General features: G+C 61.7%; 51 protein-coding genes and 1 pseudogene (1 of these 52 running past the window's edge). 32 read left to right on the top strand and 20 right to left on the bottom strand.

Annotated features, from left to right (window positions below; all coding sequences use genetic code 11):
• Window positions 1-515 carry the 3' portion of a nuclear transport factor 2 family protein gene (locus A7A77_RS05095; protein WP_156500428.1) on the top strand. The gene continues 16 nt to the left of window position 1, outside the view, so the window shows 515 of its 531 coding nt (coding positions 17-531); its start codon lies beyond the left edge, outside the window; the stop codon is at window positions 513-515.
• A 37-nt stretch (window positions 516-552) separates the two neighbouring features.
• Here A7A77_RS05095 and A7A77_RS05090 read toward each other — a convergent pair whose 3' ends face one another.
• The 3 genes from A7A77_RS05090 to A7A77_RS05080 form a co-directional block, all read right to left on the bottom strand.
• Entirely contained in the window at window positions 553-1,368 is an 816-nt protein-coding gene (locus A7A77_RS05090) for a 2-keto-4-pentenoate hydratase (protein ID WP_066554708.1), read from the bottom strand.
• Between the two features lie 41 nt (window positions 1,369-1,409).
• A complete protein-coding gene (locus A7A77_RS05085) occupies window positions 1,410-2,156 on the bottom strand; it encodes an SDR family NAD(P)-dependent oxidoreductase (RefSeq protein WP_066554707.1) in 747 nt (248 codons plus the stop codon).
• A 310-nt stretch (window positions 2,157-2,466) separates the two neighbouring features.
• Window positions 2,467-3,120: a TetR/AcrR family transcriptional regulator gene (locus tag A7A77_RS05080; protein WP_156500426.1), complete on the bottom strand. Its 654-nt coding sequence runs from the start codon at window positions 3,118-3,120 to the stop codon at window positions 2,467-2,469.
• A 163-nt stretch (window positions 3,121-3,283) separates the two neighbouring features.
• On the opposite strand from A7A77_RS05080, the gene A7A77_RS05075 reads away from it, so the two are divergent.
• The 8 genes from A7A77_RS05075 (at window position 3,284) to A7A77_RS05040 (ending at window position 13,432) form a co-directional block, all read left to right on the top strand.
• Window positions 3,284-4,018, top strand: a complete 735-nt coding sequence (locus tag A7A77_RS05075; protein WP_066554704.1) for a dienelactone hydrolase family protein — start codon at window positions 3,284-3,286, stop codon at window positions 4,016-4,018.
• An 18-nt stretch (window positions 4,019-4,036) separates the two neighbouring features.
• Window positions 4,037-4,675 (top strand): glutathione S-transferase family protein, encoded by a 639-nt coding sequence (locus tag A7A77_RS05070; protein ID WP_066554701.1) that lies wholly within the window; start codon window positions 4,037-4,039, stop codon window positions 4,673-4,675.
• A gap of 21 nt (window positions 4,676-4,696) precedes the next feature.
• Complete coding sequence (locus tag A7A77_RS05065) at window positions 4,697-5,443, top strand: NAD(P)-dependent oxidoreductase (protein ID WP_066554699.1); 747 nt, start codon at window positions 4,697-4,699, stop codon at window positions 5,441-5,443.
• A gap of 111 nt (window positions 5,444-5,554) precedes the next feature.
• Window positions 5,555-6,691, top strand: a complete 1,137-nt coding sequence (locus A7A77_RS05060; protein ID WP_066554697.1) for a cupin domain-containing protein — start codon at window positions 5,555-5,557, stop codon at window positions 6,689-6,691.
• A 144-nt stretch (window positions 6,692-6,835) separates the two neighbouring features.
• A complete protein-coding gene (locus A7A77_RS05055) occupies window positions 6,836-7,330 on the top strand; it encodes a cupin domain-containing protein (RefSeq protein WP_066554687.1) in 495 nt (164 codons plus the stop codon).
• 12 nt (window positions 7,331-7,342) lie between these two features.
• Window positions 7,343-9,082 carry a CocE/NonD family hydrolase gene (locus tag A7A77_RS05050; protein WP_082835927.1) on the top strand — a complete coding sequence of 580 codons (1,740 nt, stop codon included), beginning with the start codon at window positions 7,343-7,345 and terminating at the stop codon, window positions 9,080-9,082.
• A 37-nt stretch (window positions 9,083-9,119) separates the two neighbouring features.
• Window positions 9,120-9,959: a fumarylacetoacetate hydrolase family protein gene (locus tag A7A77_RS05045; protein ID WP_216635548.1), complete on the top strand. Its 840-nt coding sequence runs from the start codon at window positions 9,120-9,122 to the stop codon at window positions 9,957-9,959.
• Between the two features lie 41 nt (window positions 9,960-10,000).
• Window positions 10,001-13,432: an indolepyruvate ferredoxin oxidoreductase family protein gene (locus A7A77_RS05040; protein ID WP_066554685.1), complete on the top strand. Its 3,432-nt coding sequence runs from the start codon at window positions 10,001-10,003 to the stop codon at window positions 13,430-13,432.
• A 60-nt stretch (window positions 13,433-13,492) separates the two neighbouring features.
• On the opposite strand, the gene A7A77_RS05035 is transcribed toward A7A77_RS05040, so the two are convergent.
• The 3 genes from A7A77_RS05035 to A7A77_RS05025 all read right to left on the bottom strand — a co-directional run bounded on the left by A7A77_RS05035 (window position 13,493) and on the right by A7A77_RS05025 (window position 15,522).
• A complete protein-coding gene (locus A7A77_RS05035; protein ID WP_066554681.1) occupies window positions 13,493-13,927 on the bottom strand; it encodes a VOC family protein in 435 nt (144 codons plus the stop codon).
• 24 nt (window positions 13,928-13,951) lie between these two features.
• Window positions 13,952-14,416 (bottom strand): nuclear transport factor 2 family protein, encoded by a 465-nt coding sequence (locus tag A7A77_RS05030; RefSeq protein WP_066554678.1) that lies wholly within the window; start codon window positions 14,414-14,416, stop codon window positions 13,952-13,954.
• A 137-nt stretch (window positions 14,417-14,553) separates the two neighbouring features.
• The gene (locus tag A7A77_RS05025) at window positions 14,554-15,522 is read right to left on the bottom strand and encodes an alpha/beta fold hydrolase (RefSeq protein ID WP_066554673.1); all 969 of its coding nucleotides are present in this window, start codon (window positions 15,520-15,522) and stop codon (window positions 14,554-14,556) included.
• A gap of 12 nt (window positions 15,523-15,534) precedes the next feature.
• On the opposite strand from A7A77_RS05025, the gene A7A77_RS05020 reads away from it, so the two are divergent.
• Window positions 15,535-16,002: a cupin domain-containing protein gene (locus A7A77_RS05020; RefSeq protein WP_156500424.1), complete on the top strand. Its 468-nt coding sequence runs from the start codon at window positions 15,535-15,537 to the stop codon at window positions 16,000-16,002.
• A 45-nt stretch (window positions 16,003-16,047) separates the two neighbouring features.
• Window positions 16,048-16,476: a nuclear transport factor 2 family protein gene (locus A7A77_RS05015; RefSeq protein ID WP_066554671.1), complete on the top strand. Its 429-nt coding sequence runs from the start codon at window positions 16,048-16,050 to the stop codon at window positions 16,474-16,476.
• Between the two features lie 30 nt (window positions 16,477-16,506).
• Here the strand turns inward: A7A77_RS05015 and A7A77_RS05010 are convergent, their stop codons facing one another.
• Entirely contained in the window at window positions 16,507-17,289 is a 783-nt protein-coding gene (locus A7A77_RS05010; RefSeq protein ID WP_172799844.1) for a cupin domain-containing protein, read from the bottom strand.
• A gap of 211 nt (window positions 17,290-17,500) precedes the next feature.
• On the opposite strand from A7A77_RS05010, the gene A7A77_RS05005 reads away from it, so the two are divergent.
• On the top strand, window positions 17,501-18,283 hold the full coding sequence (locus A7A77_RS05005; protein ID WP_066554665.1) for an SDR family oxidoreductase: 783 nt from the start codon (window positions 17,501-17,503) through the stop codon (window positions 18,281-18,283).
• A gap of 36 nt (window positions 18,284-18,319) precedes the next feature.
• Here A7A77_RS05005 and A7A77_RS05000 read toward each other — a convergent pair whose 3' ends face one another.
• The gene (locus tag A7A77_RS05000) at window positions 18,320-19,450 is read right to left on the bottom strand and encodes a cupin domain-containing protein (RefSeq protein WP_066554662.1); all 1,131 of its coding nucleotides are present in this window, start codon (window positions 19,448-19,450) and stop codon (window positions 18,320-18,322) included.
• 286 nt (window positions 19,451-19,736) lie between these two features.
• Between A7A77_RS05000 and A7A77_RS04995 the strand changes: the two genes are divergently transcribed.
• The 3 genes and pseudogenes from A7A77_RS04995 (at window position 19,737) to A7A77_RS04990 (ending at window position 22,540) form a co-directional block, all read left to right on the top strand.
• Window positions 19,737-20,714, top strand: a complete 978-nt coding sequence (locus tag A7A77_RS04995) for a quinone oxidoreductase family protein (RefSeq protein WP_066554655.1) — start codon at window positions 19,737-19,739, stop codon at window positions 20,712-20,714.
• Window positions 20,715-20,753: 39 nt separating this feature from the next.
• Window positions 20,754-20,939: pseudogene (locus tag A7A77_RS18575) on the top strand (TauD/TfdA family dioxygenase); the annotation flags it as partial.
• 140 nt (window positions 20,940-21,079) lie between these two features.
• Window positions 21,080-22,540, top strand: coding sequence for an MFS transporter (locus A7A77_RS04990; protein ID WP_066554651.1), 1,461 nt, complete (start codon window positions 21,080-21,082; stop codon window positions 22,538-22,540).
• 101 nt (window positions 22,541-22,641) lie between these two features.
• Here A7A77_RS04990 and A7A77_RS04985 read toward each other — a convergent pair whose 3' ends face one another.
• From A7A77_RS04985 to A7A77_RS04975, 3 genes are all read right to left on the bottom strand, one after another.
• A complete protein-coding gene (locus A7A77_RS04985; protein ID WP_066554646.1) occupies window positions 22,642-23,262 on the bottom strand; it encodes a malonic semialdehyde reductase in 621 nt (206 codons plus the stop codon).
• Window positions 23,259-24,128, bottom strand: coding sequence for a 3-hydroxyacyl-CoA dehydrogenase family protein (locus tag A7A77_RS04980; protein ID WP_066554643.1), 870 nt, complete (start codon window positions 24,126-24,128; stop codon window positions 23,259-23,261). The genes A7A77_RS04985 and A7A77_RS04980 overlap by 4 nt, the downstream gene beginning before the upstream one ends.
• Window positions 24,129-24,305: 177 nt before the next feature.
• The gene (locus A7A77_RS04975; RefSeq protein ID WP_066554640.1) at window positions 24,306-25,334 is read right to left on the bottom strand and encodes a phosphotransferase; all 1,029 of its coding nucleotides are present in this window, start codon (window positions 25,332-25,334) and stop codon (window positions 24,306-24,308) included.
• 159 nt (window positions 25,335-25,493) lie between these two features.
• On the opposite strand from A7A77_RS04975, the gene A7A77_RS04970 reads away from it, so the two are divergent.
• The 11 genes from A7A77_RS04970 (at window position 25,494) to A7A77_RS04920 (ending at window position 37,127) form a co-directional block, all read left to right on the top strand.
• Complete coding sequence (locus A7A77_RS04970) at window positions 25,494-26,801, top strand: acyl-CoA dehydrogenase family protein (RefSeq protein WP_066554637.1); 1,308 nt, start codon at window positions 25,494-25,496, stop codon at window positions 26,799-26,801.
• Between the two features lie 30 nt (window positions 26,802-26,831).
• Window positions 26,832-27,608 (top strand): SDR family oxidoreductase, encoded by a 777-nt coding sequence (locus A7A77_RS04965; RefSeq protein WP_066554636.1) that lies wholly within the window; start codon window positions 26,832-26,834, stop codon window positions 27,606-27,608.
• A gap of 10 nt (window positions 27,609-27,618) precedes the next feature.
• Window positions 27,619-28,398 (top strand): SDR family NAD(P)-dependent oxidoreductase, encoded by a 780-nt coding sequence (locus tag A7A77_RS04960; RefSeq protein ID WP_066554633.1) that lies wholly within the window; start codon window positions 27,619-27,621, stop codon window positions 28,396-28,398.
• Window positions 28,399-28,505: 107 nt separating this feature from the next.
• Window positions 28,506-29,177 (top strand): GntR family transcriptional regulator, encoded by a 672-nt coding sequence (locus tag A7A77_RS04955; RefSeq protein ID WP_066554630.1) that lies wholly within the window; start codon window positions 28,506-28,508, stop codon window positions 29,175-29,177.
• A 148-nt stretch (window positions 29,178-29,325) separates the two neighbouring features.
• Window positions 29,326-30,021, top strand: a complete 696-nt coding sequence (locus tag A7A77_RS04950) for a GntR family transcriptional regulator (RefSeq protein ID WP_066554626.1) — start codon at window positions 29,326-29,328, stop codon at window positions 30,019-30,021.
• Window positions 30,022-30,176: 155 nt separating this feature from the next.
• On the top strand, window positions 30,177-31,844 hold the full coding sequence (locus A7A77_RS04945; RefSeq protein WP_172799843.1) for a class I adenylate-forming enzyme family protein: 1,668 nt from the start codon (window positions 30,177-30,179) through the stop codon (window positions 31,842-31,844).
• A gap of 56 nt (window positions 31,845-31,900) precedes the next feature.
• On the top strand, window positions 31,901-33,712 hold the full coding sequence (locus A7A77_RS04940) for an acyl-CoA dehydrogenase family protein (RefSeq protein WP_066554624.1): 1,812 nt from the start codon (window positions 31,901-31,903) through the stop codon (window positions 33,710-33,712).
• An 11-nt stretch (window positions 33,713-33,723) separates the two neighbouring features.
• Complete coding sequence (locus tag A7A77_RS04935) at window positions 33,724-34,548, top strand: SDR family oxidoreductase (protein ID WP_066555428.1); 825 nt, start codon at window positions 33,724-33,726, stop codon at window positions 34,546-34,548.
• Window positions 34,549-34,613: 65 nt separating this feature from the next.
• A complete protein-coding gene (locus tag A7A77_RS04930) occupies window positions 34,614-35,822 on the top strand; it encodes an acetyl-CoA C-acyltransferase (RefSeq protein WP_066554622.1) in 1,209 nt (402 codons plus the stop codon).
• 11 nt (window positions 35,823-35,833) lie between these two features.
• Window positions 35,834-36,607: a crotonase/enoyl-CoA hydratase family protein gene (locus A7A77_RS04925; protein ID WP_066554619.1), complete on the top strand. Its 774-nt coding sequence runs from the start codon at window positions 35,834-35,836 to the stop codon at window positions 36,605-36,607.
• Between the two features lie 34 nt (window positions 36,608-36,641).
• On the top strand, window positions 36,642-37,127 hold the full coding sequence (locus tag A7A77_RS04920; RefSeq protein WP_066554616.1) for a MaoC family dehydratase: 486 nt from the start codon (window positions 36,642-36,644) through the stop codon (window positions 37,125-37,127).
• A gap of 14 nt (window positions 37,128-37,141) precedes the next feature.
• Here the strand turns inward: A7A77_RS04920 and A7A77_RS04915 are convergent, their stop codons facing one another.
• The 4 genes from A7A77_RS04915 to A7A77_RS04900 form a co-directional block, all read right to left on the bottom strand.
• Window positions 37,142-38,164, bottom strand: coding sequence for an NADPH:quinone oxidoreductase family protein (locus A7A77_RS04915; protein ID WP_342668620.1), 1,023 nt, complete (start codon window positions 38,162-38,164; stop codon window positions 37,142-37,144).
• Between the two features lie 118 nt (window positions 38,165-38,282).
• On the bottom strand, window positions 38,283-39,707 hold the full coding sequence (locus A7A77_RS04910; protein WP_082835919.1) for a sulfatase family protein: 1,425 nt from the start codon (window positions 39,705-39,707) through the stop codon (window positions 38,283-38,285).
• 80 nt (window positions 39,708-39,787) lie between these two features.
• Complete coding sequence (locus A7A77_RS04905) at window positions 39,788-40,318, bottom strand: flavin reductase family protein (protein WP_245638398.1); 531 nt, start codon at window positions 40,316-40,318, stop codon at window positions 39,788-39,790.
• A 170-nt stretch (window positions 40,319-40,488) separates the two neighbouring features.
• The gene (locus A7A77_RS04900) at window positions 40,489-41,652 is read right to left on the bottom strand and encodes an LLM class flavin-dependent oxidoreductase (protein WP_066554614.1); all 1,164 of its coding nucleotides are present in this window, start codon (window positions 41,650-41,652) and stop codon (window positions 40,489-40,491) included.
• A gap of 381 nt (window positions 41,653-42,033) precedes the next feature.
• Between A7A77_RS04900 and A7A77_RS04895 the strand changes: the two genes are divergently transcribed.
• The 3 genes from A7A77_RS04895 to A7A77_RS04885 all read left to right on the top strand — a co-directional run bounded on the left by A7A77_RS04895 (window position 42,034) and on the right by A7A77_RS04885 (window position 44,938).
• Window positions 42,034-42,741, top strand: a complete 708-nt coding sequence (locus A7A77_RS04895; protein WP_172799842.1) for a GntR family transcriptional regulator — start codon at window positions 42,034-42,036, stop codon at window positions 42,739-42,741.
• Window positions 42,742-42,950: 209 nt separating this feature from the next.
• Complete coding sequence (locus A7A77_RS04890; protein ID WP_172799841.1) at window positions 42,951-43,733, top strand: alpha/beta fold hydrolase; 783 nt, start codon at window positions 42,951-42,953, stop codon at window positions 43,731-43,733.
• Between the two features lie 2 nt (window positions 43,734-43,735).
• Window positions 43,736-44,938, top strand: coding sequence for a serine hydrolase domain-containing protein (locus A7A77_RS04885; RefSeq protein WP_066554608.1), 1,203 nt, complete (start codon window positions 43,736-43,738; stop codon window positions 44,936-44,938).
• Between the two features lie 122 nt (window positions 44,939-45,060).
• Here A7A77_RS04885 and A7A77_RS04880 read toward each other — a convergent pair whose 3' ends face one another.
• Entirely contained in the window at window positions 45,061-47,532 is a 2,472-nt protein-coding gene (locus A7A77_RS04880; RefSeq protein ID WP_066554606.1) for a TonB-dependent receptor, read from the bottom strand.
• Between the two features lie 444 nt (window positions 47,533-47,976).
• Here A7A77_RS04880 and A7A77_RS04875 point away from each other — a divergent pair, with 444 nt between their 5' ends.
• On the top strand, window positions 47,977-49,176 hold the full coding sequence (locus A7A77_RS04875) for an LLM class flavin-dependent oxidoreductase (RefSeq protein ID WP_066554602.1): 1,200 nt from the start codon (window positions 47,977-47,979) through the stop codon (window positions 49,174-49,176).
• A gap of 250 nt (window positions 49,177-49,426) precedes the next feature.
• On the opposite strand, the gene A7A77_RS04870 is transcribed toward A7A77_RS04875, so the two are convergent.
• The 4 genes from A7A77_RS04870 to A7A77_RS04855 all read right to left on the bottom strand — a co-directional run bounded on the left by A7A77_RS04870 (window position 49,427) and on the right by A7A77_RS04855 (window position 54,141).
• Window positions 49,427-50,542: a branched-chain amino acid aminotransferase gene (locus A7A77_RS04870; protein ID WP_066554599.1), complete on the bottom strand. Its 1,116-nt coding sequence runs from the start codon at window positions 50,540-50,542 to the stop codon at window positions 49,427-49,429.
• 71 nt (window positions 50,543-50,613) lie between these two features.
• Window positions 50,614-51,894 (bottom strand): dihydrolipoamide acetyltransferase family protein, encoded by a 1,281-nt coding sequence (locus A7A77_RS04865; RefSeq protein ID WP_066554597.1) that lies wholly within the window; start codon window positions 51,892-51,894, stop codon window positions 50,614-50,616.
• Entirely contained in the window at window positions 51,894-52,910 is a 1,017-nt protein-coding gene (locus tag A7A77_RS04860) for an alpha-ketoacid dehydrogenase subunit beta (RefSeq protein ID WP_172799840.1), read from the bottom strand. The genes A7A77_RS04865 and A7A77_RS04860 overlap by 1 nt, the downstream gene beginning before the upstream one ends.
• Window positions 52,903-54,141, bottom strand: a complete 1,239-nt coding sequence (locus tag A7A77_RS04855; protein WP_066554594.1) for a thiamine pyrophosphate-dependent enzyme — start codon at window positions 54,139-54,141, stop codon at window positions 52,903-52,905. Before A7A77_RS04855 ends, A7A77_RS04860 begins: the two co-directional genes overlap by 8 nt.
• A gap of 148 nt (window positions 54,142-54,289) precedes the next feature.
• Between A7A77_RS04855 and A7A77_RS04850 the strand changes: the two genes are divergently transcribed.
• Together A7A77_RS04850 and A7A77_RS04845 are read left to right on the top strand one after the other, a co-directional pair.
• The gene (locus tag A7A77_RS04850; RefSeq protein WP_066554587.1) at window positions 54,290-54,742 is read left to right on the top strand and encodes an Lrp/AsnC family transcriptional regulator; all 453 of its coding nucleotides are present in this window, start codon (window positions 54,290-54,292) and stop codon (window positions 54,740-54,742) included.
• Between the two features lie 450 nt (window positions 54,743-55,192).
• On the top strand, window positions 55,193-57,671 hold a 2,479-nt coding region (locus tag A7A77_RS04845), incomplete at its 3' end, for an Ig-like domain-containing protein (protein WP_156500418.1).

Below are 57,671 nucleotides of genomic sequence, written 5' to 3'. Positions count from 1 at the left end.
GCAGCGTCAGAACGGCATCGACGGAGGAAGCGGTCGCCAGCGTGGCGATCCAGAACTTCGTCGCAAGCTTCTGGATGGAGGCGGAAAAAAGCCACGGCTCGCGCGCGGAAGCCTTCTTCATGGAGGACGGCGCGTTCATCATCGAAGGCATGGTCGACGCGCAGGGCCGCGAAGGGGTTCGCAAGGTCGGCGCCTATCGCGAGGAACTGGGTCGCCAGCAGAACGGCGACCGACACTCCCGGCACATCATGTCCAATTACGGCTTCGACTTTAACGAACTGTCGTCCGACGGGAAGGTGACGGCGCGCGCTGTGATGATGCATTTCGGCGGATCGGGTGACCTGCCGCTGCCGCTAGAAAAGGCCTACGCCATTTACGACGTCACCGTCGACATCCGCCGGCAGCCTGACGATACCTGGCTGATGAAGCGCCTGGAAATGCGCCCCGTTTTCGTTGCGGAAAACCACCCGACCCGCAACATGCCGCGCAGCTTTTCACATCCCGGCCAGGAATAGAAGCACCATCGCGACATAGCGGCGGCGAAGGTCGCCGCTATGCCGCAATCCGTGCCGTCACCCGGCCAAGCCGCGTAAATTCGGCGCAGGCCAGCCTTTCGCCAGGCTTGATCTGCTGCGGAATGGGCAGGCATCCGGTGATCACGATCTGGCCGGGTTGCAGAGATTCCCCGATCTCGCCCAGCTTGTTCGCCAGGAATGCAACGGCGTTGATCGGGTCGCCGAGGCATTCCCAGGCCGTTGCCGATGCGCGCGCTTCGCCATCGATGCTGACAAGCACGCCTTCCAGCCGCAGATCGATCGTCGGTTCGGTCATCTTGGGGCCGAGAATAATGCGCGTATCAATAGGCGAGCAGGCCGATGCGACCTTGTGCTGGAAACCGAAGGGCGAGTTCTTCGGGATCTGCGCCATGTCGAAGCCCGCGTAAAATCCCGCCACGGCCATGCGCGCCCGTTCGGGGGTTACGCCAGGGCCGGCAAGCGGTTTCGCGATGACCATCGCCACTTCGGCTTCGGCATACATGTAATAGTCGGGGTGAGCTTCCACAAAGCAGGCATCGGTCCCAAGATTGGATTGCGACAGCGCAGTGAAAACCGGATTGAGCGGACGGTCCAACGCTTCGGGCGGCAGGATGCCAAGATTGACGGATTCGATCAGTCCGGCGCGAGTGGTCATCGAAACGCGGTAGCCGACATGCGGGTCGCCCTGCCCTGCCAGACGCCGCTTGTAGCCGTGCTGCAGCCGGTATGCATCGAGAAGGGTAAGGTCGGGCATCGCCTTCGCGATGTCGTGGGCAGGATCGTTGTCGCTACGGGCTTTTTCCAGCAGATCGATGAGCTGATTGTCATTCATGGCAGGCGCCCTTCTTTCCCCTTTGCGCAAATTCAGGAATGTCAGAGCTGGGCTTCCCCACCATCGACCGGATAGTCCGCGCCGGTTACGAAGGTTGCCTCGTTCGAGAGGAGGAAAGTCGCAACCGCGACAGCCTCTTCCAGCCGGCCCATGCGGCCCAGCGGGATCATCGCACGGAGCAGTTCGGCGATTTCTTCTGCCTGTCCCGGATCATTGGATGCGGGGCCGTGGAAATCGGTTTCTATCGGTCCTGGACTGATCGTGTTCACCCGAATCCCCTGCGGTTTCAACTCGCGCGCGAGAACCATCGCGATCGACCGCACGGCGCCCTTGGATCCGGCATAGAGGATCGCGCCCGGAATACCCTTTGTCTTCACGCCGGACGCCATCAGCAGCATGCAACCATCCTGCTTGATCACCGGCGCCAGAGCCTGCGCCCCGAACAGGACGCCGCCGACGTTAAGATCGAATTGCTTGCGGTAGAGTTCTTCGGTGATGTCGCTCAACGGGCTGATCACGCCCATGCCGGCGTTCAGGAACACGCCGTCGACCGTGCCGAACAGATCCCTGGCCGCCTGGGCCAGAGCAGGGGCGGCTGCGGGATCGGCAGCATCGTTGGCAATTGCATGGACGCCCTCGATCGCCTCTGCCGCGGCAAGACGCTCGGGGTTGCGGCCAGTAACCAGTACGCGCCCGCCCTCTGTCACGATGCGCCGCGCGGTTCCCAGACCGATACCGTTCGTCCCACCAGTGATGACGAAACTCTGCCCTTCGAAACGACCTGCCATGCACCCTACTCCGCATTGATGTCTGAATTGAAAAATCTCGATCGAAGAACCGGCCGATAGATCAATCGGGCCACTGACCTTCGTCCGCACTTTCGAGCCAACGAGATGCCCCGCCGGTAACAGGCAAAACCCGTAGCCGTCCGGCCAACCTTCCTGCTACCCATCGCGCGCGAATACTGCGCAATCTGATAAACCAAATTTCTGAACCTGGGCTCCGTCATTAATTTTACTAGACTAAAATAATGACGGGCGAAAGGCCGGTTCGACCGGCTCGACAAAATTTGTCAATCATGCAACCGCTTGTGCGGCGTCATTTCGTTGCCAGCAACCCGGTCATCAGCGCCTTAAGCGTCATATCGAACCTGGCGTCGGTGCTTTCGCCGATCGCCTTGTCCGCTGCATGCGTAAAGTGCGGCGCAATTTCGCGGAACCCCTCGGGCGGTTCAGAAGGGCCCTCCTTACACGAAGGCAGCTTTCCGGCCTGTTCTTCACGGCACACCCAGCTGAAAATCAACTCGTGGACTGCCATGTTGGCCCAAAGCGCTTCCAGAGGCTTGAAGCCCTCCTTCTCCGCCATGATCTGCGCCGCTTCCCACTGTTCAAGATAGGGCGGAACGTTCGCCAACGGGCGGTTGGCCAGAATCGTCGCCAGGCCCGGCGTCCGGCGATACTTGCTGAGCATGAACTGAGCACGCTCCATCCACCATTCTTCCCACGAACAGTCTGAAACGGCTGACTTGGGGCTGTCCTGCTCCAGAACTTCTGCCGCCAGATGGAGCAGTTCCTCGCGGTCCTTCACGTGGTTGTACAGCGTCTGCAGCGACACGTTGAGCTTGCGGGCCACTTCGGTCAGCTTGAATTCCGCAAAACCCAGCTCGGAAGCCGCTTCTGCCAATCGCTCGCGCGTAACCTTGATCGGTCGCCCGCGCTTTGCCCGTTTCGGCGCCACTGCCTCTTTTGCCAATCTTGCCTCTTTCACGTTCCCGATCGCGCCAATACCGCTCCTGCACCTTGTCGCTACACCATCGAAGTCGCGGATGCCAGCAGGGCGGAGCGGGCTGTCGAAAGTTATTTGACATATATCTAATATATCTGCACTCGCTGGCAGCGAAAGCGGGAGTAAAGCGATGTCGGTAATATCCGAAACCCTGAAATACGAAGCCGACGGGCTGCAGATGGAAAGCCCGCTTTTTTTCGACGATACGGCGCCAGGCCCGCGTCCGGGCATACTGTTGTTTCCCGATGTTTTCGGCGTCGGCAGCCACGTGCGCGAACGCGCCGAGCGGCTCGCCAGCCTTGGCTACTGCGCGCTCGCTTGCGACCTGCATGGCGGAGGCCAGCGTATCGAGGACGTGCAGCGCGTAAACGAACTGATGGGGCCGGTGCGAGAGGATGCGGGTCGGCTGCGTGCCCGCGGCATCGGCGCGTTGGATGCGCTTGCTTCGCATGACAGCGTGGATGCATCGCGCATTGTCGCCACCGGTTACTGCATCGGTGGCACCTTCGCACTGGAACTGGCGCGCAGCGGCGCGGACATTGCGGGCGTCGTCGGCTTCCACAGCGGGTTGCAAACGCCCCGTCCGCAGAATGCATCGGCAATCAAGGGCAAGATCCTCGTCTGCATAGGTGCCGACGATCCGATGATCCCGCCCGCCCAGCGTGCCGACTTCGAAGCGGAAATGCGGGCCGGCGGCGTCGACTGGCGGATGCACCTTTACGGCGGCACGGTTCACAGTTTCACCAACGTCCATGCCGACGCGATGGGCCGTCCGGAAATGGCCCGATACAGTCCCGGCGCGGATGTCCGGTCATGGGCCGAGCAGCTGGCGTTTCTGGAAGAACTGTTCGGCAAACCGGGTTGAGGCAAGGAGATAAACGCGATGTTGACAGTCCACCACCTGGGCATTTCGCAATCGGACAGGATCGTCTGGCTCTGCGAAGAACTCGGCCTTGAATACAATCTCGACAAGCATGATCGCGATCCCGAAACGGGTGGCGGCCCCGCGTCCTACAAGGCGCTGAGCCCGTTCGGCACGGCGCCGGTCATTACCGATGGCGATCTTGTGCTGGGCGAATCCGGCGCGATCATAGAATACCTGATCCATCGTTACGGCAACGGGAAGCTTTCCGTTGCACCGGGCCAGCCGAACTACCCCGACTATCTGTACTGGTTCCATTTCGCCAATGCCTCGCTGATGTCGGCGGGCATGGTCGAACTGGCCATGCGTTTTGCGGGACTGGAAGAAGCACCAATTGCCGATCGCCTGCGCTGGCGGGGCGACCGCGCCTTTGCCGTCGTCAATGAACGGCTTGCACAAACTCCCTATTTCGCCGGCGACGAATTTACCGCGGCCGACATCATCATGATGTTCCCGCTGACGACGATGCGGATGTTTGCCCCGCGCGACATCACGCCTTTTCCGCATCTGCGCGCTTACCTGCAGAAGATCGTGCAGCGCGACGCTTTCAAGCGTGCGCTGGCAAAGGCCGATCCTGATCTGCAGCCGAAAATCGATTGAAACGAAAATCAGGAGAGCGACATGAAGATAGCCTTGGTCGGCGCGACCGGATTCATCGGATCGAAAGTGCTGGAGGAAGCCAGCAATCGCGGTCATGAAATCACGGCAATCACCCGCCATCCCGAAAACGCACCCCAGCTACCCGGCGTGTTCGGGCGCAAGGCCGACGTGCTGAAACGGATGCAGGCCATTCCCGCATTCGAAGGTCACGACATCGTGATCAGTTGCTTCAACGTGGGGCACAAGCCGGATCCCGGCCAGAACGTGGTTCGCGACACGTTCACCGGTGTCGTCAACCTGATCAGGGCCACCAAGGAATCGAGCGTGAACCGACTGCTGTTCGTTGGCGGCGGCGGCGCGCTGTACGTGAAGCCGGGCATCCAGTTGATCGACGTCATTCCCGGGCTTGGCGAAATCTCCGGCCACGAATGGCCCGAAGACCTGTCGAGCATGATGCCGCCGGAATTCGCCCTGTGGGACGAAATCCTGCGCAAGGACATCACTCACGATCACATCATCCCGCTGGTACAGGCGCTGATGTTCTTCGAACACGACCGCACCTACGACTGGTCGTTCTTCTCGCCGCCAGCCGGCCTTCATCCCGGCCCGCGCAAGGGCAAGTACATCACCGGCACCAACCAGGTGCCGATGGACGGCGACAAGTACGCGGGCCTGTCGATCGCGGATGCGGCCATCGCCATCGTCGACGAAGCGGAGCGCGACGCGCACAAGTGGGAACACTGGACGGCCTACCTCCCGGCCGAGTGAACCGGCCGCGCCAGATGATCCGTTCCGCCTTGCCGTCTATTTTCTGGTAATGTATCTATAAATTTGAAAGTACGCCCGGTTGTGGATGCGCGAACGCTAAGGAAAAGACCGATGAGCTACCCCGACGTAGAGATCAATCTGGCCACTGACGAGCGAACGAATCGCGATGTGCCGCCGGTGCCGTTCACGATCGACAATGCCAGCGACCTGTCCCGCCTGCGCGCACTCTGGGCAGAGATGGACAGCACGCCGCGCCTGCTTGCCACGCGCGGTGAAGGCGAGGATGTGAGCTTCCTCGACCTCGACGTGCGCAACCTGCTTCGCGGAGAGCACAGCTCTGGCCGCTATGCCGTGCACAGCATCATCCTGCCGCCCGGCGCATCGATTCCCGCCCACGCGCTGGAGGACGGGGACGCATTCTGGTTCGTGCTGACCGGTGAAGTCGAAATCACCGTCGGCGATGTTGTCCGCACTATCGGGCACAAGGGCTTTGCCTATGCCCCCGATCTTACCACGCAGGCCGTTGCGAACCGTTCGGATGCACCGGCAGAAGTCTATGTCGCCCATGCACCAGCAGGCGCCGAACGCGCTTTTGCCGCAGCTCACGAACTGGGCCTGCAGAACCCGGACAGTGTAGCAGCCGATTACTGGGCCATCTTTGCGCGGACGGGATTCATTTTCGCCGACGGCAAGGCCCAGCCAAACGACCGGCGCGTAAACGGCCCGTTCCAACGGATCGACGATAACGTCACGCGTCTGGAAGACTATCTCGCGCTGCGCGAAAAATGGGCCAAGCAGCCGCCGGTGCCCAAGATCGTGAACCACCCTTCCGACTGCGTAAACATCCCGGTTACCGATCAGGAAACCCGCGTGTTGCTGATGCCCGAAGAATCGCGGGCGCAAGCATCGGTGTTCTACGGCGCACTGGAAAACGGCTTCGGCGCAGGCCCCCATCATCAGCCTTCGGAAGAAGAGTTCTTCATCGTCCTCAACGGGCCGCTGAAGCTGACCGTCGGCAATATGACAGAGGAGGAAGCACAGCTGGGCGCATTCGGTTTCGCGCCCCGTTACGGCACGCACGCCTTCCTCAGCGATGTCGATTCCGAAGTGCAGCTGTTCACGATGAACTCGCCCGGCGGACATGAGCGCGGTTTCGAAGTGGTCGTCAAGGAACTCGGCACCGACCGATTCCTGCCGTTGATCGAAGCTCACGGCTTCACCTTTCACGGCATGCCTGAAGCGTCCTGAACAAGTTCGGGCAGTTCGAAGAAACAGGCGCGCGGCATTGCCGCGCCACACTGCCTTCAACGACACCTTGTTATTTTTTTATAAACATCTAAAAAATGTTAGGGCCACCGCTCAAATATGGCCACGCATGCAAGGAGAGAACGAATGCCCGGTCAGGTCTATAGCGGCACCGTCGCCGATCTTCCCCGCGAAACGCGCTTCAGCAACAACTATCATCGCACCGGCCTTGCGATGGACGCGGCAAACGTCTGCTTCGTCTGGCTCGATCCCGACGCTTTTGCCGAAGTCGCTGCATCGGACGGCACGGCCCCCTGCCATTCGCACCCCTTCGACATGATGATCTACGTCATCGAAGGCGAGCTGCGTTTCCGCGCCGGTGACAAGGATCACTACCTGAGCGGCGGCGACTTCATCTACGTGCCCCGCGACGTGCTGCACGGTGGCCGCCCGGCCAACGGCAAGCCGGTCCACTTGATGGAAATGTTCGCTCCCTTGCGGACCGACTATCTCTACATCTGCGAACATCAGCTGGGCTACAAGCAGGCGCCCCGCAATGCGGACGGTTCGCGCGTCGATACGCGCAGCGTGCTGGAAGCGGCAGCCGACATGGGCGATTCGCTTATGCAGCCGACCGAGTAACCGGCAAGAAGCATGGCCATCCTGATCGAGCGAGATGTCCCATGCGAAGTGCGGGACGGCACCATATTGCGGGCGAACGTCTTCCGCGATCCCGATGCCGGACCGGCACCGGTACTGGTGTTTCGCACCCCTTATGACAAGAACGCGGGCACCATCACCTACATGGCGCTGGACCCGATGAAGGCAGCGGAGGCAGGCTATGTCGTGGTCCAGCAAGACACTCGCGGGCGCGGCAGTTCGGAAGGGGTGCATACCCCTTGGCTCGACGAGTTCGAGGATGGCTACGACACGATCGAATGGGCGGCGCGTCAGCCGTGGTCCAACGGACTGGTCGGCGAATATGGAATTTCCTACCACGGGCTGACGTCCTGGGCGTCAGCCGTCATGGCGCCGCCCTCCTTGCGGGCCATCGCCCCGTCACAGGCACCGTGCAACCTCTATGACTGCTTCTTCCGGCAGGGCGCGTTCGAACTGGGGACATACACCCAATGGGCGCTCCGGGTCATGAGCCCGGCCGAACTGCTTCGTGCCCGCAAGGGTGCACCGGCAGACGAGCGCTGGGCCGAATTCCTGCGCATGATCGACGAACTCGATCCGTACGAGGAAATGGTCAGAACGCTGCCGCTGCGCGACGTTGCGCCGGTGGTCGCGCATGAACCCTATTTCGCGTTCATCACCGACATGTTCGAACACCCCGCGCCCGACGAATTCATCGCCGAGCGTTCGATCACCGGCCGTCATGGCGAAGTGAAGGTGCCGGTCATGATCACAGCCGGTTGGCACGACATCCTGCTGAGGTCCGATCTCGACCATTATGCGGCGATGACCGCGGACACGATCCCGGCTGAAGAGAGGCAGCCTGTGCAGCTGACCATCGGGCCGTGGGTCCACGGATCTGGAATGCATCAGCAAGCCGGCGGCGAGGTCGATTACGGTTATCGCGCCTCGGGCCTTATGATGGACCTGAAGGAGGACCTGACGGCCTATCACCTGCGTTGGTTCGATCGCTGGCTGAAGGACACCGACGTACCTTCGCGTGCACTGGTGCGGATTTTCGTGATGGGTGCGAACCGATGGCGCGACGAGCAGGAATGGCCGCTGGCGCGCCAGCGCGAGACCGCATGGTATTTCCATGCCGACGCGGCGCTTTCCGCCACGAAGCCATCAGCAGACAGCGCGTCGCTGTCCTATGTCTTCGATCCGGAGAACCCGTTCCCGACGCTTGGCGGACCGACCCTGATGCCGACCACCTATCCCAAGGGCTCGGTCGAGCAGAACAAGCTCCACGACCGTGACGACGTATTGCTTTTCACATCGGACGCTCTCGACGCACCGCTAGAAGTTACCGGGCATGTGCGCGTACGGCTGTGGGCATCGAGCGATGCCCGCGATGCCGACTGGATGGTCAAGTTGTGCGACGTCCACCCCGATGGCCGTTCGTACAATGTGTGCGACGGGATCGTGCGCGCCAGCAAGCGCGAACGCGAATGGACCGAACCGCGCCCTCTGACGCCGGGCGAGATCGTCGAATACGAAATCGACCTTGCCGCGACTTCCATGGTGTTCATGCCCGGCCACCGGTTGCAAGTGCTCGTCACGTCGAGCGACTTCCCGCGTTACGACCGCAACCCCGGCACCGGAGAGCAAGGGTTTGATGCGGCTACCCTAATGAAGGCCCGGCAGACCATCCATTGCGATGCGGAACGCCCATCCTGCATCCTGCTGCCGATCATACCGGACCCGCAGCCGTGAAGCACCAAGCATATGAAGGGCTGGAGGACGCAAAGCCATGAACGGGACAGTGAAAATCGCGCGCATCGCAGCTGGCGGGAAATGCGCAGCCGCCGTGATCGTCAATGGCGGCGCAAGAGTGGTCGGCGGCTGGCAGGAAGGTGATCCACTGGCCTCCCCCTTCGTGCTGCCCGAAGCAGCGGACCTGGCGTCCGGTTCCGGCGACTTTGTGCCCGATGGCGCGTTTTCCTTCCTCCCGCCGCTCAGCAGCGTGACGAAAGTCATTTGCCTCGGCCTCAACTATCGCGACCATGCCGAGGAAACGGGCGAAGCGCCGCCGGAAAATCCGGCCCTTTTCATCAAGTTCCCTGATGCATTGGTGGGGCATGATCGGCCAATCATCCGCCCGAAGGTATCGGCCGCGTTCGATTTCGAGGGCGAGATCGCAGTGGTGATCGGAAAGCCGGGTCGCCACATCGCCAAGGCCGACGCGATGAAATACGTCTACGGCTACACAGCCCTGATGGACGGGAGCATTCGCGACTACCAGCAGCATTCCGCAACCGCCGGAAAATGCTTCCACCAGTCGGGTTCGTTAGGGCCCTGGATCGTCCCGGCAGACGCCATCGACGATCTTGAAGCGATGACGCTGGAAACCCGTCTCAACGGTGAACGCGTGCAATCGACCAGTGTCGACATGATGATCTACGACATCGCGACTGCCATTGCCTATGTATCGCAATGGACCCCACTGAACCGCGGCGACATCATCTCGACCGGCACGCCATCGGGCGTCGGCGCCGTTCGCACGCCGCCGTTGTGGATGAAGGCCGGCGACGCGATCGAAGTGAGCGTGGGCGGTGTTGGCACCCTGAAGAACCATGTCGCGAATGAATAGCGGGCCGCACCCGGCACATTCCCGATTGGAGAATTGAAGTCATGACCGTGCAACTGATGGACCGCTTTACGAAACGCGATGGCCCCATCCTGATAACCGGGGTGCAGGCGCTCGTACGACTGATGATCCTGCAGGCAGAACGCGACAAGGCAGCCCGCCTGAACACCGGCGGCTTCGTCAGTGGCTATCGCGGTTCACCGCTCGGCACGCTGGACACCGCCTTTGCCGGCGCGCGATCCGTTACTGCGGATCTCGACATCAAGGTGATGCCTGCGGTGAACGAGGAAATGGCCGCAACGGCCATTGCCGGCACACAGCAGATCGAACAGTCGCCCGGCGCCAATGTTCAGGGCGTCTTCTCGCTCTGGTACGGCAAGGGTCCCGGGTTCGACCGTGCGTCGGACGCGATCCGCCACGGCAATTATCAGGGTTCGTCCCGGTTCGGCGGCGTCGTCGTTGCGGTGGGAGACGATCACCTTGCCAAATCGTCTTCGATCATATGCTACAGCGATGAAACGGTCGCCAGTGTGCAGTTGCCGCTGCTCTATCCCGCCGATCCGCGTGAGATCGTCGAATACGGGCTCCACGCCTTTGCCTGTTCGCGCCACACCTGGTCGTGGGTTGCGCTCAAGATCCTGACCGAAGTTGCCGATTCCACCCGCGCCGTCGACAGCGCCGAACTGGGCGAGGCCCCCGTCCTGCCTCCGATCGACTCGCCGGCGGGCGGCCTGCACAACCGCTGGCCGATCACGCCGCAGGACCAGGAAATGCTGCAGCAGGATTATCGCCTGCCCGCCGTCATCGACTATGTCCGCGCCAACGGGCTGGATCGGAGTTTCCGCCGCGATCCGGGTTCGCGCATCGGCATCGTCGCCGCCGGCAAGTCGTGGCTCGACGTGGAAGAGGCGATGCGCCTTCTGGGCCTCGACGAAGCCGCGCAGAGCAAGCTGGGCATCGCCATCTACAAGCCCGCGATGATCTGGCCGCTGGAGCCTGAGGGCATCCGCGAATTCGCGTCCGGCCTCGAACGGATCGTCGTGGTCGAGGAAAAGGGCGGCCTGATCGAGAACCAGGTCAAGGCAACGCTCTATGGCTATCCGGACATGCCCGAAGTCGTCGGCAAGCATCATGCCGACGGGTCGGTCCTGTTCCCCAAGACGCTGGACCTGACGCCTGAACGGATCGCCTACGAACTGGGCCGCATCCTGCAGCAGGCGGACACCGGCCTTGCGCCGCGGGTCGAGGAACTGGCCCAATTACTTTCGATCCAGAAGGACTTCACCGTCCCGCCCGCGCTTCGCAAGCCGTTCTTCTGTTCCGGCTGTCCGCACAACCGGTCGACGGTCATTCCCGAAGGCAGCCGCGGCACCGCCGGGATCGGCTGCCACGGCCTTGCCGCCTACAACCGCCCGCGCACGACCAGTTTTGCGCAGATGGGCGGCGAAGGCGTGCACTGGGTCGGCCTGTCGCAGTTCACGAACGAACCGCACATGTTCGCGAACATGGGCGACGGCACCTACTTCCACTCCGGCCTTCTCGCCATTCGCCAGGCCGTGGCAGCCAAGGCGAACCTGACCCTGAAGCTGCTATACAACAGTGCGGTGGCGATGACCGGCGGCCAGGCGGTCGACGGCGAACTATCCGTCGCCCGGTTGCTGCAGCAATTGCGGGCCGAAGGTGTGCAGACGATCATCCTGTCGACCGACGACCCCGACCGTTATCCGGCGGGCGATCCCGCACGCAAGCTGGTCGATCGGGTGGAACACCGCGACAACCTTGAGGCACTGCAACTCGAACTGCGCGAGACGCAGGGTGTCAGCGTCATCGTATACGAACAGATGTGCGCCACCGAAAAGCGGCGCCTGCGCAAGCGCGGGAAGATGGAAGACCCGACCAAGCGGGTGTTCATCAACGAACTGGTCTGCGAAGGCTGCGGCGACTGTTCGGCGAAATCGAACTGCCTGTCGGTCGAACCGGTGAAGACAGAATTCGGCAACAAGCGGCGGATCAACCAGTCGTCCTGCAACAAGGATTACAGCTGCCTCACCGGCTTCTGCCCCAGCTTCGTCACTGTCGAAGGCGGCAAACCGCGCAAGGTCGCAGCGGTCGAAATCGCTGCCGATGCGGCGCCGCTGACCGATCCCGGCGTGCCCATGCCGGAGCACCAGCGTCTGCTGGTTGCCGGTGTTGGCGGCACCGGCGTCGTCACCATCGGCGCGCTGCTGTCGATGGCCGGGCACATGGGCGGGCGCAAGGTTGCTGTGCTGGATCAGGTCGGCATGGCGCAGAAGGGCGGTGCGGTAACCAGCCACATCCACCTTGGCGGCAACGACATCACGGCCCTGCGCCTGCCGCCGCGTCAGGCGGATCTGGTCATCGTATGCGACGAGATCGTGGGCAACGTCCGCGATGTGATTTCCGCGATCGATCCGTCCCGCACGCATGTGCTAGCGAATTCGGACGTTTCGATCACCGGCGATTTCACGCAGGACCCGTCGGCCATTCCGGACGCCACCTTCCTCGCCCGCCGGCTGGAGCGGGCGACGGGAGACGGGCGGTTTGAAGCCTATCCCTTCACGAAGCTTGCCGAAGCCCTGCTTGGCGATGCCATCGGCTCGAACCTGCTGATGGTCGGCTTTGCCTATCAGAAGGGCTGGCTGGCCATGGACCTTGGCGATTTCGAATCCGCCGTGAAGCTGAATGGCGTCGGCGTCGCGATGAACATGGCGGCATTCGACTGGGGTCGCCGGCTGGCGCAGGATCCGGCAACGGTGTTGCGCGCCGCAGGGCTTGCCGAGCCGGAGCCGGAATCGGTCGACAATGTCATCGATCGCCGTGCCGAATTCCTGACGGACTATCAGGACGAGGCCTATGCCCGGCGCTATCGCGACCGGATTGCGGCGGTCCGCAGCACGGAGGAACGGCTGGGCGGAGACGGGTCGCTGACGATGGCGGCTGCCCGTTCGCTGTTCAAGCTGATGTCCTACAAGGACGAGTACGAAGTGGCCCGCCTCTATCGCTCTGCCACTTTCGACGAATCTTTGCGCAAGCAGTTCGAAGGCGACGTGAAGCTGCGCTTCCATCTCGCCCCGCCACTGCTGGCAAAGCGGGACAAGGCAACCGGCCATCTGCGCAAGTCGGAATTCGGCGGCTGGATTATGGGCGCGTTCGGCCTGCTCGCACGTTTCAAGTGGCTGCGCGGGACCGGTCTCGACATCTTCGGCTATACCGCAGAGCGGCGCATGGAGCGGGCCCTGATCGGTGAGTACGAAGCCCTGCTGGACGATCTGATCGCTCGTGCGGAGCCGGGGAACCTCGCAGCGCTGGCGGATATCGCCGGACTGCCGATGGCGATCCGTGGCTACGGCCATGTCAAGGAAGCTTCGGTCGAAACCTACCGCGCCGAACTGGCTTCATCGCTGGCGGCGCTCGACAAGGCACCTGCCCACACGCCGACGGCGCAAGTAGCCTGAAACAAGAGAGGGGCACCCCAACGGGGCGCCCCTCTTCGTTTTAGCAACCTGAACCGACGATCAGGCCGGATCGATCAGTTGTTCCATCATCTCCGGATAGAACTTCTGGGTCGGGTGGGTTTCGCCCAGTTCATCGGTCAGCTGGAAAACAACGCCGACACCGCCGTTGCGGCGCGTGAAATTGCTGCGGTAATGCTGCACGCGGACCGGCGGATCCCAGACCACGTCGACGTCATAATCCTTCAGTGCCTTTGCCGTTTCGTCCATATTGTCGACAACCATCGCGATATGGTCCAGCCGGCCGAACTTCTCTCCATAGAGGCGGCCCGGGTCCTCGGTGATCTGAAGCGTGAAGTTCTCGAACTCGAGATAGAGGTTGCGAACCTCGTCGGATTCGACCTTTGCCGATTTGACCCCGAAAACGTCAGCGAAGAATTTCACTGCATGATCGAGGTTGGGAACGGAAATCCCGACGTGGTGGACTTTTGCAGCCATGGTGGAAACTCCTCTCCGGAATATTCAGTCGCCGACTTTTGCGTCGTGCCGGCCTTCGACCAGCACTGCGACCGTGTAGGGTTCGTCACCGATGAACAGCGGAGTGCCGCGCAGCGACTTGATCTGCCACAGGCCGGGTTCCTTGCAATGCAGCTCGCAATCCACGCGCGAGACGAGGCTGGGGCCCTTCGAACCGGTGATCGGCGGCGGGCCGTCGGATGCATAGTTGGCGACAACGAACGTCACCTTCGCGCTGGTGTCACTGAGCGGCACGACCTGATAGTTGGAGGTCGCGTGGCGTGTCGTACGCTCTCCGCGATCGGCGCGATAGCGGTAGAAATCGACAATACCCGCGCGCCCTTCGAAGGTGCGGTCCGAACCGACGTACAGGACGCAGTCTTCGGTATAGAATTCAGGCGCGCCCTGACCGCGGTTTTCGTCCACGTCGGCCCAGTAGTCCGCGATGAACTGCTGGATTTCGACCGTCATTCGGACGGTCCGATCGTCGATTCTGCGCATACAATCCTCTCTACGCTGCATGGATCCTTACCCGTTGTGTAGCGCGAAGGAGGACCCGGCGTAACCTATTTTCTGGATAGTTATATAATAAATGCCAGGCCAGCATGTCAGGGGCGCGTCTCAGGCTCCGGTGCCTGCCAGCCGGATCGGTCCAGCCAGTCGAGAAGGATGGCGTTCACCTCCTCTGGCCGTTCGTATTGCGTCCAGTGGCCGCAATCCTCGATCAGGTGGGTTTCAAGCGTGGGTACGTATCGCTCCATCCCTGCTGCCGTTTCGGGCGGCAAGAAGAAATCGTCAGCCGCGCAGATCATCAGCGCCGGCACGTCCACGCGGTCATCCGTTCCTTCGGTGTCGAGCCAGTTGCGATGCAGGTTCCGGTACCAGTTGAGCGGCCCTGCAAAGCCATTGCGGCTGTAGGCATCGATGTAGACCTGAAATTCGGCATCGCTCATCACCGGCTCGCCCATCACGGCTTCCTCTCCGACGAATAGCGTCATGGGCAGGCATTGCAGGCGCGGTTCGGCCTTGCGGAATTCCGCCAGTTTCAGGGCAGGTCTGCGCATCAGGCCGCGAAAGGTTTGCGCAACGTCGCGTTCCAGCAGCGCCTCACCCACGCCGGGGGTCTGGAACCGCACCATGTAATTGTCTTCCCCGCGATACTGCCGCATCGTTTCGACAAGTCCGGCCGAGCCACGGCGGGTATAGGGCGTGTTGAGGCTAGCAACGCCGAGCACGCGGTCGGCATGTTCGCGCGCGATCCACCAGGCCAAGGCTCCGCCAAAATCATGGCCGACGATCACCGCGCGGGCGATACCCAGTGCATCCATCAGGCCGACGATGTCGAGCGCAAGGTTCGCCATGCGATAGGCCTCTACGTCGCCCGCCGGTCCGGTATCGCCATAACCGCGCAGGTCCGGCGCGATCGCCCGCCAGCCGGCCCCGGAGAGTGCCTGCATCTGCGACCGCCACGAATAGGACAGCTCTGGAAACCCGTGAAGCAGGATGACGGGCGTGCCAGCGCCCGCCTCGCGATAGGCCATGTCGATACCGTTCGTCTTCACAATCTTTTCGGTCATGGATGCTCCCGCATGGCGCCCGTTCAACGGCCCGATTTGGAATCGGGAAGAACGGTCTTCATTTTTTTTGAATATCTTCTATTAAAGCGACAAAGAAAAGAAAGGATCACGGGCGTGAGCAAAATCAAAGTGCTGAACATCTGGGCCGACGAAGACGGCCAGTCGCATTTTCGAGACATAGAAATCGACACGCGCGAAATTCCGCAAGGCGGAACGATTTCCGACCCGATTGCGACAACCAACCTCTGGTTTCGCACTACGCCCGAAGCGCAGGACATGGACTGGCATCCCGCACCGCGCCGCCAGTTCGTGATCGCGCTGGGCGGCGGCGTCGCCGAAATCACGGCCAGCGATGGCGAATCCAGCCTGGTCAACAACGGTGACGTGGTGCTCGTCGAAGATACCTTCGGGAAGGGCCACAAGTCGCGCGCGTTCGACGGTCTGCCCCGGCAGTCGGTGTTCATCGGCCTGGCCGACTGAGATTCGCCGACCCTCCGTTTCAGAACACAATAGCTGGAGACTGCAGTGAATATCGAAGACCTCTCTTGCAAGATCGGCTGTCAGGACGCGCTTGTCGCATTGTGCTCCGCGCTTGACGCCGGCGACAATGACGCTGCGGCCGACCTGTTCACCGACGATGGCGTTCTGATACTGCCGACCGGCGAAAAGCGCGGCGCCGAAGTACGGGCGGCACTGAACGCGCGTTCCAGCACGATCACCACGTGTCACATCATGACGAACGTTCTGGTCACCCCGCGCAGCGCGACCGAAGCGTCTGCCGCTGCCACGATCACGGTCTATCGCGTTCAAACCGAAGGCAATGCGTCTGCCTCCCTCACCCTGCCGGAGACCCCTCAGGCGATCGGCGAATGGGGCATAGACCTGCGCCTGACGCCGGATGGCTGGCGCATTTCGCGCTACACTGCGGCAGAACGTATGGCGCCCGCCAAGTAATCCGGCCTGATCGGGCAAGGGGGCCGGTGCCTAAGCGTTCGGCCCCGCAGCCCCCTCGGCCATAGCGACTTCCGCGACAGTCTGGTGTTCGGGAGCAAGCATTTCCACATAACGGGTCACCACGCCCCCGTTCGAAGCACGGAAAACGGTGCCGGCAGGAACCACGACCAGCGTGTGCGGCCCCGCGACCTGCCTGTCGAGCCCGATCTCGACGGTCAGCTCACCATCGACGACGTAGAGCAGCCGGTCACCGTCGGCCACCGTCAGCGAACCGGCAGGAGCATCGGCGGCAAGGTCGACGAGGTTCATGGCAAAGTTGTCCGACCCCGTAGCCGATCCGATAAGGGGCCGGACCAGGCTTTGCCCACTGGCACGCTCTGCCATGTCGATCCGCGCGATCGTGCCCTTCGCGGTTCCGGGAGCGATGGGATCGCCTGCGGCGTGCTTGGCCGCGAAGTCGTAGGTCATGGCAGAAGGCGCGAGAAGTTCGAGGTGCATTTCGCGCACATCGCCATCGTTCTGGTTCCAATGCGGAAAACCCTTGGGCAGGAACACGAGCGAGCCCGGTCCTGCCTTGTGTGTTTCATCGGCAAGGTGGACCGTCATCTCCCCTTCGAGAATAAAATAGAACTGGTCGACATCGTGCGTATGCGATCCGAAAATCACCCCGTTGGCGCCAGTCGCGGTGCCAGGCGGCGCAACGGTCAGCAGGGCCATGCAGCTTTCAATTCCGTTGTCCCAGTTGGCCATGAAGTGGCTGTGGAACTGCCCCTCGGGATACACCGAGAAATCAACCGGCCGAACGTGCTGCATGACGTCTCCTGATATATCTACCGACCATCCGGTCGAGATCCGGGTCTTGTCCCGATCCGGATTTGCGGCAAGAATGTAGGACATTTCTATTGGCATAGGCCGGGCTTGCAAGCACAAACAGCGACCATGCGGACTTGCGTCGAGACGCGGACCACCGAATGGAATCGGGGCGAGGCCGAAAGCGATGAACCTGATGCGGAGGGCAAACGCAATGGAACTTGGGATAGCAGGCAAGAACGCCATCGTGTGTGCATCGAGCAAGGGGCTGGGGCTCGGTTGCGCCGAAGCGCTGGCCGCCGAAGGTGTCAACATCACGATGACCGCGCGCGGGTCCGATGCGCTGGAATCCGCGGCCGAAGCGATCAGACTGCGCTACCCTGCGATCAAAGTAAGCACAGCCGCGGGCGACATTTCCACCGAAGAAGGCCGTCGCCACGCGCTGTCCGTGGCCGGCAACGTCGACATCCTTGTGAACAATGCAGGCGGTCCGCCGCCGGGCGACTTTCGCGACTGGTCGCGCGACGACTGGTTGAAGGCGCTTGACCTCAACATGCTGGCGCCGATCGAAATGATAAGGGCGACAATCGACGGCATGATCGATCGCAAGTTCGGCAGGATCGTCAACATCACGTCCTCATCCGTGAAGTCCGCGATCCCGGCGCTGGGCCTTTCCAACGGCGCGCGCACCGGCCTTACCGGTTTCATCGCAGGCCTGTCGCGGCAGGTCGCGCAACATAATGTCACGATCAATGGCCTGCTGCCCGGCGCCATGGCGACCAGCCGGTTGAAAAGCATCGTTTCCGGAGAGGCCCTTGCCGCATCGCTGAGCGAAGACGAGATCATCACGCAGCGACTGACGTCAATACCGGCAAAACGCTTTGGACAGCCTAACGAATTCGGCGCTCTGTGCGCATTCCTGTGCGGACAGTCGGCTGGCTACCTGACCGGACAGAACATTGTTATCGATGGCGGCGCCTTCCCCGGCACACTCTGACGCATCCCGGCGGAGGCGGGCCGGACCGCAACGCGATCAGTCCGGCGGACCGTGGAAGGTAAAGCCATGCGCCGTGATAATCTCGGGGAAGTTCGGCTTGTCACTATCCGTTATCGAAATCTCAAACCCGCGATCGTGCCCGCCCGGGGTATTTACCGAAAACAGGAAGGTCTTGCCCTCGCTCAACTGCTTGAACGCATGGGTGCCGTAACGGGGTGCGAACCCGAATGCCCCGGGACCCACCCGTTCCGCCGTCTGGTTGCCGATCCGTAACCGGACCTCGCCCCGCAGGACGATGAAGGTCTCTTCCTCCGTGGGCTGGTGATGGGGCGGAACGTCGATCCCGCCGTGGATGATATTGCAAAACGCAGATGCCGCGCCGCGCGATTCTTCCGGACTGAGCAGGACGCGGGCTTCCTGGTCCAGGGCAGTCACGTTGTAACAATCGCACGGGTCCTTCACCAGCTTTGGCGTTCCCGGCAGCTTGTTCCATTCACAGCGCAGCGCCAGCAGATCGTCGAGCTTGCCGATAGGCTTGTCGATGCGCGGCGCGGGTTCGTTGACCCGGCTATCGTTGGCAAGCGCTTCGCCGCCGGTCAGGGTGATGCCGAAAGGCTGCAGAAGTGCCCATGCCTGTTCGACCGCGGCGGCACCCGCATCTCCGAACGCGCGGTGCGCAGCGGCAAAGCCACGCTCTATTCCGGCGGGCAAGTGGATAACGAACACTTCGGCCAGTTCAGCAGAGCGGTTGGCGACGGCCTGCGTGGTCCGGGCAGGTGCAAAGCCGAACCCTGCGGAGGGCACCGTCATCGTCTCCGAGCCAATGGTGAGGTCTACCTCGCCATGAACGACGACCCAGAATGCTTCACCGGCGTCATTGCCGTGAGCCGGGATACGCGTTCCGGGCGCCATCACGATGCTGTGCACGCTGTTGCGGCCTGAGCTTTCCTCGCCGCGCAAGAGCGTCTTGATGTCCAGCCCGGCAAAGCTGACATCGTCCGATCCTTCGCGCGAAGCGAGGATTTTCGGATTACTTTCCATGCGGCTCCAGCGTGCTCGCAACGCCGCAACATCCTCCGCCGTCTTCACGTCGAAATCGGCCAGCGTGACCGGGGTGTTGGTCCGTTTCTCTACTGTTTCGACAAGGTCCTGATCCGGATAACCCATGAGCCTCTCCTCGGCGTGATGAGCCGGAATCGCTGCTCCGGCAATCTGTCTCCGAATCAGAATATAAGATACCTCTTATTTTTTCAATGAGCGATCGTCGGGAGGGTCATCAGCCGCCGGTCGCACCAAGGTATGACGTCAATGTCGTTCCATATTTTTTATTGCACTAAAATAATCTTTGCAGGAATGATGGCAACGCCGGTGCAGAAGGATAAGTCCCCGCACGGAATGAGCGACCGCGCAAAGCAGGCATGGTCTTTCCCCTATCGGGAGCAGGAGAAGATTTTTGACCAAGATTGTACGATTTCACGAAACCGGCGGGCCGGAAGTTCTTCGTGTCGACGAAGTGCCGACTGCCGCACCGGGCGCGGGGGAAGTTCTTGTTCGCCAGAAAGCGATTGGCGTCAATTTCGCGGACCTGACGATGCGCAAGGGCGGTTTCCCGGCATCGCTTCCCGCCTGCCCCGGCTCCGAAGCAGCTGGCGTGGTGGAAGCTGTTGGTAAGGGAGTGACGAACTTCGCGCCCGGCGACCGCGTGACTTACGGCGGCAGCGTGCCCGGCGCTTATGCCAGCGATCGCATTCTTCCGGCCGACCTGCTGGTGAAACTGCCAGACGGCATTTCCGACGAAACGGCCGCGGGGATGATGTCGGCCGGACTGACCGCCGGTTACCTGATCCGCCGGATATGGCCGTTCCTGAAGCCCGGTGACCCGATCCTGTTCCACGCGGCAGCAGGCGGCGTGGGCCAGATCGCGGTGCAGTGGGCAAAGGCCATCGGCCTGACGGTCATCGGCACGGTCGGCAGCCAGGCCAAGGTCGAAACCGCGCGCGCGGCGGGCTGCGACCATGTGCTGATCAACGGCGAGGACGACATTGCCGCCCGCGTCAAGGAACTGACCGGCGGCGCGGGCGTCGCCGTCGCTTACGACAGTATCGGCAAGGACACCTGCAACGGCTCGCTCGCATCCCTGCGCCGCCGCGGTCTGCTGGTACTGTTCGGCGCGGCATCGGGCCCGCCGCCGGCGATCAATCCGATGGAACTGGCAATCAAGGGATCGCTCTACGTCAGCCGCCCCGCCCTCCACGATTACATCGCCGATGCCGAAGAGCGCGAAACGCTGGTCGCCGAACTGTTCGACCTCGTCCAACAAGACAAGATCCGGATCGCGGTGAACCATCGCTATGCTCTCGAAGATGCGGCGACTGCCCATCGCGATATCGAAGCGCGCGCGACGACCGGTTCGGTCGTCCTCCTGTCATAAGGCAATCCGTGCCCTGCGACTGCAGCACAAGGTCCTCTTTTGCGGGACCAGCCGATGGGCGCGGTTCTGCGTTGCCACGCCTGCCCGCCACATGGCGGCGACACGATGTGGGCCAACATGGTGAAGGCCTATGCCAACCTTTCTCCCGAACAGCAGGACCGCATCCGCAGGATACTGTTCAACCAGCGCGCCCGCCCTGCTCCGGCCCGACGTCTGCACAACCGGAACCCGCGTAAACCCGCACGGTCCGACTACCGAAAGCTGGACCGTGATCCCTGCCGCGACTATCGCCGACGTCGACGGTCTCGTGAAAATTCCTGTCGTCCCGGTGCGTCCGGGCAGCCCCCTACGCTGGAGAATATTTCTTGCCGACCTCCGAACCTGCGGCGGATAAACCGCCTGCAACCTCGCTTCCGCCGGGCGCCCTTGCCACCGCGCTGGTCGTGGCCGTCGCCGCTTTCCTGCAGATGCTCGATTCCTCGATCATCACGCCTGCGCTGCCCATGATGGGCGTTTCGTTCGGGGTCACCCCGGTAGAGGTGGGCATCGGCATCATGGTCTACGTGCTGGCCGCCGCCGTCATGATTCCGGCCAGCGCATGGCTTGCCGACACCTTCGGCGCAAAGCGCGTCTTCATCCTGGCGCTGCTGGGATTCACCGGCGCGTCCCTGCTTTGCGGGTTGAGCGCGAACCTTGAAATGTTCGTCGGCGCGCGGGCGTTGCAGGGGGTCAGCGGTGCGCTGATGACTGCGATCGGGCAGTTGATCCTCGTCGGTTCGGTGGATCGGTCCAGCCTCCTGCGGCTGCTGAACATCTCCTCCATCCCGATGCTTGTCGCCCCGGTCCTCGGCCCGCCGCTGGGCGGTTTCCTGACGGAACTGTGGGGCTGGGAATGGATCTTCTACATCAATATTCCGATCGGCCTTTTCGGGGCCGTGGCCGCCTCGCGTGTTCTTGGCCACCTCCCGATCCGCACGCGCCCGTTCGACCTTCCCGGCTTCCTGCTGAACGGCACGGCCCTTTCGCTGCTTCTGTTCGGCCTTGAACAACTGGCAGACCCGCAGGCTTCGCGCGCGATAACGATCGCGATCCTGGCGGGCGGCATCGTCGCCGCCGTGCTTGCCATCCGGCATCTGCGCCGTTCGGCACATCCCATACTGTCGCTGGCACCGTTCCGGCTTCCGACCTTCCGCATTTCCGTCGGCACGACGCTGCCCCTGATCCGCGTACCCATCCACGCGTTCCTGTTCGTGCTGCCCATCATGCTGCAGGTCGGTTTCGGCATGTCGGCGGTGCAGTCCGGGGTTGCGCTTCTCGGCCATGCCGCCGGCGACCTGCTGATGAAACCGCTGATGACCCGCACGTTCCGCCGCTTCAGCTACCGCAAGGTCCTGCTGTTCACGACGGCGGTCATGTCGATCGGCATCGGCGGCTGTGGCTTTATTACGGCGGCAACGCCCTTTGCGCTCATCATCGCGATCGCCTTCGTTTCCGGTTGCGCACGCTCTTTCGTGATGACCGGCCTTACCTCGCTTGCCTATGACGAGATTGCGCCGGCCCAGGTGCCAAGCGCGGTAACGCTAACGCAGATCGTGGTGCAGGTTGCCGCCGGCCTTGCCATAGCACTGTCGATCATCCTGTTCGATGTCAGCGCGATGCTGACCGGCGCCAGCCGCGATGCGATCGGCGCAGTGGAATGCAGCTACGTGTTCTGGGTGGTCGGCCTGCTCGGCCTGCTGAGCCTGCCGGCGCTCGCGCGGCTGTCGAAAACGGCCGGAGACCAGATGAGCGGACGCGTACCCAAGCCTGCTGCGATAGAAGAATAAAACAACAAAGGGCAGGCGACCGCTTTGGCCGCCTGCCCTTTGCTGATGTTCCGCAGAGGTTTAAGCACGGCAAGGCGACCTTGCCGCCCCGCCGTGCACCATCAGATTACGCTGTTGACCTCGTCAAAGTCGAAGCGCGGGTTGCGCGGCATCAGCGAAGCCGGATCGCCGCGACCGATGCAGCAGATGAAATTCGCCCTGACCGACGTGCCTTCGAAAAACGCTGCGTTCATCGCATCGTGGTTGAAGCCGGAAATCGGACCGCAATCGTATCCCAGCGCGCGTGCCGCCATCATCAGGTAGGCGCCCTGCAGGCTGCTGTTGCGGAATGCGGTGTCCAGCCGGTCCTGTTCGTTCGCCGCGAAATGGGCGTGGTACTTTTCCGGCGCGAAAGGCATCAGCTTCTCGTAATGCCGATGGAACTCGGTATCGAAACCGATGATGGCGACGCCGCCGCTGGACAGCACCTTCGCCTTGTTCCCCTCCATCACGCAGGCCGCGACCTTCTCCTTGGCCTCGGCGCTTAGCGCCCACACGAAACGCGCCGGATTGCCGTTGGTGGACGTTGGCCCGAACCGCGCGAGATCGTAGATGGTCCGCGCCTCCCGTTCGCCCAGCGTGAAGGGCAGCCACCCGTTATAGCTGCGCGCTTCGCGGAACAGGATGTCCATTGCCTGATCGTCGATGCCAGCGCCGCGATCGCCTTCGTTCGATCCGCTCATGCCTTGTTGTCTCCCCAATCGAGCGAATGCCAGCCCGGCTTGCCCTTGCCGCCGCCATAGCCGGCCTGCACCATCTGCTTCAACAGCGGCGGAGGACGGAAGCGCTCACCATAGGCGTCGAACATGATTTCCTGCGCCTGCACGCTGAGGCTGGAAGTCACTGCATCCAGCAGCGCGAAGGGGCCGATCGGATGGCCAAGGCCCAGGCGGCACGCGGTATCCAGATCCTCCGGCGTCGCAACGCCCTCTTCCACCAGCTTCACCGCTTCGATGATGAACATGTGCAGCATGCGGTTCACCGCAAAACCGGCAACGTCCTTGATGCGGACCGGCGTTTTGCCGATGCCCGTCATCAGTTCCATCACGGCATCGACGGTTTCGCTTGCGGTGTCGAAGCCGTGGATCACCTCCACCAGTTTCATGCGCGATACCGGAGAGAAATAGTGCGTGCCGATAAACCGCCCGCGCCGCTCCGCCGACACATGCGCCGCCAACGAAGAGATCGGTATGGTCGAGGTGTTGGATGCGATGATGCAGCCTTCGGAACAGATCTCGTCCAGCGTCTTCAGGACGACCGATTTGACGTCCATCGCTTCGAACACCGCTTCGGTGACGATTTCGCGATCGGCAAAGGCCGAAAGATCGGTCGTGGCGGTGATGCGCGACAGGCAGGGATCGACATCCTCCGCGTTGTAGAAGCCGCGCCCCACGCCCTTTTCCATCAGCGTGCGCAACCGCGCCATCGCCCGGTCGAGGCTATCGCCATCACGATCGTTCAGCAGCACATCGTGCCCTGCGAGTGCAAAGACGAGCGCGATTTCCGCCCCCATCAAACCTGCCCCAACGACGCCGACCTTCATATTCATTCGACAGCCTTTCCGTCTATTGTGATGACCGGCCATGGCGAGTGGCGACGATGGCGGTCTGAGGGAAATTGCGGCACGGCGCGCTGCACCCTGACAAATCCGGCGATCGTCGTACATTAGGTTACGACAATTGCAAACCCGCACCGTAGCACGCGGGATGGAAAGGCTCGGCGCGCCCTACCGACCCAGTGCGATACGCGCGCCGATTTCCGCAAGCGGGTGGGCCTTGGCGCCGACGATGGCGGCATCGGCCGCACTCGCCTGCCCCTGCTGAGCCCGCTTCCAGACACCCTGCAGGATGGACGCAACCCGGAACAGGCTGAAGGCGAGGTAGAAGTTCCAGTTCGGAATTTCATCGCGCCCAGTCCGTTCGCAATAGCGCCGGACATATTCGGCTTCTTCCGGTATTCCCGTCTGCACCCGATCCAGATCGCCGAACCCGCGGAACAGGTCCGCACCCACGCGCCAGACCATCGCGTGATAGGCAAAATCGGCCAGCGGATCGCCAAGGGTAGACAATTCCCAGTCGAGAAAGGCGACAACCTCCGGCTCTGTGGGATGGAAGATCATGTTGTCGAGCCGCAAGTCGCCGTGAAAGATGCGCGCCGGCTGTTCGGCGGGCAGGTTCTGCGGCAGCCACTCGATCAGCTGCTCCATCGCCTCGCACCGGTCGCCCTCGGCTGCACGGTACTGCTTGGTCCAGAGAGACACCTGTCGTTCGATGAAACCGTCGGGCCGGCCATATCCTTCAAGGCCAACTGCCATCGGGTCGACATTGTGCAACGATGAAACGGCGCGGTTCATTGCATCGAAGATGCCGGAACGCTCCTCCGCCATCATGCCGGGCAGGCGCTGATCATAGAAGATGCGGCCGTCCACGAAATCCATCACGTAGAACACCGCACCCATCACCTCCGTATCCTCGCACAAGGCGTGGACCCGGGGCACCGGCACGTTGCTGCCGCGCAGGGCGTGGAGCACCCTGAACTCGCGCTCGATCGCGTGCGCCTTGGGCAACAAGGGACCGAACGGCTTGCGGCGCAGGACGTAATCGCCCGACGCGGCCTTCAGCCGGAACGTGGGGTTGGACTGTCCGAAACCGAACTTGTGCAAGCTGGCGGGGCCACGGAAATCCGGTACTTCCCGCTCCAGCCATGCTTCGAGCACCGGCGATACGACTTCGCTGTCCTGCTTATCCCGATGCATCGAAACGCTCTCCCGCTTGCAAGGTGAAGCCCCTCCATAATGTCCTACGATCCATAATCAACATGTCGAATCGATCTGTATGGTTTTGCCAGAAAAACCTTGAACAATAACCGTCATAATGTAGGACATTCCTTGCAAAGGATGGAGACGAATCGGGCAATGGAACCGGGGCAGAAAAGTATCGAGCTGGGCGAACGGCTCAAAGCGTTCATGGCCGAGCATATCTATCCCAACGAGCGGCGCTACTATCAGGAAGCAGAGCAGCTTGGCCCTTGGGCGGTCTATCCCGTGGTGGAAGAACTGAAGCCGCTGGCGCGCGAGGCGGGGCTGTGGAACCTGTTCCTTCCGGTGAAGGAAGACCCGAACGGCCTGCCCAATGTCGACTATGCGCCGCTTTGCGAAATCATGGGCCGCAGCCTGTTCGCGCCGGAAGTGTTCAACTGCTCCGCGCCCGATACCGGCAACATGGAAACCATCCTGCGCTACGGCACGGACGAGCAGAAGGAAAAGTGGCTCAAGCCGCTTCTCGCCGGCGAGATCCGCTCCGCCTTCGCCATGACCGAGCCCGAAGTCGCCTCGTCAGACGCGACACAGATCGGCAGTTCGATCATCCGCGACGGCTACGAATACGTGATCAACGGGCGCAAGTGGTACACCACCAACGCGACCAGCCCGGCCTGCAAGGTCATCATCTTCATGGGCAAGAGCGATCCCGACGGTGACGATCCCTATCGCCGCCAGTCGATGATCCTCGTCCCCCGCGATGCACCGGGCGTCCGCGTCATTCGCGCCCTGCCCGTCATGGGCATGTACGGCGTGCCCGACCGCGCGGCCGAAGTCGTGTTCGAAAACGTGCGCGTTCCGGCGTCCAACATGCTGCTTGGCGAAGGGCGCGGCTTCGAAATCGCGCAGGGCCGCCTCGGCCCAGGCCGCATCCATCACTGCATGCGCCTGATCGGCCTGACGGAACGGATCCTCGAACGCATGTGCCGCCGCGCCGAACTGCGCGCGCCGTTCGGCCGTCCGCTGGCGGAACAGACCGTTACACTGGAACGCATTGCCGAGGCACGGATCATGATCGAGCAGGGCCGTCTTCTGACGATGAAGGCCGCCGCGATGATGGACACCGTCGGCAACAAAGTGGCGCGCCGCGAAATCGCGATGATCAAGATCGCCCTGCCGAACATGGCGCAGCAGGTGATCGACTGGGCAATCCAGATGTTCGGCGGTGGCGGCACCAACAACGACCACCTCCTTCCCGCAGCATATGCCACGGCCCGCCTGCTAAGGCTTGCCGACGGGCCGGACGAGGTGCATCGCAACCAGCTTGCCCGGCTGGAGATCAAGCAATGGCGTGGCACCGATCCTGCAATCACCGGCGGCTGGGCCGACGTGATGACGCTTGCCGAAGCCGAAAGCCTGTCGGCAAACAGCCCGTGGCCGCGTCCCGCCAACTTCAACGAATGATCGGCAGGAACGTATGAAGGACAAAGTCGCATGAGCGGTCGTCTCGCCGGAAAACACGCGCTGGTAACGGGCGCGGCACAGGGCCTTGGCGCCGCCACGGCGCGGGCCATGGCGCGGGAAGGCGCGAATGTCCTGCTTACCGATCGCAACGGCGATGGCGTCGCATCGGTTGCAAACGACATCAATGCGGAGTTCGGTGCCGGAACGGCGTTCCACGCCCGCCACGACGTCACCAGCGAGGCGGTCTGGGCTGCCGTTATCGAACAGGCGCGCGAAGATCTTGGCGGGCTGTCGGTGCTCGTCAACAATGCCGGGATCGTGCTGACCGGCAGCGTGGAGGATTTCACGCTGGACGAATGGCGCCACGGCATGGCGGTGAACAACGACAGCGTGTTCCTCGGCACGAAGCAGGCGCTGCCATTGATGCGGGAGCACCAGCCCGGGTCGATCATCAACATCTCTTCCATCGCCGGGCTGATCGCATCGCACAACTTCGCCAACTACAACGCCTCGAAGGCGGCGGTCTGGCTGCTCAGCAAGTCGATCGCCCTGCACTGCGCGCGGCAGGGGTGGGACATCCGCTGCAATTCGGTGCACCCCACGTTCATCCGCACGCCGATCCTCAACGACCTTGTCGGCGACAGGGACGAAGCGACGATCCTTGCCAAACTGGCCAAGCAAGTCCCGCTGGGCAGGCTGGGCGAAGCTGACGACGTCGCCCATGCCGCAGTCTACCTTGCCTCGGACGAAAGCCGGTTCATGACCGGCGCCGAGATCAAGCTGGACGGCGGCATCTCCGCAATGTGAAGGTACGACAATGAAGAACAGTTTCGACCTGACGGGCAAGGGCGCCGTCATCACCGGCTCCTCGCGCGGGATCGGCAAGGCCATTGCCGAGGCGCTGGCCGCCCATGGCGCCAACGTGATCATCTCCTCCCGCAAGCAGCCGGCATGCGACCTGGTGGCCGATGCCATCAACGCGCGCGACGGTGGCAGGGCCTGGTCGGTGCCGGCCAATGTGGGGTCGAAGGCCGATGTCGAAGCGCTGGTGGAGCAGGCGAAGCGGCATCTGGGCCAGATCGACATCATGGTCTGCAACGCTGCTTCCAACCCCTACTACGGATCGATGTCGGGTATCGCGGACGAACAGTTCCAAAAGATCCTGCACAACAACCTGCTGTCTTCGCACTGGTTCGCGCAGCTGGTTTCGCCGGGCATGATAGAGCGGGGGAGCGGCTCGCTCGTCTTCGTATCGTCGATTGGCGGCTTTCGCGGTTCGCCGGTCATCGGGGCCTATAACGTCTCGAAGGCGGCGGACTTCGCGCTCGCCCGCAATCTGGCCATAGAATACGGGCCGCACGGCGTTCGCGTGAACTGCATCGCGCCGGGCCTTATCCGCACCGACTTCGCCCGCGCCTTGTGGGAAGACGAAGACAATCTGGCCACCGCACTTTCCGGAACCCCGATGGCGCGCATCGGAGAGCCGGAGGATATCGCCGGCGCGGCGGTGTTCCTTGCAGCAGACGCATCGCGCTACATGACCGGGCAGACAATCGTCATCGACGGCGGCGCACTTGTGACTGTCGGGGGCATATAACGCGAAAGTTCGCTCCCCATGGCTATGGCGTCACATCCGGTGATGTGTGAGACAGGCCGGATGCACCGCATCGCGGCGCTTCACCGCCACAAACCGAGGACTGCCATTTGAACCAACCGGACGGCAAAGACGACATCCGCTCGGGACGGACCCGCGAGGTTGTCGTGCGCGACATCATCCAGGGGCTGTATGACGGCCGCTACGAACCCGGCCAGCGCATCTACGAAGCGCAGCTGACGGCGGCGCACGGCATAAGCCGCGGCCCGGTGAGAGAGGCGCTGAACGCGCTTGCGGCCATGAACATCGTCTCGCTCGTGCCGCAAAAGGGTGCACAGGTCCGAGTACTGGGCGTGGACGAGGCGATCGAGACGCTGGTCGTTGCGCAGACGCTTATTGCACTGGCCGCGCGGCTGGCTGCCGAAAGCAATAGGGACGGGCCTGCCTTCGCACGGTTTCAGGAAGCGGCACGGGCGCTGCAACGCTTCAAGTCGGGAGACAGCACCAATTCCGATTATGCCGTCGCGCGCGACAGCTTCTACGGCGCACTGACGGCACTGGCGTCCAACGCGGAACTCAGCCGGGTTCTGCCAACGGTCCGCGTCCACCTGATCCGCACGCAATTCCGTTCGATTCTTCGCGCGGACGATGCGACGTGGCTGCGCGATTACGGGCGCATTGCCGATGCGGTGATGGCGGGTCAGGCCAAGGCTGCGGAAGCGGCGGCAAGGACGCACATCAGCAGGGCCATCAGCAGGTTGCAGGACTTCCAGAACCAGTAACGGGGCGCATTCTTACGCGGGGCCGGTGCGCTTCCGGCTACGGCGATCCTGCGCGGGATTGCCCCGCACCGCTTGCAACAAAGCGCCGCTTGCAACTAGATGCGGTGCTTGGCGCAAACCTGCAGACCGGAAAGACAGCTTCTCGACCATGGCGACTATCGACGATCAGGACGACGGTAAGGAAGTGGATCGCAGCCCGTTCGACCGCACCTATCGCGGCCTTTTGAGAGGGCTTTACGAGGGCCGCTACGTTCCGGGGCAGCGCCTTGTCGCGCCGGACCTGATGCAGACGTTCGAAGTGGGGCGCGGCACGATTCGCGAAGTCCTGAACCGCCTTGCATCCAGCGGCGTGATCACGCTCGCGCCGCATCGCGGGGCCGAAGTGAGGCGCCTGTCGCGGCGGGAAGTCACCCAGTTGCTCGACATCGTGGAAATGCTGCTCGGCCTTGCCGCAAGGGGCGCGGCACTATCGATCGACGAAGGTGGCAACCGGGCACGACTGCTGGCCGATCACGAGCGCCTGTCGGAACAGGTATCGCTCGACCATTTCGCCAGCTTCATCGATGCGCGCGAAGCCTATTACCGCACAATGGTGCAGTTGAGCGGTAACGAGGAATTGCAGCGGCTCTTCCCCAGCGCGCAAGTCCACATCATGCGGCTACAGCTCCGTCCGTTCAACCGCGCGGGCGATTCGGCGGAACTGAGCGACTATAACGAGATGACGCAGGCCATCCTGTCGGGCAATGCCGAACAGGCCGAAGCCGCGGGCAGGCGGCACGTCCGGCTCACCATCGAACGCATCAACGACCTGCCGGATCGGGCTTTCGCCGCATCGCAGCCGTAACGGCTGCCCCTTCAATTAGCGCAAATCCGTTCGTTGGCCGCGATAAATATCGCGCCGAGAGTTTCATTCTACTCGAAAATCGTCCTACAAGTTGGCATGATGGTTTTGAGGACCTTAAATAAGGCGCTCAGCGCGCCATGAATCGAGGAGAATGGATGATGGCGCAAGGCGACGGACAGGCGATGGGCACGACAGCACAAGCGCCGGGCGGGCAATCGACGGCCTCGACGCCTCCACTGGAATTTCCCGACATGCTCTCCGCCTTCCGCGACTGCGTGGCCAAACGCGGTGATGCCGCGGCGATGTACTATTTCGATCGTACGTTCACTTATGCCGATCTCGATCGGGATTCGACGATGCTGGGCTGGTGGCTGAAGGATCAGGGCGTGAAGCGCGGGGACCGCGTGAGCATCGTTCTGCAGAACATGCCGCAATACATGATGATGCTTGTCGCGGTCTGGAAGGTCGGGGCGATCCCCGTGCCGGGCAACCCGGCGTACAAGGGGCCAGAGATGGCCCGCATCTTCGGCGACTGCAGTCCCTCGGTGGTCTTGTGCCAGGACATCTCCGCCACCGAAATGCGCAAGGCGCTGGAGATCGGTTCGCTGGATTCCACCCTGCTGGTCACATCGGTTCGCGCGATGCAATCACGCAACGATGCCCGCGTTCTGCCGGAACCGGTCAAGGTCGAGGGCGTGGAGTGGCTGGAGGATATCCTGCAGAACGGTAGAACCGACCCGCTGCCCGATGTCGCGTACGAGCCCGAAGACCTCGGGCTTATCCTCTATACCTCGGGCACGACCGGCCAGCCCAAGGGCGCGATGATTTCGCACGGCAACATGACCTTCAACGGTGTTGCCCTGCGCGATTACTGCCATATCGCGCCGGATGGCCGCATCCTCGCGATCGCGCCGTTCTTCCACATTACCGGCGTTTCCTGCCACATCGCCACGGCGATTTGCGCGGGGGCATCGATGATCCTGCATTTCCGTGTGGAACCGTCGGCCCTGCTCGACCTCATCCGCGAACATCGCCCCACTTACACCATCGGCGCGATCACCGCGTTCAATGCGCTGGCCAACGTGCCCGGCGTCACGCCGGACGACATGGCGTCGTTCGATCGCGTCTATTCCGGCGGCGCACCGATCCCGCCCACGCTCCTCGGCACACTCAAGGACAAGCTCGGCATTGCCGTCCACTCTGCCTATGGCATGACCGAGACGACCGCCCATACGCACATCTCCCCCTTCGGGTCGAACATCCCGGTGGACGAGGCCAGCGGCGCGCTCTCGATCGGCAAGGTGATGCCCTACACCCACGCGCGCGTCATCGGCGATGACGGGGCCGACCTTCCCCCCGGCGAGATTGGCGAGCTGCTGATCAAGGGGCCGCAGATCATGATGGGCTACTGGCAGCGCCCGGAGGAAACCGCTGCCGCCTTGCAGGACGGCTGGATGCACACCGGCGACGTCGCGTTCTATGACGCGGACGGCTGGTACTACCTCGTCGACCGGATCAAGGATTGCATCATCGCCAGCGGCTTCAAGGTCTGGCCGCGCGAGGTAGAGGACGTGCTCTACATCCATGACGCTGTTCGCGAAGCTGCCGTAGTGGGCGTGGCCGATGCCTATCGGGGCGAGACCGTGAAGGCATTCGTGTCGCTGAAGCCCGGCGCATCCGTCGATCCGAAAGAGCTGGTCGAACACTGCCGCAGCCGGCTGGCCGGCTACAAGGTCCCGCGCGAGGTCGAAATCCGCGACGAGCTTCCGAAGACCGCCACGGGCAAGATCCAGCGCCTCGCCCTGCGCGAGCCGGCGGCATAGTCTTGACTATTCCTTAACCGTCATGCACAATCGTATGACGATCTAGGAGTCTCTACGTGATCATCGATAGTCGCGACATTCAATTCCTCTTGCGGTGGCTGGATCTGGGCGCACTGCTGGAACGTCCGGAATATGCCGGCCACACCGAAGAGGAAGTGGCCGCCGTTCTGGAACTTGCCGAACGCCTGGGCGAACGGGAACTGGCCCCGCACTTGCGCGCGGCCGACACGAGGGAACCGAGCCTTCTGCCCAACGGCGACGTCACCGTTCTGCCGGAAATCGCCGATGCGGTTCGCCTGATTGCCGAAGCCGGCCTGTTCAGCACCGCTTTCGAAGAGGACATGGGGGGGCTGCAGCTGCCCTATCTGGTGCACTTCACCGCGCTGGGCATCCTGATGAGCGGCAACCTGTCCGCAGCGTCTTTCCCGCTGCTCACGGTCGCCAACGCGCGCGTGCTGGCAAGCTACGGTTCGGAAGCGCAAAGGAAGACGTTCGGCGAACCGCAGGTCGCGGGCACGTGGATGGGCAGCATGTGCCTTTCCGAACCCCATGCCGGATCGTCGCTGGGCGATATCCGCACCAAGGCGCAGTTCGAGGGCGAAGACGAATTCGGCCCGCGCTACCGCATTTCCGGCAACAAGATGTGGATCTCCGCCGGCGATCACGATGTCACCGAAAACGTGGTCCATCTCGTACTGGCCAAGACGCTGGGCGATGACGGCCAGCCGCTCGCGGGCACGAAGGGCATCTCCCTGTTCGTCGTGCCGAAAACGCTTCCCGACGGAGAGCGTAACGACGTCACGGTCGCGGGGCTGAATCACAAGCTGGGCTGGCGCGGGTTGCCCAATTGCGCGCTGAACTTCGGCGAGGGCCGCTACACGCCGGGCGGTGCGCCGGGCGCAATCGGCTGGCGCATCGGCGAAATCGGGCAGGGCCTGCCGCAGATGTTCCAGATGATGAACGACGCGCGCACCTCTGTCGGGCTTGCCGGTTCGATGCTGGCCTGCCGCGGCTACCAGATGTCGCTGGACTACGCGCGCGAACGCAAACAGGGCCGCCATGTCGGCACGCCCAGCGAAACGCAGGTTCCGATCATCGAACATGCCGATGTGAAGCGCATGCTGCTGACGCAGAAGGCCATCTCGCAAGGCGCGCTCGGCCTCGTGCTCTATAGCGCAAGGCTGCTGGACGAAGAGCATTCCGCACCTACGGAGGAAGCACGCCGCGAAGCAGGCGCACTGCTGGCGCTACTGACACCGGCTACGAAGACATGGCCTTCGGAATGGGGGCAGGTGGCGCTGGACACCGCGATCCAGATCCACGGCGGATCGGGCTATACCCGCGATTTCGAAGTGGAGCTGCTCTACCGCGACAATCGCTTGAACCCCATTCACGAAGGCACGACCGGCATTCAGGGTATCGACCTTGTCGGCCGCAAGCTGCGCCGCGAAAACGGCGAGACGTTCCGCAAGCTGGCGGTCTTGATCCGGGAAACGACCGAAGAGGTTGCCGCCGACTCCCGCCTGCGTCCCGCTGCCGACGCTGTCGATGCCGCCCTCGGGCAGGTAGAGGCGGCAGTCGATGTCCTCCTTGCCGAACCGGACGACCGCCGCGCTCTTGCCCACGCAACCTCGTTCCTTTTTGCCTTCGGTCATCTGGTCGTCGGCTGGCTCTGGCTGAAGCAGGCGCAGGAAGCAGAGGCACGGCTGGCAACGCCCGACGAAGGCACGGACGTTCCGTTCCTCGAAGGGCGGATCACCACCTGCCTGTTCTTCGCCGAAGCCGAACTGCCCAAAGTTGCCGGATGGCTGCAGCCGTTGATGAAGGGCTCCAACCTCGTTCTTGAAATGCCGCTGGACCAATTCTGATGGGAAATATCATGTCACTGGAAGGCAAAACCCTGTTCATCACCGGCGGCAGCCGGGGCATCGGCCTGTCCATTGCCGAACGCGCCGCACGCGATGGTGCCAATGTCGTCATCGCGGCAAAGACCGCAGAGCCGCACCCCAAGCTGGAAGGCACGATCTACACCGCTGCGGAAGCGATCGAGAAAGCGGGCGGCAAGGCGCTGCCGCTGCTGCTCGACGTGCGTGACGACGAAGCGGTCGAAGCTGCCGTGAACAAGGCGGCGCAGCATTTCGGCGGTATCGACATCTGCGTAAACAACGCCTCGGCCATCAACCTGTCTAAGAGCGAGGAGATCGACGTCAAGCGTTTCGACCTCATCCAGCAGATCAACATGCGCGGCACTTTCCTCGTCTCCCGCGCCTGCGTGCCGCATCTGCGCAAGTCGGCCAATGCCCATGTGCTCAACCTGTCCCCGCCGCTGACGATGCGGCCCGACTGGTTCGCGCAGCATTTGCCCTACACCCTTTCCAAGTACGGCATGTCGATGGTCGCCTTCGGCATGGCGGAGGAATATGCGGCGGAAAGGATCGCGTTCAACGCGCTTTGGCCGCGCACCACGATCGCGACCGCAGCCGTGGAATTTGCCCTGGGCGGCGAGGAACTGATGCGCCGTTCGCGCAGGCCGGAAATCATGGCCGATGCGGCCCACGCCATCTTCCTGAAGGATGCCGGCACCTACACCGGCAACTTCGTTCTGGACGAGGATGTGTTGCGCGGCGAAGGCGTGACCGATTTCGCGCAGTACCGCTACGATCCCTCCTCCCAGCTTGAAATCGACATCTTCGTCGCGCCGTAAGAACCGCTTCCGGCGTGAAGCGCCCCGCGCCCGCCACACACAAAAATCGTTAGAGGAAACACATCATGTCCGCTCGTGAGGCTGTTATCGTTTCGACTGCCCGCACGCCGATCGGCAAGGCCTATCGCGGTGCGTTCAACAATACCCAGCCGCAGACGCTTGCCGGGCACGCCATCGCCCATGCGGTGCAGCGGGCCGGCGTGGAACCCGAACTGGTAGAGGAAGTCGTGCTGGGCTGCGCGTTGCAGCAAGGTTCCACCAGTTCGAACATCGCCCGCCAGTCGGCCCTGCGCGCAGGCCTGCCGACTTCAGTTTCGGGCATGAGCATCGACCGCCAGTGCGCATCGGGCCTGATGGCGATCGCAACGGCGGCCAAGCAGATCATGTTCGACGGCATGGACATCGTCGTCGGCGGCGGCGTGGAATCGATCTCGCTGGTGCAGAACGAGCACATGGACCTCTATCGCGCACAAGACCCGTGGCTCGTCGAACACCGGCCCGACCTCTACATGGGCATGCTGGAAACGGCAGAGACCGTCGCCCGCCGCTACGGCATCTCGCGCGAGGCGCAGGACGCCTACGGCGCGCGTTCGCAGCAGCTTGCCAGCGAAGCGACTGCCAATGGCATCTTCGCTGACGAGATCGTGCCGGTCACGACCACGATGCTGGTGGCGGACAAGGCGACCGGCGAGGTATCGGAACGCGAAGTGACGCTGGGCCAGGACGAGGGCCTTCGCCCCGGTACCACCGTCGAATCCATCGGCACCCTGCCCCCGGCCTTCAAGGGCGGGCAGGTGCTGGATGCCGGCGGATCGGTCACGGCGGGAAACAGCAGCCAGCTTTCCGATGGCGCAGCAGCGGTCGTGATGATGAGCGACAGCGAAGCGGCTGCGCGCGGCCTTACCCCGCTGGGTGCCTATCGCGGCATGGCGGTCGCCGGCTGCGATCCCGATGAAATGGGCATCGGCCCGGTTTTCGCCATTCCCAAGCTGCTGAAGCGGTTCGGCGTATCGATGGACGATATCGGCATCTGGGAACTGAACGAGGCATTCGCCAGCCAGGTCCTCTATTGCCGCGACAAACTCGGCATCCCCGATGACCGCCTCAACGTATCGGGCGGCGCGATCGCGATCGGCCACCCCTATGGCATGAGCGGCGCGCGCATGACCGGCCACGTCCTTCTCGAAGGCAAGCGTCGCGGGGCCAAGTACGGCGTCGTCACCATGTGCGTTGGCGGGGGCATGGGCGCTGCCGGCCTGTTCGAAATCTTCTGAGGATCGTGACCATGGATGTCGTTACCGTCACCACCAATGTGCCTCATGTCGCGGTCGTCACCATCAACCGCCCCGATGCGCGCAACGCCGTGAACGGCGAAGTCGCCGCGGCGCTGGACGCCGCGGTAAAGCAGGTCGAGAACGATCCGGACATCTGGGCCGCTGTTCTTACCGGTGCGGGCGGCACCGCCTTTTCGGCGGGTGCCGATCTGAAGGAAGTGTCGAAGGGCAATATCGACAGCCTGTATACAAAGGACGGGCAGTTCGCCGGTTTCGTCAAGCATCCGCGCGACAAGGTCTGGATCGCCGCCGTCGACGGTTTCGCCCTTGCCGGCGGCTGCGAACTGGCACTGGCCTGCGACATGATCGTCGCATCCGAAAACTCCACCTTCGCGCTGCCCGAAGTCACGCGCGGGCTGGTTGCCGCAGCGGGCGGCGTCTACCGGATCGTCCGCGCCATTCCCCGCGCGCTGGCCTTCGAACTGATCGCGACTGGTGAACGCCTTCCCGCGCCGCGTGCGGCAGAGCTCGGCCTCGTCAATCGCGTCGTCCCGCAGGGTGAGGCGCTGGCAGGCGCACTCGAACTGGCGCAGAAGATCTGCGCGAATGCCCCGATTGCGGTGCGGGAGAGCCTGAAAGTCGCGCGGCAGGCGCTCGACCACGATGACGATGCCCTGTTCGACATGGGTCTGGAGGCGCAGGAGAGGGTGAAGGTCACCGAGGATTTCCGCGAAGGCCCCCTTGCCTTCATCGAAAAGCGCGCGCCCCAGTGGAAGGGGCGCTGATCGCATCGGCAACCGGCGGGAAGGTGTTTCGGCTATGACCGAAGCACCCCGCCCCGCCCTGCGTTTCGGCTCCCCCGCCGAATTGCTCGACCGTGTCGGCACGTCGTTCGGGCCGACCGGCTGGGTCGAAGTGGGGCAGGACCGCATCGACCTTTTCGCCGATGCGACCGGCGATCACCAGTGGATCCATGTCGACGTTGAACGCTCGCGCAGCGGGCCTTTCGCGGCCACGATCGCCCACGGCTATCTGACGCTTTCCCTGTTCAGCCAGTTCCTGCCCGAACTCTACGCGGTCGCAGGTGCACAGATGAGCCTGAACGTCGGGCTGAACCGCGTGCGCTTCCTTGCGCCGGTCCGCTCCGGCAGCAGGATCCGCGCGACAGGAAAACTTGCCGAAGCGAGCCTGAAGGGCAGTGAAGTGCAGGTCGTTCTGGAAGTCACCCTGAGCGACAAGGCGGGCGCGACCGTCTGTTACCTCGAACCGGTCATCCGCTATTACGCGGCGCAGGATCAGACCTGACCCCTGCGCCGCGCTCAGCCGATCCTGACCACCAGCTTGCCCTCCGCGCGACGCTCTTTCAGCGCGGCGATGGCGTCACCGCCCTTGTCGAACGGATAGATCGTGGGTGCAGGCGGCGTCAGCGTACCTTCGCCCACCAGCGCCCACAACTCGTCCAGCAGCGCGTCGCATTCGGCGGGAAACGACTTTTGCGCCGCGCCCCAGAACACGCCGACGATGGCACACTGCTTCAACAGGGCGAGATTGAGCGGCACGCGCGGAATACCGGCGGCAAAGCCCACGACCAGATAGCGCCCCTTGGGATTCATCGTCCGCAAGGCCGGTTCGGCATAGTCACCGCCGACCGGATCGTAGACTACGTCGGTACCGTCAGGACAATGCTGCTTGAATAGCGCGGATAGCGCACGCGGATCGTCGACTTTCGCGGGATAGACAAACGCTTCGTCCGCGCCGGCAGCGCGGGCAAGATCGGCTTTCGACTGTGTTGACGCCCCGGCCACGACGCGCGCGCCCATTATCTTGCCCAGTTCGATCGCGGCCAGCCCCACGCCGCCGGCCGCGCCCAGCACCAGCAGCGTTTCGCCCGCTGCCAGTGCCGCACGGTCGCGCAGCGCATGAAAGCTGGTGCCGTATGTCAGCAGGGACGCAGCCGCAGTCTCGAAACTCACGCTGTCGGGCAGCCGCATGACTTCGCCGGCATCCACGACGGCAAACTGCGCAAGGCCGCCGTTATCGAGTTGAACGACCACGCGCATGCCGGGTGCCAACGTGGTAACCCCCTCGCCAACGGCGTCGATGATGCCAGCGACTTCGATACCGGGCGCAAAGGGGCGCTCGAAGGTGAACTGGTACTTGCCCTCGATCATCAGAACGTCGGGAAAGTTGATGCCACATGCGGCAATCGCCACCCGAACCTGGCCTGCGCCGGGTTCCGGAACCGGCCTTTCGATCATCCGCAGCGTCGATGCATCGCCGTCCTCGATACTGGCCAGCATATGCATGAGTTTCCCGTCGGCCTGCAACACCGCCTTCGACATTCCAGTCCCTTTCGGCTTCGCCCTACCCACGGCAAGCCCTGCCCTTGGTCGGGGCAGCTGACCCCGTGCTCCGTCGATCAGGGATATCTACAGTTCAGATCCCCCTGTTCCCGACATGTCAGAACGACGGAAGCTTCAGGCCCCCTTCGTGATCGGGCGCGTAGCGATCGGCCAGGAAATCGGCGATGCCATGGGAAGGTGTCGTTTCTTTGTAAGGCAGCATCGTGTCGTTCCATGCCTGCCAGTCTGCCTTCATGGCTGCGTAGCGCTCGGGCTCAAGCCTGATCTTGTTCGCACGTTCGTGCGCGTCTTCGGCAAGATTGAACAGGAACTCGCGCTCACCCATCCTGAGGTACTTCCAGTCGCCGTCGCGGATCGCGGCCTGATCCACGGCCTTGTAGCGCCAGTAGAGCTTGCGCGAATGCGGCTCCGCCTTGCCGGTCAGCACATCGAGCAGGTCTTCCCCGTCGAAGCGGCCCGGTTCGATCTTCTTGACGCCCGCCGCACGCAGCAGCGTGGGAACGAAATCCATAGAGATCATCATCTGCGACGTTTCCGACCCCGCAGGGATATGGCCGGGCCAACTGGCGATGATCGGCACGCGGATCCCGCCTTCCAGCAGCTCGGTCTTTGCACCGGTGAACGGCCAGACGTCGGAGAAGCGTTCGCCGCCGTTGTCGCTGGTGAAGATGATGATCGTGTTGTCGATCATGCCGAGCGCCTTCAACTCCTCGACAATCTTGGCGATATTCTGATCCATGCTCTCGACCATTTTTCCGTAGGTCTCGAGGTTGCCGCCATCGGTGTGGAACGAGTTGCCAACGGTCTTGGCCAGCTCTTCATCCTCCGGCCCTTCCCACGGCGAATGTGGCGCGGTGAAGTGAACGCTCATGTAGAGCGGCTTGTTCTCCGCTCGCGCGTCTCGCACTTCCTGCACGGCGCGGTCGCCGATCAGATCGGTCAGGTAACCCTGACGCTCCACCTGCGTTTCTCCTTCGACAAGGCCGCCTGCGACAATCGGGCCAAGCCTAAGCGTATGGGCGAAATAGTCGCCTCCACCGCCAGTAATGCCAAAGAAGTGGTCATAACCGGCGCGCAGCGGGTTGTATTTCTTTCCGCCGCCAATGTGCCATTTGCCGACCAGCACCGTGCGATAGCCCAGCTTCTGTAACGACTTGGGCAGCGTATCCTCGTCCTCCGGAAGGCCGAGATCATCGCTGATCAGCGGTTCGGCAAGCCCGCAAGGCAAGCGGTACTGATAACGCCCAGTAACCAGGCCGACGCGGGTGGAAGAACAGACGGCCGAATTGGAATAACCGTCGGTCAGTTTCACACCGGCCCGGGCCAGCGCATCGATCGCCGGCGTCTTGATCGAGCGCGATCCGTAACAGCCTAAATCGGCATACCCAAGATCGTCCGCCATGATGAAAACGATGTTCGGCTGCTTGCCCGACTTACCTGACGTCGCAGCCTCCAACGCTGCGGGAGTGGCGGCGGCCGACACGGCAAGTGCGCCACTTTTCAGGAATGTCCTTCGTTGCATCAATCTGCTTCCCTCGTCTTTTTTGTATCCGTTGAATTATATATCAGACGATATGAAAGTTACCACCACCGCCCGCGATTTTATTTATTCTGATAAATATGCGGCGGCGACTGAAGCGCTCGGACAGCTTCCGGTTCGGCCAGCGCCCGATAACGTCCGCGGAAAAACACCATCGGTTCCCCCTCCTCGGCTGCAGCGAGAGCTGTGACGCGGCCCACCAGCAGATCGTGGTCACCGATTTCGATGACCCTGTCGGCCGCGATGTCGATCCATGCGAGTGCGTCCCTTAGACGCGGCTGGCCATTACGGCTCGACGCGAATTCGAGGCCTGCGAACTTCTCGCCAGAGCGGGCGGTGAACCTGCGGCAATGCTCATCCGCGCCGGCGCCCAAGATATTGATGCAGAAATTGCTGTTGTCGCGCATCGCTTGCCATGTGCGCGATTCGCGTGCGGGGAAAAAGCCGACCAGCGGGGGATCTAGCGAGATCGACGTAAAACTGCCGACAACCATGCCGTGGTTTCCACCGAGAGGATCGGTGCTCGTCACCACGCATACGCCGGTTGGGAAGGCGCCAAGCACCTTTCTGAAGTCAGACGCTTCGATCATCATGTCGCGTGCCTTTCGATGTTCAATGGCCCGGCGAACCGGCGGCACGGGGCAACCGATGCCGCACTTTCCGCAAACATCGGCTCGTATCGAATGTGTGGGGGAGGGCCTGCGCCGCGCAGTGCCCTTCCCCGGATTGATCCGGCCCCTGAGGCCACGTCGGGAATGACGGTTCAGGCAGCCAGTGCCTTGCCGACCTGTGCCTTCTGCAGGATCGGAATGACCTGTTCCCACAGGTCGTAGTTCCTGGCGATCTGCTTCTCGTCCAGCGTGGGGGCGTGATAGGCAAGGATATTGCCCGCACCCAGACGTTCGCACTGGTCGATGATCTGTTCGGCAACAGTTGTCGGCGAACCCGAGATATATTCCTCAGGCGAGATCACCAGACCACCGGACTTGAGCGCCTTGTTCTCGCCCATGTCCTTGCGGATGTTGTCCGCTTCTTCTTCGCCGCGCGGCACGGCGGCCGCATCGATAACGCCGCTTTCCTTGACCGATTCCGCCGGGCCAACGCCGCTTGCTTCCAGACGTGCGGCCACCAACGCAAAGGTCTGCGCCATTCGTGCCTTGGCCGATTCCTGCAGGTCGAGCGCGAGGCTCTCTGCCTCCGCATGGGTATCCGCAATCAGCACCTGACGGCGGATACCGACATCGTCGGCATCCACATCACGGCCAAGCTTTGCCGCTTCGTCGCGGTAGCCGTCGAACGCTGCGGCGGCACTTTCGACCGACTGGTACCCCGTGCAGACCTTCATGTCGCGGCGGGCGGCATCGCGGCAGGATGCTTCGGAATAGATCGTGACCCAGTGACGACGGCGCGCTTCCTTGCGCGGGCGTGGCATGATCGGGATATCTTCCAGATCGAAATACTTGCCCTTCAGCGTCACCATTGAATCGTCCTTCGCCGCCATCAGGAAATCGAGGATCTCCGTGTACATCGGGCGGATGTCGGGCTGCGGAATATTGACGAACAGGAATTCGGGCGGAACACCACTGGCAACGCCGATCTCCAGACGGCCATGCGTGATGTAGTCGAGCATGTTCAGCTCTTCCGCCAGCCGCCACGGCTGGTGGAAGGGCAGCACGTTGCCCATCACGCCGATCTTCAGGCGGCTGGTGCGCGCCGCAAGCATGGCGACGAGCAGGTTTGGGCACGGGCTCATGGAATTGATGAAGTGGTGTTCGCTGTAGAACACGCCCTCGAACCCGCGGCCCTCAAGACTCGCCATCAGGTCGATGTTGAAGTCGAAGGCATGCTGCACCAGATCCTGGTCACTGTAATCCGGCAGCGCTTTGCCCGGCACCTGGTTGAAGTCGAAATCCCAAACCTTGATCATATGTCGGCTCCTTTGCAGATGTGATATATCAGTTTTACCAATCACGCACAAGCCACGAATTCGACGGTAGACAGCCGTTGCCTGAAGCGAGCGCAGACCACGTTCCGCGAGGCCTCCTGAACGAAGGCCGATGACAAATTCACGAAGACGATATATCAGAATTCGGTTAGGGAACACGTCTTCGGCGTCGGACGGGCGATGTCGTGGACGTCGGCTTCGCCGTTGCGTAATAAGGGGGCAACGCAAGATGCTCGGCGATGCGATACCCGGATATGGCCGCACGATTGCTGCGTGCTTGCAATTGCGTCGTAGCGCCCCTTGCGGCACTGCCCTTCATCGCCATCTAGGCAGACCGCGGTTAAAGCAGCGAAAGGCAGGAATTTGAGGGGGAAATCGGTGGAGCATGCGAAACAAGCCGATAGCCGGTCCAGCCAGGTCGATCGTTGTTATCAGGAACTGAGGCGCCTGATCGTCAGTTGCGAAATCCCGCCGGGTGCGCGCCTGACCGAAAAAGAACTGATCGACAGGCTGGGCTACGGGCGAACGCCCGTGCGCGAGGCCCTGTTGCGACTGGACCAGGATCGCCTGATCGATACCAAGCCCCGTAGCGGCTATCGCGTACGCAAGCTGACGCGCAAGTCGGTGACGGACTTTTTCGCCGTCTGGCGCACAGTCGCACCCTTGATCGCAGAGCTTGCGGTCGCCCGGCTCGCCCCAGAAGATTGCGCGGCCCTCAGCCGACTGGGCGAGGAGCGAGAGCAGATGGACGACGATGATCTCGCGGGCATGTCGCGCGTGGGCAGTGAATTTTTCAACATCCTGGTCGAAGCCGCCGACAATGAACCGCTGGCATACATATACCGGCATCTCGGTGCAGAGATGGAACGCGTGTTCCAGTTATTTTTCCAGTTCCCCGAAGGTAAGCAATGGATGGGTGGCGGCAAGGAAATCGCAGCTTTCCAGTATGTGACCGATCCCCAGAAGGCAGCGAACCTGCTCAAGACGCGCGTCATGAAATCGGAAGAGCAGTTTCTGGAACTTCTTGACCAATTGCCGGACAGGGACGCGCGGTTCGAACACGTCGAGTAGCCGTAGAACCTGCTCGCGCGGCGCACCTTGGGGTCACCCCGGCACGATTAGCCGCCACCGTGCCAACCGCACCGAATATTCTTGTCAGCGCCACGCCTACTGATATATCAATAGGCGTGTAATGTCGCGAGGCCTGCCGGATTCCGATGATCGCCGCTCTGCCGCGCTGCGCGTCGCGACGAACGAGCTTGACCCCAAGGAGAGTGAACGTGGAACCAGGAAGCAACTTCAAACGGGCCACCGTTGCAAGCTTCGGTTACGAAGTGCCATATGCCGAAGCCGGAAGCGGCGATGCCATCGTCTTCCTTCCCGGTTCTGCAGGACTGGAAATGTCCACCGCCAAGGACGAACTGGCCAGGCGCTTCAGGGTCATCGAACTGGACCCTCCCGGCTGGGGCACGACGCCGCAACTGACCGCAGAAATGAAACAACGCCAGCTTGCAACGGTTCTTGCCGATGCAATTGCCGAGCTGGGGGTTGAGCAATTCCACCTCGTCGGCACGTCGATGGGCGGGAACAATGCCTTCTGGCTGGCCGGACAGTTCCCGGAGCGCGTAAAGTCGCTGACACTGGAAGGCCCGATGCTGTTCTGCCGCCCGGAGGATCTGGTGAACCCGGATGACAGCTTTATTCAGGCCCTGCGCGCAGGCGCGCCAGCCCCCGACGTATCTGGCTACCCCGCACCGCCACCACACCCTCGCAAGCCGTGGTCGACGGCCGATTTCTTCCGCGAACAGATGCGCAGGCGGATCAAGATGTTCGCCAAAACGGATTACCCCGGCACGCCGGGCGCGCTGGAGAAGCTGGCAGAACGCTGGACCATCCCGACCAAGCTGCTGCTGGGAACGGAGGACGAAATCCTCAATCCCTGCTACGCAGACCGGTTCAAACAGGTCGTTCCGTCGGCTGAAGTCACGATCATCGAAGGGGCAACCCACGATATCCAGAACACCGCTCCCGAAGCGTTCATCGCCGCTTTCGACGGAATCTGATCGTGGCCGGTGTCGGCTTTGCAACGGTCCCGCACATCGTATCGCGTCATATCGCGGCGGGTGAGATCACCGGCGCGATAACACTGATCGCGCGGAACGGGGAACTTGTCCTGTCCGACGTTCAGGGCACTGCTGATTTCGATCCGCCTTATCGATTGCAGGCCGACACCATCTTTGGCGTGATGTCGATGACCAAGCCGGTCGTCGGCACATTGGGCGCGGCGCTGGTCGTGGAAGGAGCGCTCAGGCTTGATGCGCCCGTTTCGGAATACATCCCCGAATTTGGTCAGCCCCGCATGGTGCGCATACTCAGGCCGGGCAGCCAGCATCGTCCGATGCATTTCCCGCCCAACCCGGAACTTGACGCACAATATCCCGAACCGCAGTTCGATTACGAACCGATGCGGCGGCCGATGACCGTTCGCGACATCATGACCTTCACGTCTGGCCTGCAAACGATCGGCATCGCCAATCCCGGCCTGCCGGTCGCAGAGCCCGATGACAGCGTGGCAAGCTATATCGCGAAGCTGGGCACGGTGCCGCTGGAATTCCAGCCGGGAACGCAATGGCATTACAGCAACGCCACCACCTATGACGTGCTTGCGCGCCTGATCGAGGTTGCGTCCGATACCGACTTCGCGACTTTCGTGCAGCAACGGCTGTTCGATCCACTCGGCATGCGCGATTCCGCTTTCGGCGTCCAATCGTGGATGGGCGATCGGGTTCTGCCGCTGGGCCCGTTCGCGCACGACCGGATTGCCCGGCCCGACTATCCATCCGGTTCAGCGGGCCTGTTCACCACAGCCGGCGATTATCTGCGCTTTGCCCAAATGCTGCTGAACGGCGGCACCTATGCTGGTGCACGCATCTTGCCGGAAGTGGCCGTCTCGATGGTCCACAGCAACCAGATCGGCGACCTGCCGTTTCCGGGTGTTCGTGCCACGGAATACTCAGCGCGCGCGCCTGTCTATATGCCAGGGGTGCGCTACGGATTTGGTGTCGCGACAATCGAGGATCGAAGCACTTCCGGCACCGATTTGCCGAACGGCAGCTACGGCTGGGATGGCATCGGCACGCGCAGGTTCTGGGTTATGCCCGAACAGGGCACGATCCTTATCATGCTGATGACCGGTATCGGTGCCGCAGCGGATACCACGCACCGGGAAATCGAACACATCGTTGCGGCAAACGTCACTACGGGCTGACGCTTTCCCACATTAGCTGGTCATTGCCCGGCGCAAACTTGCGCGTGCTGCGGCGAACTCCTGGTCAAAAAAACGGCGACGGCAATATCTGCCGCCGCCGCATTCCCTCGATCAATCGCAGATCAGTATTTCATCGAAACCCGGACGCCATAGGTCCGCGGGTCGGAGAAGCTCGCTCCGACCAGGCCGGTCGATGCGAAGTAGCCACTGTTGAGCTTCGCCCGGTAGTTCGAGATGTTGTTGATGAACGCGCCGATGGTCAGCTGATCTTCGGCCGTTATGTAAGAAATATCGGCATTGTGAAGCCAATAGCCCTTCTGGATATCCGTCGACAACTGGTCGAATCCGGTGAAGTTCGAAGACTGGTAGCGGGTGTTGGCGCCGACAACAACCCGACTTTCGCCCAGCGGGATGGTTTGCTGGACACCCAGCGTCATGGTCCACTTGGGCGCACGCGATGCCCTGAGGCCAGAGCAGTCGACCGTCCACTGCGGAACCGGCGCACCGCCCTCGATGACCGAAGGGCCACTGGTGGCGCAGCCGGTCAGCAACGGAATGTAGACCGGGTTTTCGTCGGTGCTGAGGATAGGGTTGGCGGTGGCCGGAACGTTGTAGACGAAGGAGTCGTTCACAGCATCGAGGTACTGGACATTCGCCGCAAACAAGGTGTTCTCTGTTGCCAGGAACTGGAGCTCGGCCTCCGCGCCCTTGACCGTCGATCCACCTACGTTCTCGGTAAAAAATGCTGGCTGCCCGTTATTTTCGGCGCCGGAGTGAGCCAGCTGCTGATCCTTGTATTTCCAATAAAACGCCTCGACATTGAGCTGCATCCGATTGTCAAAGAAACGGTTCTTCGAGCCAAGTGTATAAGCGGTCAGCGTCTCTGCATCGAAGCTCGGTTTGGACAGGGCGAAGCTGAACCCGCCGGAACGGAAGCCAGTCTCGACGCTGGCGTAAAGCAAGTTCTGTGGCCCCACGTCATACTCTGCCGCCGCGCGCCAGGTCAGCTTGCCATCCTTCAGGCGACTGCTGACACTGCTGGGCGCACGGAAATAGCCCATGTCGAACCCGGGAACGACCAGCGCTCCCGGCGGAAACGGGGGTGTGGGGAATTGACCAGCCGCAGCCGGTACAAGGCCGAGTTGATCGATAACCTCTTCAGCCGAGTATGCGAACGGCAGCAGCGGTGCGCCGAAGCACGTGTGGCTCAATGCGCCGCAAATCGCGAGGAAAACGTCGTTGGTGCCATCGATCGTTTTCTTGTCCCACGTGTAGCGAAGCCCTCCGACCAGCCGGAACTCGTCGGTGACGTTATAGGTCAGTCGACCGAAACCGGCATAGGATTTCACTGTCGTTTCGAAGTTCTGATATGCGTTGAGCGATTGCCCCATCGGCGCATAGAGCGCATCAAGCTTCTCGTCATAATAATAGCCGCCGATGATATAGTCGATCGGACCGCTATTGCCGGCCAGACGCAGCTCGACGCTGTTCTGGTTCAGATCCTGCTGGTCGATGACCAGAAAGCCTGCACCATTGGTGACATCGTCGGTATCGTGCTGGCGGTTGGCCGCGATCAGCGTGAAAGTGCCGATTTCGGTGTCCAGGTTGAATTCGGCGGACGTTCCCCAGAATTCACCGTCAAGTTCCGGCTGGCGGGCCAAAGGCTCGAAAAACCGGCCCGACTGTGCGTTGAAGGTCATGCTAAGCAACTGCGAGACTTCCGGGCCGTTCGACCCGCTGTTCTTCGAGAAATTCGTCGGGATGATCGCATAAGTGTTCGTCACCGGGTTCAGCGGCGCGCTCGCGATGATCGTGGAGCTCGCCCCGCGACCCTGACGACGGAAATAGTCGCCGGCGAGGCGGACGCGAAAATTTTCAGTGGGCTCGAACGCGAACTGCGCGCGGATGCCCTTGCTGTCCTCGTCGCTCGTTCCGTCGGTGGCGTATCCGTCGCGGTTCACGTAAGTGCCGGAAAGGCGCACAGCCGCATTGTCACCAACCGCAAGGTTTGCGGCACCCTGCAGGTTCACGGCGTCGTAATTGCCGAAGCTGACGTTGAAATAACCCTCGTTCTCACCGATGCGCGGGGCCACGGGGATGACATTGATCGCGCCGCCGGTTGCGTTACGGCCGTAGAGCGTACCTTGCGGACCCTTGAGCACTTCGAGCCGGGCCACGTCGTAGAAGAAGCCGGTCGTGGCGCTGGGGCGGCTGATGTAGACGCCGTCATAGTTGAAAGCGACGGCGGGATCCGAATAGGAGTTCGCCGTGAACGTGCCGATGCCACGCAGGAAGAACGACACGTTGCCACCACCCTGACGACTGACCTGCAATGAGGGGACGAGATTGGTCAGCTGGGCAGGGCTGGTCACCTGCGCCTTCTGAAGCTCGTCGGCGCTGACGACATCGATCGCGATCGCCGCCTTTTGCACGCTTTCCTGGACACGCTGTGCTGTGACGATGATCTCGGCGATGCCGCCCGGCTGAACTTGCGGATCTGCGGCGTCCGGCTCGGACTGCGCCATCGCGGTCGTCGGCGCAGCAAGAGCGCAAATCAATGCGCCTATTGCGATACGTGTGTGATCAACCTTCATGCAAAATCTCCCCTCGGCGAAGCCCACACTAACTGCCCGACCACGTTATTTTTCGGTTCCGGCAGCGCTCTTGTTGCGTATCAAATAAAACGATCGGGCAGCCGATGCAAGAAGATATATCAGAAGGCGGGCATCTTGTTCCCCGTGCTTGCCCGGAAACAGCCTATCGGTACGATTGGCCATTGGTGATGCGGCCGGGAAATGCCGCCGCAACATAATGGAAATATCACGATTTTCCTCAGAAAACCGAGGTTTTCGGCCTGCATTTCTGAGCAGAACGACCTCGTTTTCAGCACGCGAAATGCGATTAGACTATCTGGAAATTTTGGTATATCAGATTGCTCGACCGGTCCGCCGCGGTGCTTGCCTCGATCGAAATCCAGCTACCGCGCGCAGGATTTCCGGCCATCGGCGGCGGTTGAAATTGCTGTGCTGGAGAGATGCATGAAGTTCGGTGTTTTCTACAATCCCATGGTGCCCAAGTATCCTGACAGGAACGATTGGATGCCGGGGCAGGAACAGCAGGCGTTCCGCGAAATGATCGAACAGATCCGATTCGCCGACAGCCTCGGTTTCGATTACGCATTCCTCGGCGAACATCACTTCACGGCCGAATATGCCCACAACACCGCCACCGAAGTGCTTCTGGGCGCACTTTCGCAAGTAACCAAGAACATCCGCCTCGGCACCGGCATCACCCATTCTTCACATGGAAACCCCATTCGCATCGCCGAACGCATCGCGACCGCCGACCAGTTGACCGAAGGCCGCGTCGAGTTCGGCTTCGGCAGCGGTTCCCCGATGGAAATCGCCCCGTTTCTGGGCGAGCAGGCGGAACTGCGCCGCGAGCGCGCCGCAGCCGCTGGGCAAATTGCGGCAGACATTCTAGGCAGCCCCGGCGTGTGGCCGGGCGTTGAGAACGAATTCTTCAACTTCCCTGCCGTCGACGTCATCCCCAAATCGTTCCAGAAGCCGCATCCGCCACTTTGGACGTCGATGTCGGCCCCGGGCCAGGTGCGTGATGCAGCCTCGCGAGGCCTTGGCGCGCTGATGCTCACGATTGGCGGTGCCGAAATGGTTGCGAACGAAGTAAAGCTCTATTGGGAAACGCTGCAAAGCGGTGAGGTCAAGCCGGTCGGCAAGGGCATCAACCCGGCAGTTCTCTCGTTCGCCAGCGGCCTGATCGCGCCGACCGACGAACTTGCCGACGAACGTGCCCGCGAAGGGCTCGAATTCTTCGGCTTCGGCCTGACCGGTGGCTCTACCGCAAACATCGGCGCTCCCGATCACCATCTTTATAACGCGTTTCTCGACTTCAAGGCCGGCAAAGGCGACATCCGTGAAGGCAAGGGTTTTCCGCCCATGTTCCTCGCCATGGGTGCACAATTTGCCGATCTGCCCGGCCAGATCATGTGCGGCGTTGACAAGGCGCGCGAAATGGCACGGCAGCTGGAAGCGACGAATGTCGACGGACTGCTGATCAATCAGAAGTTCGGCTGGACGAAGCACGAACACATCATGGAATCGCTGGAGCTGTGGGGCACGCAGATCATTCCAGAATTCCGTGAACGCCATGCCGCACATGAAGAATGGCGGAAGAAGCAACTCGACAAGATCGATTTGCCGGTCGTCACTTCCATCTAGGTCAATGCAACCGACAAATTTGAAACGGTACTGGCGATCCTAGTCGTTCGCTAACTCGCCTCCGACCAGCTCGCTCAGGTGCGGACGATCACACCCTTATGACGCCAGTTCCGATCGGTCGCCATGGTCGATTGGGTTGCCGCACCTGCCGCTACGGCTTGAGTGACAAGATCTGCGCTCTTGCCCATCGATGGTCCGTTAACCTGACACCACCGATGTTCGCAAACCGAATTTATCCAAAGCGCTTGCCTTATTGCGATCGTGGCCCGGCAATGCGGTGGACCCAAGCGTGACGGTCGATCGCTTCACCGCGCTGTATCGCGACAAGGCGCGCTTTGAGTCTTTCTGTGACTGGTCCGGGCATTCCTGCGCCAACGGCAAATTCACCGTCTCGGCCAGCGACGTGGCCAACCGCGGTAACAACGGCGGCGGTGCCGCAGGCGAACGTCTCGACTAGTTTGCCGGACAAGGCATCTTCCCGCCATTTGTCGATGCCATAGCGACCTTCAACCACGTTCAAACCTTCCTCGCGGGCAAGCGTCAGCAAGCTCTCGCGGGTAATGCCGGCCAGGATAGTGCCTGTGAGCGCCGGGGTCAGCATGGTGCCATCGGCGAACACGAAGAACAGGTTCATCCCCCCCAATTCCTCGATCCAACGCTGCTCTGCCGCATCGAGGAAGACGACCTGGTCATGCCCCCGCGCAATCGCTTCGCCTTGGGGGACCAGGCTGGCTGCGTAATTGCCGCCGCACTTCGCCGCCCCCGTACCGCCAGCTGCGGCGCGGGCATAATCGCTCACCCACACCGAAATCGCCGGTGCGCCGGACTTGAAATAGTTACCCGCCGGACTGGCGATGACGATGAACTTGTATTGCCTGGCCGGCCGCACGCCCAGGAACGGCTCTGTCGCAATCAGAAAGGGACGCAGGTAAAGCGAGCCACCTTCGAGGGAAGGAACCCAATCGATATCGACATTGACCAGTTGCTCGATCGCCTTGACGAACAAGGCTTCAGGCAGTTCAGGCATGGCCAGGCGGGCAGCGGACCGGTTGAAACGCGCAGCATTCGCATCGGGACGGAACAATGCAGTCGATCCATCGACCTGTTTATAGACCTTGAGGCCTTCGAATATCTCCTGCGCGTAATGGAGGACCGCTGCCGCAGGGTCGAGCATGATCGGTTGGCGCGGCCCGACCTTCGCATCGTGCCATCCGCGCTCTTCCTTCCATTCGATCGTCACCATATGGTCGGAGAAACTGGTGCCGAAGCCGGGATTTGCGAGCACTTCGGCCCGCGCGGCGTCGCTGGTTGGCATGCGGCACGGCACATGGGTGAAATCCGGAACTGCGTCTTCCCGAATGGTCATGGAAGCATCCTTCTCTCTCTCTCATTAATAGGGCAGTCGGATCGGCTGGTCCGCCTGCGCAGCCAACGTGGTCACCCTCCGTCGGCAAGCAGCAGCGCCGGCGCCTCGACCAGCTTTTTCAATTCCTGCACGAAGCTCGCGGCATCGTATCCGTCGACAACCCGATGATCGCAGCTGATCGACACATTCATCAGTTTACGCTTTTCGATCCGCTCCCCGCCCATGCCGTCGGGCACGAACATAGGTCGCTCGACGATGCGGTTGGGACCGATGATCGCAACCTCTGGCCGATTGATGACCGGCGTGGCGGCCACCCCGCCCAACGGGCCGAGCGAGGTGATGGTCAGCGTCGACCCCGACAGTTCGTCGGACTTCGCGGTGCCATCGCGCGCCGCATTCGCCAGTCGTGCGATTTCACGAGCGAGCTGCCACGGGTTCCTGGACTGCGCATCGCGGATGACGGGAACCATGAGCCCGCTACCGGTCTGCGTCGCCATACCCAGATGCACCCCGCCGTGCCGAACCACGACATTGGCTTCATCGTCGTAGCGGGCGTTGATCATCGGAAAATCCGGAATCAGCCTGCAGATTGCCCGGATCAGCAGCGGCAGCATGGTCAGTTTCGGCCGGTCGCCCCTGGCTGCGTTCAGCTGGGCCCGCACCCGTTCAAGCTCTGTCACATCGCACTCCTCGACATAGGAAAAGTGCGGGATGTGACGCTTGGAAGCCGCCATGTTCTGCGCGATGCGCTTCCGCAGGCCGATGACTTTTATCGCTTCGTCGGCGCGCGCGGCTCCCGGCGTAGCGAAAGCGGCATTGTAAGAGATGAACGCATCAAGGTCGGCATGGCGAATGCGCGCGTCGGTCGCCGGCCTCACTTGCGCCAGATCAAGGCCCAGGTCCTTCGCACGTGCCCGCACCGCAGGGGACGCCAGCACCCGTCCGGTGTGAACCGGTCCGGGGGTTGCCACAGGCTCGCCTTGCGGCTCGGGCTCCGGCGTTTCAATCGCTTCGGGTGCGTCATCGTCTGCGTCCGGCAGTGCCGGTTCGACGGTGTCCTTCGCAACTTCCACGGTCGTGGCAGGCGCGGTTCCTTCGCCTTCGCTTTCACCCTCGACCTCGATCACTACCAGCATCGACCCGATGGCGATCGTATCGCCAGCCTCACCGGCCACCTCGAGCACGGTTCCCGATACCGGGCTTTCCATCTCGACTGTCGCCTTGTCAGTCATCATGTCGGCGATCGGTTGATCTTCTGCGATCGTATCGCCCGGCTGGACATGCCAAGCGACAATCTCTGCCTCGGCAATGCCCTCACCAATGTCGGGAAGGCGAAAAGTATAGCGGCCCATCAGTTACTCTCCATGACGCGACGCAATGCGGCGGCGATCCGGCCAGGTCCGGGGAAATAATCCCACTCGAATGCGTGCGGATATGGTGTGTCCCAGCCGGCGACCCGTTCGATCGGGGTCTCCAGGCCATAGAAACAGCGTTCCTGGATCAAGGCCGACAGCTCGCCGCCGAACCCGCCGAACCGGGACGCTTCGTGCACGATCACACACCGGCCCGTCTTGTTCACGGACGCCAGAATTGTTTCGATATCCAGCGGCACGATAGAGCGCAGATCGACGACTTCTGCATCGACCCCCGCGTCCGCGACTGCGGCAAGCGCGACGTGAACCATCGTGCCGTATGCCAGCACAGTCACAGCTTCCCCCGGCCTGACGATTGCCGCCTTGCCAAGCGGCACGGTATAATGGCCTTCAGGCACTTGCGCTGCGGGGTGGCCCGCCCAACTGGCGATCTCGCGGTCGTGATGGCCGTCGAACGGTCCGTTGTAGAGCCGCTTGGGCTCAAGGAAGATAACCGGATCGTCGCATTCGATCGCGGCGATCAACAATCCCTTCGCGTCGTATGGGGTGGAAGGAATGACAGTCTTCAGCCCAGTGACATGCGCGAAAATCGCTTCAGGGCTCTGACTGTGCGTCTGGCCACCGAAAATCCCGCCCCCATAGGGCGATCGGACCGTGATCGGTGCCCAGAATTCGCCGCCGGACCGATACCGCAATCGCGCCGCTTCCGATACGAGCTGATCGAAGGCGGGAAGAATGTAGTCGGCGAACTGGATTTCGGGAACAGGTCGCAAACCCTGCACCCCCATGCCGATCGCCGTCGCGATAATCCCACCCTCGGCAATGGGCGTATCGAAGCATCGCTTCAGGCCATGTTTGGCTTGCAAGCCTTCCGTGGCCCGGAACACGCCGCCGAAATACCCGACATCTTCACCGAAGATGAGGACATTCGGATCGTGAGCCAACATCACGCCAAGCGCATCGTTGATCGCCTTCACCATGTTCAGTTCACGCATTGCCGGCTCCGATCTCGCTGCGCTGCTCGATCAGCCGCCAGTCGGGTTCGGCGAAGACACCCTCGAACATTTCCGACAGCGGCGGCTTGGACTTGCCAAGCGTTCCCACCGCTTCGGCTTCGCGAACGGCACTGCGCACTTGCGCGTCTATTTCGGCGAGCAACGCGGAATGCCGTTCGTCATCCCATTCTCCGATCGAGATCAGGTGCTGCTGTAACCGTGCGACAGGATCGCCCAATGGCCACTGCTCCGCCTCTTCTCGCGGGCGGTATCGCGTGGGATCGTCGCTCGTCGAATGCCCCGCCACCCGATAGGTGTAGAACTCGATCAGGGTTGGCCCCATATTCCCGCGCGCGCGCTCTGCCGCCCATTGGGTAGCGGCTGTCACTGCCAGGAAATCGTTCCCGTCGACCCTGAGCCCGGGCATGCCGTAACCGATCGCTCGTGCCGCAAATGTCGTGTTTTCCGTGCCGGCCAGTCCCGCAAAGCTGGAAATCGCCCACTGGTTGTTGGTGACGCACAGGATAACGGGAGCGCGGTAGACTGCGGCGAAAGTAAGCGCTTCGTGAAAATCGCCCTCCGCCGTCGTACCTTCGCCCGAATAGGCCAGCGCTATGCTGTCGATCTGACGATATGCGGACGCCATCGCCCAACCGACCGCATGGCCATACCGTGTGCCCAGATTGCCCGACAGCGAATAAAAACCGTAATCGCGCGCGGAAAACAGGATCGGCAACTGGCGACCGCGCAGGGGATCGCGCTCATTCGAGAAGATCTGGTTCACCATATCCACCAACGGATATCCGCGTGCGTGCAGCCAGCTCATGACCCGATAGGTCGGGAAGCACATATCCTGTGGTTCCAGCGCGAGCGATTGCGCCGCGCCGATGGCCTCCTCTCCGGTGGACTTCATATAGAAGCTGGTCTTGCCTTGCCGGTGGGCCCTGAACAGGCGGTCGTCGAACGCGCGAGTGAGAAGCATGGCCTTCAGCCCCTGCCTCAGCCGCTCAGGCGAAAGCCGAGGATCCCACGGACCTATGGCCTGACCATCGTCATCGAGAACACGGATCAATTCGAACGGGAGATCGCGAAGATCGACGGAACTCGACAAAGCATCCGGGCGGCGGACCAACCCTGCCTCGGGAACGACCGTCCCGGCTATCTCGGACAACTGTCCGGGCCGGGCCGGTGGTTCGGGTACGTGAAATTCCAATGGTGGTCGATTGGACATGAAGCGCTCCCTGCGAAGAGAACGAAAATAGAAGGTCTTCGGGAGAAAATCGTGATCTACATTTCAACCTGAATGCCATTTACGCGATAATATTTTTTCTATATTCAATTTTATTAGAAAATTTTTCTATTTTTGGAAGTGTGAGGAAATGGACGAGACCGACCTGAAGATTTTGCGTCAGATCCAGGCAAACCCCGATATCTCGCTGGCGGATCTGGGTCCGGCCGTCGGCCTTTCGCAAACGCCGTGCTGGCGTCGTCTGAAGAAGCTGGAGCAAAACAAGGTAATCGTCGGTCGCGCCGTCCTGCTCGACCCATCTGCCATCGGATTGGGCGTAAATGTGTTCGCTCACCTGAAGCTGACGAACCACCGCGGCGAAACGCTCGAAATGTTCGAAGAAGCTGTGGCCGAATGTCCCGAAATCATCGAATGCTTCTCGATGAGCGGCGAGAGCGACTACATGCTGCGAATAGTCGCAAAAAGCATCGACCATTATGAGCGCTTCATGAAGGATCGACTCTCCCACCTGCCGGAGGTGGTTTCGATCAATTCAAGTTTTGCCCTAAAGTGCGTAAAGGATACGCGAGTGCTGCCGGTTTGAACGGCCCGGCTTCAACCCTCGCCTTTCAGCGATTTGCTGTAAAAACTGACGAACAGGAAAATGGCGGAGAGGGTGGGAAATTGCCCGTTTCTATAATTTCTTCTATATTTCAACATATTACATGTATTCTCGGCGTTCGCTTTGTGGCAATTTTTGTAACAAGATCCCTCTATCATGGATAGAATCGCCACCTGCTCACCGGCTGGCAGGTATTTGTTCCCAGTCTTGGATTGGGTGCCAGTCATTCCGGGGGTGCGAGCGACTGCGCCAGCGCAGTGGTTGGCATCTGTCGAGTAGTCGCTCGCAGCACCTGCATCCCCCGCAACACCGCGTCCCAAAACGGGACTGCGCTCTTGAAAGCGTTGGAATTATGTATCTAGCAGCGACTCAAATCATAGTTGATAAATCATACGTTGTTTTTCTTGACAGCCGACACAAGGGGGAGACGGAATGGGCACTTCGGCACTAAATACGCCGCAAGCAGGCGACGACTACTATGAAGTTCTTGAAGACGCGGTCGTCTACCTCAAAGTGCTCGACAACGATCAAGGTGGTGCGTCCAAGACCCTTTACTCGCTTTATGACGGCGGGATGAATTCGGCCGAGGTGTCTTCGGCTATCTCCTCCGGCGGCACTTACGGCATCGAGACAAGCCTCGGCGCTCTGGCCACGATTGTCATGTCGGACGAAAACGCTGGAACCATCGAGTACGATGCCTCAGCGCTCGACTGGCTCGCCGAAGGCAAGACCTACCAGGACACTTTCAGCTACATCATCCAGCTCGGCAACGGCACATACAGCCTCGCGGTTGTGACATTGACGGTCGTCGGAACGAACGACGCCCCTGTCGTTGAGGATGTCATCATCGGGGCCGAAGCCGGGATCGTCGAAGATGGCAGCGCTTTCATCGGGAGCTTCGTAGGAAGCGATGTCGATGAGGATGACGATGCATCCACGCTGATTTATGAGATTGTTTCGGGACCGATTGAAGGCTCTGTGACAATCAATGGGGACGGCACTTTTACTTTCGACCCAGGCAACGATTTCCAAGACCTTGACGAAGGTGAGACGCGCGAGGTGACTTTCACATATCGCGCCAACGACAGTCACAACGCGCAATCGAATGTCGCGACCGTTAAGGTGACGGTGACCGGAACCGCCGATGCACCGCAAACCGTCAGCGGCTCGGTCACCGACGGCTATATCGCCAATGCCATCGTCTTTCGCGACAGCAACAACAATGACCAGTGGGATCACGAGGAATTCGTCGATGCCAATGCCAACGGCAAGTACGACGCAGGGGAAGTCTTTTTCGACACCGATGGCAACGAGATCTTCACTGCGGAAGAATACACATTTACCGACGAAGAGGGCAATTTTACCGATCTGGGTGGGTCTGGCCGGATTGTCCTGGCCCCGGTCATCGCGCCAGATGGGACGGTACTGACTTACGACATCAGCACCGGCGAGCCCTTTACCGGGACCATGAGCGCGCCAGACGGTTCCACCGTCGTTACCCCGCTGACCACAATCATCGATGCGCTGGCTGGGGATGACGCGACTCCCGAAGACATCGCCGCCGCAGAGGCTCTTCTCGAAAGCGCGCTTGGCCTTCCTTCGGACGTGTCGCTAACGGACTATGATCCGATCGCGGTTGTGGCGGACTCCAGCGATCCGGACGAGATCGCGGAAGCGGTCGAGATCCAGAAGACAGCCGCTGAAATCGCCAATATCCTCGCCGCGCTCGATGCCGGACTCAAGGACGCCGGCGTCGATGACGGCTATACGGTCGCTGCCGACGCGCTTGCGACGCAACTCGAAAACTATGGCGAAAGTGCGGACCTCTCCGACAGCAGCTTTATCGAAAGCGTCGTACTTACGGTTGCCGACGGGACGACTGACCCGATAGTGCAGGCTGCATTGGTCAGCCAGTCTTCGGCGATCTCGCAGTCACTGGCGAACGTCAATCAGTCAATCGAGGATATCGATGCCTCTGGTGATCCAATTGCAGCGCTCACCCAGGTCACCTCTGCCCAGATCGTTGCACAGCAACAGCTCGCGGACGACATCGGCATCGCCCTCACCGGGGGCGCTCCGCTCAATTCGGAAGACTACGAGGGCAGCGCACTCATCGACCTGCTGGACGCGGCGGCAAATGAAGTCGAGACCATCGTTCCGCAAGACAATAGCGGCGATACGCTTGGCGCGCCGGATCGCCCAACGATTGATGATGGCGCGCGCGTCAATGCCGGCGAGATAGCCGATGGCGTGAAAGTGACCGTTTCCTATGGCGACGGCACGGGCGTCGGAGAAGGCGATACGCTCCACCTGAAGCTCGATGGCTTTATAATCGCCAGTTATGTTCTTACTGCCGCAGACGTTCCCTCCGGCTCGACGTTGTTGCATGAATTCACGGTGTCGGCCGCTACGCTCGGCTCGGATGGCTCAAAGGTTTTGACCGCGCAGTTCGAGAGCGGTCTGGGTGAACTTGGAACAACTTCGCTTCCGCTCCTCTTTACTGTCGATACCACGTCACCCGATGCCCCCGCTGATCTAGTGGCGCAGGAAGGGACGATCGTCACGGTTCTTGAGGCAGCGGACGGAACGCAAATTACCGGAACGACCGAACCCGGAAGCATCGTCACCGTCACCCTGACCAACGGCGCGGAGCTTCTCGTCAAGCAGGCCAATGTGAGCGGGGGAACTTTCACACTCTCGCTGTCACAATCTGAAATCGAAGGTCTTGGCGAAGGCTACGTCTCCTATTCTGCGGTTTCGACGGATGCGGCAGGCAACCAGAGCACGCCCTCGGCTACCGGACAGTACTATTACACCACGCAGCCGATCATCGATGGTTCCGATCGTCTGGATGGTCCCGGTTCGTATTTTGACAGCGAAGACGACGGGACGGTTGAAGTGTCATCGCTAC

This window comes from Croceicoccus bisphenolivorans, assembly GCF_001634625.1.
In the GTDB taxonomy this organism is placed as follows: Bacteria; Pseudomonadota; Alphaproteobacteria; order Sphingomonadales; family Sphingomonadaceae; genus Croceicoccus; species Croceicoccus bisphenolivorans.
The sequence above is the reverse complement of the archived record's forward strand: the minus strand, read 5'-3'. Positions and strand labels throughout refer to the sequence as shown.

Bases quoted from the DNA above. Each gene is read 5' to 3' on its own strand.
- A7A77_RS05090 (WP_066554708.1), bottom strand. From the start codon at position 1,368: ATGAATGACAATCAGCTCATCGATCTGCTGGAAAAAGCCCGTAGCGAC.
- A7A77_RS05085 (WP_066554707.1), bottom strand. From the start codon at position 2,156: ATGGCAGGTCGTTTCGAAGGGCAGAGTTTCGTCATCACTGGTGGGACG.
- A7A77_RS05075 (WP_066554704.1), top strand. From the start codon at position 3,284: ATGTCGGTAATATCCGAAACCCTGAAATACGAAGCCGACGGGCTGCAG.
- A7A77_RS05070 (WP_066554701.1), top strand. From the start codon at position 4,037: ATGTTGACAGTCCACCACCTGGGCATTTCGCAATCGGACAGGATCGTC.
- A7A77_RS05065 (WP_066554699.1), top strand. From the start codon at position 4,697: ATGAAGATAGCCTTGGTCGGCGCGACCGGATTCATCGGATCGAAAGTG.
- A7A77_RS05060 (WP_066554697.1), top strand. From the start codon at position 5,555: ATGAGCTACCCCGACGTAGAGATCAATCTGGCCACTGACGAGCGAACG.
- A7A77_RS05055 (WP_066554687.1), top strand. From the start codon at position 6,836: ATGCCCGGTCAGGTCTATAGCGGCACCGTCGCCGATCTTCCCCGCGAA.
- A7A77_RS05050 (WP_082835927.1), top strand. From the start codon at position 7,343: ATGGCCATCCTGATCGAGCGAGATGTCCCATGCGAAGTGCGGGACGGC.
- A7A77_RS05045 (WP_216635548.1), top strand. From the start codon at position 9,120: ATGAACGGGACAGTGAAAATCGCGCGCATCGCAGCTGGCGGGAAATGC.
- A7A77_RS05040 (WP_066554685.1), top strand. From the start codon at position 10,001: ATGACCGTGCAACTGATGGACCGCTTTACGAAACGCGATGGCCCCATC.
- A7A77_RS05035 (WP_066554681.1), bottom strand. From the start codon at position 13,927: ATGGCTGCAAAAGTCCACCACGTCGGGATTTCCGTTCCCAACCTCGAT.
- A7A77_RS05030 (WP_066554678.1), bottom strand. From the start codon at position 14,416: ATGACGGTCGAAATCCAGCAGTTCATCGCGGACTACTGGGCCGACGTG.
- A7A77_RS05025 (WP_066554673.1), bottom strand. From the start codon at position 15,522: ATGACCGAAAAGATTGTGAAGACGAACGGTATCGACATGGCCTATCGC.
- A7A77_RS05020 (WP_156500424.1), top strand. From the start codon at position 15,535: ATGGCGCCCGTTCAACGGCCCGATTTGGAATCGGGAAGAACGGTCTTC.
- A7A77_RS05010 (WP_172799844.1), bottom strand. From the start codon at position 17,289: ATGCAGCACGTTCGGCCGGTTGATTTCTCGGTGTATCCCGAGGGGCAG.
- A7A77_RS05005 (WP_066554665.1), top strand. From the start codon at position 17,501: ATGGAACTTGGGATAGCAGGCAAGAACGCCATCGTGTGTGCATCGAGC.
- A7A77_RS05000 (WP_066554662.1), bottom strand. From the start codon at position 19,450: ATGGGTTATCCGGATCAGGACCTTGTCGAAACAGTAGAGAAACGGACC.
- A7A77_RS04985 (WP_066554646.1), bottom strand. From the start codon at position 23,262: ATGAGCGGATCGAACGAAGGCGATCGCGGCGCTGGCATCGACGATCAG.
- A7A77_RS04980 (WP_066554643.1), bottom strand. From the start codon at position 24,128: ATGAATATGAAGGTCGGCGTCGTTGGGGCAGGTTTGATGGGGGCGGAA.
- A7A77_RS04975 (WP_066554640.1), bottom strand. From the start codon at position 25,334: ATGCATCGGGATAAGCAGGACAGCGAAGTCGTATCGCCGGTGCTCGAA.
- A7A77_RS04970 (WP_066554637.1), top strand. From the start codon at position 25,494: ATGGAACCGGGGCAGAAAAGTATCGAGCTGGGCGAACGGCTCAAAGCG.
- A7A77_RS04965 (WP_066554636.1), top strand. From the start codon at position 26,832: ATGAGCGGTCGTCTCGCCGGAAAACACGCGCTGGTAACGGGCGCGGCA.
- A7A77_RS04960 (WP_066554633.1), top strand. From the start codon at position 27,619: ATGAAGAACAGTTTCGACCTGACGGGCAAGGGCGCCGTCATCACCGGC.
- A7A77_RS04950 (WP_066554626.1), top strand. From the start codon at position 29,326: ATGGCGACTATCGACGATCAGGACGACGGTAAGGAAGTGGATCGCAGC.
- A7A77_RS04945 (WP_172799843.1), top strand. From the start codon at position 30,177: ATGATGGCGCAAGGCGACGGACAGGCGATGGGCACGACAGCACAAGCG.
- A7A77_RS04935 (WP_066555428.1), top strand. From the start codon at position 33,724: ATGTCACTGGAAGGCAAAACCCTGTTCATCACCGGCGGCAGCCGGGGC.
- A7A77_RS04930 (WP_066554622.1), top strand. From the start codon at position 34,614: ATGTCCGCTCGTGAGGCTGTTATCGTTTCGACTGCCCGCACGCCGATC.
- A7A77_RS04925 (WP_066554619.1), top strand. From the start codon at position 35,834: ATGGATGTCGTTACCGTCACCACCAATGTGCCTCATGTCGCGGTCGTC.
- A7A77_RS04920 (WP_066554616.1), top strand. From the start codon at position 36,642: ATGACCGAAGCACCCCGCCCCGCCCTGCGTTTCGGCTCCCCCGCCGAA.
- A7A77_RS04915 (WP_342668620.1), bottom strand. From the start codon at position 38,164: ATGTCGAAGGCGGTGTTGCAGGCCGACGGGAAACTCATGCATATGCTG.
- A7A77_RS04910 (WP_082835919.1), bottom strand. From the start codon at position 39,707: ATGCAACGAAGGACATTCCTGAAAAGTGGCGCACTTGCCGTGTCGGCC.
- A7A77_RS04905 (WP_245638398.1), bottom strand. From the start codon at position 40,318: ATGATGATCGAAGCGTCTGACTTCAGAAAGGTGCTTGGCGCCTTCCCA.
- A7A77_RS04900 (WP_066554614.1), bottom strand. From the start codon at position 41,652: ATGATCAAGGTTTGGGATTTCGACTTCAACCAGGTGCCGGGCAAAGCG.
- A7A77_RS04880 (WP_066554606.1), bottom strand. From the start codon at position 47,532: ATGAAGGTTGATCACACACGTATCGCAATAGGCGCATTGATTTGCGCT.
- A7A77_RS04875 (WP_066554602.1), top strand. From the start codon at position 47,977: ATGAAGTTCGGTGTTTTCTACAATCCCATGGTGCCCAAGTATCCTGAC.
- A7A77_RS04870 (WP_066554599.1), bottom strand. From the start codon at position 50,542: ATGACCATTCGGGAAGACGCAGTTCCGGATTTCACCCATGTGCCGTGC.
- A7A77_RS04865 (WP_066554597.1), bottom strand. From the start codon at position 51,894: ATGGGCCGCTATACTTTTCGCCTTCCCGACATTGGTGAGGGCATTGCC.
- A7A77_RS04860 (WP_172799840.1), bottom strand. From the start codon at position 52,910: ATGCGTGAACTGAACATGGTGAAGGCGATCAACGATGCGCTTGGCGTG.
- A7A77_RS04855 (WP_066554594.1), bottom strand. From the start codon at position 54,141: ATGTCCAATCGACCACCATTGGAATTTCACGTACCCGAACCACCGGCC.
- A7A77_RS04850 (WP_066554587.1), top strand. From the start codon at position 54,290: ATGGACGAGACCGACCTGAAGATTTTGCGTCAGATCCAGGCAAACCCC.